The organism is Nonomuraea sp. NPDC048901 (genome assembly GCF_040649695.1).
Taxonomy (GTDB): Bacteria; Actinomycetota; Actinomycetes; order Streptosporangiales; family Streptosporangiaceae; genus Nonomuraea.
In genome coordinates this window covers 56,449-113,056 of record NZ_JBEZFW010000005.1, presented here as the reverse complement: position 1 = coordinate 113,056, position 56,608 = coordinate 56,449, and the positions used below count along the sequence as shown (strand labels likewise).

At 69.4% G+C, this 56,608-nt stretch carries 50 protein-coding genes and 1 riboswitch (2 of these 51 running past the window's edge); of the genes, 27 read left to right on the top strand and 23 right to left on the bottom strand.

All coding sequences use genetic code 11. From position 1 onward, the window contains the following. The 3 genes in view from AB0C30_RS18150 to AB0C30_RS18140 are tightly spaced (at most 21 nt apart) and all read right to left on the bottom strand, a layout consistent with a single transcriptional unit that may run on beyond the window. Nucleotides 1-704 carry the 5' portion of a hypothetical protein gene (locus AB0C30_RS18150; protein WP_357944890.1) on the bottom strand. Its footprint begins 829 nt before the window's first position, so the window shows 704 of its 1,533 coding nt (coding positions 1-704); its start codon is at nt 702-704; its stop codon lies beyond the left edge, outside the window. A gap of 1 nt (nt 705) precedes the next feature. Next, complete coding sequence (locus tag AB0C30_RS18145; RefSeq protein ID WP_357944887.1) at nt 706-1,203, bottom strand: hypothetical protein; 498 nt, start codon at nt 1,201-1,203, stop codon at nt 706-708. Nucleotides 1,204-1,224: 21 nt separating this feature from the next. Beyond that, nucleotides 1,225-4,041, bottom strand: a complete 2,817-nt coding sequence (locus AB0C30_RS18140) for a CHAT domain-containing tetratricopeptide repeat protein (protein WP_357944884.1) — start codon at nt 4,039-4,041, stop codon at nt 1,225-1,227. A gap of 123 nt (nt 4,042-4,164) precedes the next feature. Between AB0C30_RS18140 and AB0C30_RS18135 the strand changes: the two genes are divergently transcribed. Next, nucleotides 4,165-6,234 carry a hypothetical protein gene (locus AB0C30_RS18135; protein ID WP_357944882.1) on the top strand — a complete coding sequence of 690 codons (2,070 nt, stop codon included), beginning with the start codon at nt 4,165-4,167 and terminating at the stop codon, nt 6,232-6,234. Nucleotides 6,235-6,288: 54 nt separating this feature from the next. On the opposite strand, the gene AB0C30_RS18130 is transcribed toward AB0C30_RS18135, so the two are convergent. Together AB0C30_RS18130 and AB0C30_RS18125 are read right to left on the bottom strand one after the other, a co-directional pair. Continuing rightward, nucleotides 6,289-7,584: a sigma-70 family RNA polymerase sigma factor gene (locus AB0C30_RS18130; protein ID WP_357944879.1), complete on the bottom strand. Its 1,296-nt coding sequence runs from the start codon at nt 7,582-7,584 to the stop codon at nt 6,289-6,291. Between the two features lie 86 nt (nt 7,585-7,670). Next, nucleotides 7,671-8,018, bottom strand: coding sequence for a YciI family protein (locus AB0C30_RS18125; RefSeq protein ID WP_357944876.1), 348 nt, complete (start codon nt 8,016-8,018; stop codon nt 7,671-7,673). Nucleotides 8,019-8,324: 306 nt separating this feature from the next. Further along, nucleotides 8,325-8,466, top strand: a riboswitch (cyclic di-AMP (ydaO/yuaA leader). A 186-nt stretch (nt 8,467-8,652) separates the two neighbouring features. Here AB0C30_RS18125 and AB0C30_RS18120 point away from each other — a divergent pair. Both AB0C30_RS18120 and AB0C30_RS18115 read left to right on the top strand, forming a co-directional pair. Beyond that, complete coding sequence (locus tag AB0C30_RS18120; RefSeq protein ID WP_357944874.1) at nt 8,653-9,150, top strand: CHAP domain-containing protein; 498 nt, start codon at nt 8,653-8,655, stop codon at nt 9,148-9,150. An 81-nt stretch (nt 9,151-9,231) separates the two neighbouring features. Further along, nucleotides 9,232-9,861: a LysE family translocator gene (locus AB0C30_RS18115; protein ID WP_357944871.1), complete on the top strand. Its 630-nt coding sequence runs from the start codon at nt 9,232-9,234 to the stop codon at nt 9,859-9,861. A 193-nt stretch (nt 9,862-10,054) separates the two neighbouring features. Here AB0C30_RS18115 and AB0C30_RS18110 read toward each other — a convergent pair whose 3' ends face one another. The 4 genes from AB0C30_RS18110 to AB0C30_RS18095 form a co-directional block, all read right to left on the bottom strand. Further along, nucleotides 10,055-10,933, bottom strand: coding sequence for a metallophosphoesterase (locus tag AB0C30_RS18110; protein ID WP_357944868.1), 879 nt, complete (start codon nt 10,931-10,933; stop codon nt 10,055-10,057). Nucleotides 10,934-11,004: 71 nt separating this feature from the next. Further along, complete coding sequence (locus AB0C30_RS18105; protein ID WP_357944865.1) at nt 11,005-11,745, bottom strand: methyltransferase domain-containing protein; 741 nt, start codon at nt 11,743-11,745, stop codon at nt 11,005-11,007. A 294-nt stretch (nt 11,746-12,039) separates the two neighbouring features. Then, nucleotides 12,040-12,480 carry a nuclear transport factor 2 family protein gene (locus tag AB0C30_RS18100; protein WP_357944863.1) on the bottom strand — a complete coding sequence of 147 codons (441 nt, stop codon included), beginning with the start codon at nt 12,478-12,480 and terminating at the stop codon, nt 12,040-12,042. Nucleotides 12,481-12,537: 57 nt separating this feature from the next. Then, nucleotides 12,538-13,020: a DUF3237 domain-containing protein gene (locus AB0C30_RS18095; RefSeq protein ID WP_357944861.1), complete on the bottom strand. Its 483-nt coding sequence runs from the start codon at nt 13,018-13,020 to the stop codon at nt 12,538-12,540. Between the two features lie 152 nt (nt 13,021-13,172). Between AB0C30_RS18095 and AB0C30_RS18090 the strand changes: the two genes are divergently transcribed. Further along, a complete protein-coding gene (locus AB0C30_RS18090) occupies nt 13,173-13,826 on the top strand; it encodes a helix-turn-helix domain-containing protein (RefSeq protein ID WP_357944858.1) in 654 nt (217 codons plus the stop codon). Between the two features lie 403 nt (nt 13,827-14,229). On the opposite strand, the gene AB0C30_RS18085 is transcribed toward AB0C30_RS18090, so the two are convergent. Together AB0C30_RS18085 and AB0C30_RS18080 are read right to left on the bottom strand one after the other, a co-directional pair. Next, a complete protein-coding gene (locus AB0C30_RS18085; protein ID WP_357944855.1) occupies nt 14,230-14,502 on the bottom strand; it encodes a type II toxin-antitoxin system RelE/ParE family toxin in 273 nt (90 codons plus the stop codon). Next, nucleotides 14,499-14,786 carry a type II toxin-antitoxin system Phd/YefM family antitoxin gene (locus AB0C30_RS18080; protein ID WP_357944853.1) on the bottom strand — a complete coding sequence of 96 codons (288 nt, stop codon included), beginning with the start codon at nt 14,784-14,786 and terminating at the stop codon, nt 14,499-14,501. Before AB0C30_RS18080 ends, AB0C30_RS18085 begins: the two co-directional genes overlap by 4 nt. 501 nt (nt 14,787-15,287) lie before the next feature. Here AB0C30_RS18080 and AB0C30_RS18075 point away from each other — a divergent pair. The 7 genes from AB0C30_RS18075 (at nt 15,288) to AB0C30_RS18045 (ending at nt 21,576) form a co-directional block, all read left to right on the top strand. Further along, nucleotides 15,288-16,181, top strand: a complete 894-nt coding sequence (locus tag AB0C30_RS18075; protein WP_357944850.1) for a TIGR01777 family oxidoreductase — start codon at nt 15,288-15,290, stop codon at nt 16,179-16,181. A gap of 50 nt (nt 16,182-16,231) precedes the next feature. Beyond that, complete coding sequence (locus AB0C30_RS18070) at nt 16,232-16,969, top strand: peptidase E (RefSeq protein WP_357944848.1); 738 nt, start codon at nt 16,232-16,234, stop codon at nt 16,967-16,969. Between the two features lie 38 nt (nt 16,970-17,007). Continuing rightward, on the top strand, nt 17,008-17,700 hold the full coding sequence (gene lipB, locus AB0C30_RS18065; RefSeq protein WP_357944845.1) for a lipoyl(octanoyl) transferase LipB: 693 nt from the start codon (nt 17,008-17,010) through the stop codon (nt 17,698-17,700). 59 nt (nt 17,701-17,759) lie between these two features. Beyond that, nucleotides 17,760-18,824, top strand: coding sequence for a hypothetical protein (locus AB0C30_RS18060; protein ID WP_357944843.1), 1,065 nt, complete (start codon nt 17,760-17,762; stop codon nt 18,822-18,824). An 88-nt stretch (nt 18,825-18,912) separates the two neighbouring features. After that, entirely contained in the window at nt 18,913-19,842 is a 930-nt protein-coding gene (lipA, locus tag AB0C30_RS18055) for a lipoyl synthase (RefSeq protein ID WP_357944840.1), read from the top strand. Between the two features lie 274 nt (nt 19,843-20,116). Continuing rightward, the gene (locus AB0C30_RS18050) at nt 20,117-20,797 is read left to right on the top strand and encodes a DUF4191 domain-containing protein (protein WP_357944837.1); all 681 of its coding nucleotides are present in this window, start codon (nt 20,117-20,119) and stop codon (nt 20,795-20,797) included. Then, complete coding sequence (locus tag AB0C30_RS18045; protein ID WP_357944835.1) at nt 20,797-21,576, top strand: methyltransferase domain-containing protein; 780 nt, start codon at nt 20,797-20,799, stop codon at nt 21,574-21,576. The genes AB0C30_RS18050 and AB0C30_RS18045 overlap by 1 nt, the downstream gene beginning before the upstream one ends. Before the next feature lie 56 nt (nt 21,577-21,632). Here the strand turns inward: AB0C30_RS18045 and AB0C30_RS18040 are convergent, their stop codons facing one another. The 4 genes from AB0C30_RS18040 to AB0C30_RS18025 all read right to left on the bottom strand — a co-directional run bounded on the left by AB0C30_RS18040 (nt 21,633) and on the right by AB0C30_RS18025 (nt 28,097). Next, nucleotides 21,633-22,481, bottom strand: coding sequence for a hypothetical protein (locus AB0C30_RS18040; RefSeq protein WP_357944833.1), 849 nt, complete (start codon nt 22,479-22,481; stop codon nt 21,633-21,635). Between the two features lie 96 nt (nt 22,482-22,577). After that, on the bottom strand, nt 22,578-23,198 hold the full coding sequence (locus AB0C30_RS18035; RefSeq protein ID WP_357944831.1) for a TetR/AcrR family transcriptional regulator: 621 nt from the start codon (nt 23,196-23,198) through the stop codon (nt 22,578-22,580). Nucleotides 23,199-23,255: 57 nt separating this feature from the next. Then, nucleotides 23,256-27,572, bottom strand: a complete 4,317-nt coding sequence (locus AB0C30_RS18030; RefSeq protein ID WP_357944828.1) for a GH92 family glycosyl hydrolase — start codon at nt 27,570-27,572, stop codon at nt 23,256-23,258. 63 nt (nt 27,573-27,635) lie between these two features. Next, entirely contained in the window at nt 27,636-28,097 is a 462-nt protein-coding gene (locus AB0C30_RS18025; RefSeq protein ID WP_357944826.1) for an RDD family protein, read from the bottom strand. An 88-nt stretch (nt 28,098-28,185) separates the two neighbouring features. On the opposite strand from AB0C30_RS18025, the gene AB0C30_RS18020 reads away from it, so the two are divergent. From AB0C30_RS18020 to AB0C30_RS17990, 7 genes are all read left to right on the top strand, one after another. Then, nucleotides 28,186-29,235, top strand: a complete 1,050-nt coding sequence (locus AB0C30_RS18020) for a hypothetical protein (protein WP_357944823.1) — start codon at nt 28,186-28,188, stop codon at nt 29,233-29,235. 95 nt (nt 29,236-29,330) lie between these two features. Continuing rightward, the gene (glnA, locus tag AB0C30_RS18015; protein WP_225298326.1) at nt 29,331-30,755 is read left to right on the top strand and encodes a type I glutamate--ammonia ligase; all 1,425 of its coding nucleotides are present in this window, start codon (nt 29,331-29,333) and stop codon (nt 30,753-30,755) included. A gap of 134 nt (nt 30,756-30,889) precedes the next feature. Continuing rightward, entirely contained in the window at nt 30,890-31,780 is an 891-nt protein-coding gene (locus AB0C30_RS18010; protein WP_357944820.1) for an RNA polymerase sigma-70 factor, read from the top strand. 63 nt (nt 31,781-31,843) lie between these two features. Next, nucleotides 31,844-32,590 carry an SDR family oxidoreductase gene (locus AB0C30_RS18005; protein WP_357944818.1) on the top strand — a complete coding sequence of 249 codons (747 nt, stop codon included), beginning with the start codon at nt 31,844-31,846 and terminating at the stop codon, nt 32,588-32,590. Continuing rightward, nucleotides 32,587-33,006, top strand: a complete 420-nt coding sequence (locus AB0C30_RS18000; protein ID WP_357944816.1) for a hypothetical protein — start codon at nt 32,587-32,589, stop codon at nt 33,004-33,006. The genes AB0C30_RS18005 and AB0C30_RS18000 overlap by 4 nt, the downstream gene beginning before the upstream one ends. A 31-nt stretch (nt 33,007-33,037) precedes the next feature. Beyond that, complete coding sequence (locus AB0C30_RS17995) at nt 33,038-33,994, top strand: hypothetical protein (protein ID WP_357944813.1); 957 nt, start codon at nt 33,038-33,040, stop codon at nt 33,992-33,994. Between the two features lie 268 nt (nt 33,995-34,262). Beyond that, complete coding sequence (locus AB0C30_RS17990; protein ID WP_357944810.1) at nt 34,263-34,598, top strand: hypothetical protein; 336 nt, start codon at nt 34,263-34,265, stop codon at nt 34,596-34,598. Nucleotides 34,599-34,705: 107 nt separating this feature from the next. On the opposite strand, the gene AB0C30_RS17985 is transcribed toward AB0C30_RS17990, so the two are convergent. Further along, on the bottom strand, nt 34,706-35,044 hold the full coding sequence (locus AB0C30_RS17985) for a hypothetical protein (RefSeq protein ID WP_357944807.1): 339 nt from the start codon (nt 35,042-35,044) through the stop codon (nt 34,706-34,708). Nucleotides 35,045-36,883: 1,839 nt separating this feature from the next. On the opposite strand from AB0C30_RS17985, the gene AB0C30_RS17980 reads away from it, so the two are divergent. Then, complete coding sequence (locus tag AB0C30_RS17980; protein WP_357944804.1) at nt 36,884-37,672, top strand: hypothetical protein; 789 nt, start codon at nt 36,884-36,886, stop codon at nt 37,670-37,672. 49 nt (nt 37,673-37,721) lie between these two features. Here the strand turns inward: AB0C30_RS17980 and AB0C30_RS17975 are convergent, their stop codons facing one another. Then, on the bottom strand, nt 37,722-39,083 hold the full coding sequence (locus tag AB0C30_RS17975; protein ID WP_357944801.1) for an MFS transporter: 1,362 nt from the start codon (nt 39,081-39,083) through the stop codon (nt 37,722-37,724). 84 nt (nt 39,084-39,167) lie between these two features. On the opposite strand from AB0C30_RS17975, the gene AB0C30_RS17970 reads away from it, so the two are divergent. After that, a complete protein-coding gene (locus tag AB0C30_RS17970; protein WP_357944798.1) occupies nt 39,168-40,019 on the top strand; it encodes a LysR family transcriptional regulator in 852 nt (283 codons plus the stop codon). A gap of 31 nt (nt 40,020-40,050) precedes the next feature. Here the strand turns inward: AB0C30_RS17970 and AB0C30_RS17965 are convergent, their stop codons facing one another. The 3 genes from AB0C30_RS17965 to tnpA form a co-directional block, all read right to left on the bottom strand. After that, the gene (locus tag AB0C30_RS17965; RefSeq protein ID WP_357944795.1) at nt 40,051-40,593 is read right to left on the bottom strand and encodes a GNAT family N-acetyltransferase; all 543 of its coding nucleotides are present in this window, start codon (nt 40,591-40,593) and stop codon (nt 40,051-40,053) included. A gap of 21 nt (nt 40,594-40,614) precedes the next feature. Beyond that, a complete protein-coding gene (locus tag AB0C30_RS17960) occupies nt 40,615-41,649 on the bottom strand; it encodes a hypothetical protein (protein ID WP_357944793.1) in 1,035 nt (344 codons plus the stop codon). Between the two features lie 175 nt (nt 41,650-41,824). After that, a complete protein-coding gene (gene tnpA, locus AB0C30_RS17955; RefSeq protein WP_357944790.1) occupies nt 41,825-42,241 on the bottom strand; it encodes an IS200/IS605 family transposase in 417 nt (138 codons plus the stop codon). A 67-nt stretch (nt 42,242-42,308) separates the two neighbouring features. Here tnpA and AB0C30_RS17950 point away from each other — a divergent pair, with 67 nt between their 5' ends. Beyond that, nucleotides 42,309-43,643, top strand: coding sequence for a transposase (locus tag AB0C30_RS17950; protein ID WP_357946332.1), 1,335 nt, complete (start codon nt 42,309-42,311; stop codon nt 43,641-43,643). A gap of 46 nt (nt 43,644-43,689) precedes the next feature. Here AB0C30_RS17950 and AB0C30_RS17945 read toward each other — a convergent pair whose 3' ends face one another. Further along, on the bottom strand, nt 43,690-46,629 hold the full coding sequence (locus AB0C30_RS17945; protein WP_357944786.1) for a bifunctional [glutamine synthetase] adenylyltransferase/[glutamine synthetase]-adenylyl-L-tyrosine phosphorylase: 2,940 nt from the start codon (nt 46,627-46,629) through the stop codon (nt 43,690-43,692). Between the two features lie 76 nt (nt 46,630-46,705). Between AB0C30_RS17945 and AB0C30_RS17940 the strand changes: the two genes are divergently transcribed. Beyond that, nucleotides 46,706-47,227: an HXXEE domain-containing protein gene (locus AB0C30_RS17940; RefSeq protein ID WP_357944784.1), complete on the top strand. Its 522-nt coding sequence runs from the start codon at nt 46,706-46,708 to the stop codon at nt 47,225-47,227. 80 nt (nt 47,228-47,307) lie between these two features. On the opposite strand, the gene AB0C30_RS17935 is transcribed toward AB0C30_RS17940, so the two are convergent. Beyond that, nucleotides 47,308-48,018, bottom strand: a complete 711-nt coding sequence (locus AB0C30_RS17935; RefSeq protein ID WP_357944782.1) for a type 1 glutamine amidotransferase — start codon at nt 48,016-48,018, stop codon at nt 47,308-47,310. A gap of 54 nt (nt 48,019-48,072) precedes the next feature. Here AB0C30_RS17935 and AB0C30_RS17930 point away from each other — a divergent pair, with 54 nt between their 5' ends. Both AB0C30_RS17930 and AB0C30_RS17925 read left to right on the top strand, forming a co-directional pair. Continuing rightward, nucleotides 48,073-51,489 carry a serine/threonine-protein kinase gene (locus AB0C30_RS17930; RefSeq protein ID WP_357944780.1) on the top strand — a complete coding sequence of 1,139 codons (3,417 nt, stop codon included), beginning with the start codon at nt 48,073-48,075 and terminating at the stop codon, nt 51,487-51,489. Nucleotides 51,490-51,499: 10 nt separating this feature from the next. Further along, a complete protein-coding gene (locus tag AB0C30_RS17925; RefSeq protein ID WP_357944778.1) occupies nt 51,500-52,351 on the top strand; it encodes an alpha/beta hydrolase in 852 nt (283 codons plus the stop codon). A 10-nt stretch (nt 52,352-52,361) separates the two neighbouring features. On the opposite strand, the gene AB0C30_RS17920 is transcribed toward AB0C30_RS17925, so the two are convergent. Continuing rightward, complete coding sequence (locus tag AB0C30_RS17920) at nt 52,362-53,081, bottom strand: hypothetical protein (protein WP_357944775.1); 720 nt, start codon at nt 53,079-53,081, stop codon at nt 52,362-52,364. A 233-nt stretch (nt 53,082-53,314) separates the two neighbouring features. Between AB0C30_RS17920 and AB0C30_RS17915 the strand changes: the two genes are divergently transcribed. From AB0C30_RS17915 to AB0C30_RS17905, 3 genes are all read left to right on the top strand, one after another. Further along, nucleotides 53,315-54,571: a serine hydrolase domain-containing protein gene (locus tag AB0C30_RS17915; protein ID WP_357946329.1), complete on the top strand. Its 1,257-nt coding sequence runs from the start codon at nt 53,315-53,317 to the stop codon at nt 54,569-54,571. Nucleotides 54,572-54,879: 308 nt separating this feature from the next. Continuing rightward, complete coding sequence (locus AB0C30_RS17910) at nt 54,880-55,227, top strand: hypothetical protein (protein WP_357944773.1); 348 nt, start codon at nt 54,880-54,882, stop codon at nt 55,225-55,227. 184 nt (nt 55,228-55,411) lie between these two features. Next, nucleotides 55,412-56,608, top strand: partial view of a WD40 repeat domain-containing protein gene (locus AB0C30_RS17905; protein WP_357944770.1) — the 5' portion only. It continues 1,101 nt past the right edge of the window; only the first 1,197 of its 2,298 coding nucleotides appear in the window; the start codon lies at nt 55,412-55,414; its stop codon lies beyond the right edge, outside the window.

Below are 56,608 nucleotides of genomic sequence, written 5' to 3'. Positions count from 1 at the left end.
GAACGGAACAACTCCCCGTACGGCTCAGCGGCACACACCGCCCCCCGATACCCCCACCACGCGACCACCAGCCCGCCCCAGCAGCACCCCAGCGCCCAGTGCCACGGCAGCAGCACCGCCCCGAGCGCCCCGCCCGCCAGCGAGAACGCCAGCCCCAGCCCGCTCACCGTGACCATGAGGTCGAGATCCCCCGCAGCCGCCGCGAACGTCTGCCGGAAGGTGTCCGGCAGCGTCGCGTACAGGCGCGGCCACGCCGTCACCCCGTCGATGCCGTACCTGTCGCGGCTGTGGTCCTCGGCCTCCCGCAGGATGTTGCCCAGCGCGGTCGGCATCAGCCGGGACTCGTCCACCGGATACAGGGAGCCCCGCTGGTCATCGGATGCCATGAAACGCAGCCGGCACCGCTCGGCCAGCCGTTCTCCGTACGGCAGGCCGTCCCAGTAACCCTCATAGACCCGGATCAGCCCGACCCGCCGCACGGCGACGAGCTGGCTGATCAGCAGCGCGCCCGCGAGGACCAGCCCCGACATGACGACCTGCACCTCCGCGCCGAGCCCCGACCACCAGCGGGCCGCTGTGGCCCAGCCCACGCCCGCGACGGCGACCGCCGCCAGGGCGCTCAGGAAGGCCAGCACCGGCAGGAACGTCGTGGTGAGCAACCGGCGGTCGACCACCCCCGACGCCGCTTCGACGAGTCCGCCCATGTCAGGCGCTCCAGTAGGGGACGAAGTCGTGATCCCCGTGCTGGCAGGTGTAGGCGGCCGCCTGACTGAAGCGGCGGAAGGTGTTCGTCGCGCCGCAGGTCTTGCACTGGATGCGGCTGGGGCCCGGCGCGGCCCGCCTGCCGTAAGGCTGCGCGTCGCCGAGCTGCCGTCCGGAGACGAGGCGGGAGGCGGTGTCGCGAACGATCTCCCCTTTGATCGCCTCAGCGCTGAGCACGCCCACGACGTCCTTCCCCCGTACGATCACCAGGCCTGGGCTGCCGGACACCAACGCGTGCAGCAGGTCGGCCGAGTCGAGCACGTCGCCGAACGGAGTGTCCGCCTCGACGACGCAGGCCGGTCCCCGCTTGCCCGCGCCGGTGAGCCCGGCAGGCTCACCGTCCAGCCCGAGCAGGACCGTGAACCCCGGCCCGTTGTCCGCCACCTCCGCGACGGTGAAGTCATTGGTCATCAACTCCTCGACCGCCCGTTGCCGCTCCACACCTTCCCCCTCCTGCCGTGATCAGAGCCAGTCGCCGATCAGCGTGAACGGCGCCCAGTGGTACGGATCGGCGAACGCGGGCACGCCGAGGTCCGGTGCCGCCCCCGCGTCCGTGCCCGTGTCCATGACGAGCGTGGCCTGCAGCATGCCCACCTCCGCGCCCTGCCGCTGCTCCTCGTTCAGGTCGGGGCCGGCGACGAGGTCGCGGAACAGACTGGCCGCCGCGGAGTAGTCGCCCGCCGCCAGGCGCAGCCGCGCCTCCTCCAGCCGGACGGCGGCCAGCGCCCTGGGGTCGCCCGCCAGGCGCAGGCAGGCGCCACGCGCGTAGTCAAGGACGTCGGCGATCGTCCTGTCGCGCAGCCACAGCTGCGCCCTGCGCAGGGCCTCGGCCTTGGGCGAGCCGGCCCGCAACGCCGCGTAGAACTCGCCGAACAGCATGCTGGTCGACAGCTCGTCCACGCGCCACAGGGCGACCAGTGCCGAGGGCGCGCCCGCGTACAGCAGCGCCCTGGTCAGGCCGATCAGCTCGTCTCCTGGGCGGCTCTGGCTCATGCCGGTCTCGCAGGCCGCCAGCGTCACGAGGTCCACGTCGAGCCGGAGCCCGAGGATGTCCGCCGCGGTCAGTCTGCCGCCCGCGAGCTCGATCCCGGACCGCATCGGGTCCTCTCGGTCGAATACGCCGTGAGTCGCGAAGTGGACGATGTCCGGCGCCTGCCCGGGTTCGGCGAACCGGGCCAGCAGGCTCTCGCGGGAGGCATCGCCCGCCGCCAGCACTTCCTGGCCGCCGAGCGTCTGCGACACGGCCAGCGCCTGCTCCCTGGCGAAGGCCAGCGGATGCTCTTCGGGCGGCGCGGCGACGATGAGCGCGCTCGCGCGGCGGGCCTTCCGCTTGGCCTGGCAGTAGCGCAGCACAGAGGCCGACGGCACGAACACGACCGGGTTGCGCTCGATCAGCGGGACGCCCTCGACGAGCACGGCCTGCAGGGGCAGCAGGTGAAGGGAGTCGTGCGGCACCAGGTAGACCACGTCCCCCGGCTCGGCCCACTCGGCCACCGGCGCGAGCAGCCGCACCAGTCGCTCGTCCGCGAGGTGCGCGCCGAGGCCGGCCCTGTCGCGGGCCAGGGTGTCCCCGGCGGCCCCGGCCAGCTCGCGAAGCTCGGCTCGGGTCACGTCCACGGTGACGACCTGCGGCTCCGGCGCGTCGGCCGTCACGCCGAAGACGTACGTCTCGTGGTCGGTCACGTGGTACTCGGCCAGCACCAGACGAGCCATGGCCTCGGTCCCCTCTGGCCCGTCCTGTGAAGGGCCCGGAGTCAGCAGGGCGGTGATGCCGTTCCAGCCGAGGCGTTCTCCCCGGCGCATCGACACGTACTCGGGAGTCAGCTCGGCGAGCTGGTTTTCCAGTTGGTGCAGACGCGACAAGTTCTGCCTGTAGGCCGTCAGCAGCGCCGCGTCCGCCGATCCACCGGACCGCAAGCCCGCCTCCTGCGCACTCAGGAGGCGGCGGGTCTCGGCCTCCTCGGCGAGGATCGTCGCCGGTGCGCCGGGTGGTGCGGCCAGGGCGGTCCAGGCCAGCCTGCGTACGAGCTCCTGACCGCGCGCGGCGTCCGCCCATTCGAGTGCGCCCGCCCTGTCGCCCAGGTGGAGCGAGAGCCGCACCAGCATGCCGGGGGCGTCGAGACGGGACTCGCTGAAGTAGGTGACGGCGTCCGCCTCGTCGAGCAGCGCCCCCCTGGCGTCCCCCATCGCCTCCGCCGCGGCCAGGTAGGCCACGCGCGCCTGCGCGTAGTCCTCCTCCAGCATGCTGATCTCCGCCAGCAGGACGCGCGTCTGATAGACGGTGTGCGGGTCGGCGAGCGTCTCGGCCTCCCGCAGTGCCTCCTGCAGGTGGTGGCGCGCGAGAGGGAGGTCGTCCTGGTCGCGCGCCAGCACTCCCAGGTCGCAGAGGGTGGCCACGACCGCGCGCCGGTAGCCCGCCCCGCGTTGGATGTCCAGCGCCCGTTCATGCACACGGCGGGCCTCGTCGTACTGGCGGGCGAGCTGGAACAGCGACGCTATGGCACCGAGGTCGTCGGATACGCCCAGTTCGGCGCCGATCTCCAAATTGATCGTCAGGGAGGTGGTGAAGCATTCCATGGCCTCGCGGTGCCGCCCGCCCGTGTCCAGCAAACGGCCCACGTTGTGCGTGGCGGCCGCCTCGCCTTCTCTGTCTCCCGCCGCGCGGTAGGCCTCGGCCGCCTGTCTGGCCAGCCGTTCCGCCGGTGCCGGTTCATTGAGCAGCTCGTGGACGAGGCCCAGAGTGAGCAGCGTGTGCCCGAGCAGCGCCGGGTCGGTGCAGTCGCGGGCCGCGGGCTCGATGCCGGCGAGGAGCCCGCGCGCCTCGGTGAGGCGCCCCTGGTCCTTGACCGCGACGGCGAGGTTGACGGCGGCGCGTACGGTGCCCTCGCGTGAACCGGCCCGCCTGAACAGGTCCACGGCCTTCCGGTGGGACTCCTCAGCCGCGCGGAGTTGCCCGAGGTCGCGCTGCATCAGGCCGAGGGTGTCCAGGGTGCTCGCGTACTGCTCCGCCGCCCCGGGGTCATGGCCCAGCAGCTCACAGGCCTGGACCAGCGCCCGCAACGCCTCCTGGCCGCGCCCCGCCTTCAGCAACGCCAGCCCGAGCCACTGCCGCAGCGCGGACCTGACGAGCGGATCGGCGCGCCTGCCGTCGGCGAGCCTGCACGCCTGCCGGTATTCGCGGGCCGCGTCCTGCGGCCGCCCGCGCGCCAGGCGCCGCCGCGCACGGGCAAGGTTGGGCGTCCAGGGGTCGCCGGTCCGGACACGCAAACGCCTTGGCATGGCCCTCCGCGCTGGTTTTTCCGCCGCCACGCAGAAGTTATCCCCACCGGATCGCTCTGAGAAGGGCGAGATACGCATTCGTGATCGGGCGTGAACAGCGGCGTTCGCGGGGAAATCCCTCCAGTGGGTGACAAGCGGGCGTTACCTGATCATGGCCTGCTGATCCGGCCGCCGGGGCGGGCCGACCGGGTGTCAGCGTGGGCACGGCGGGTCGCCTGCGTGACGCCTGCCGCGCTCGGCGTGTGGGCGGCGGCCCGCACGGGCGGGGGCGCCGCCTGGCTGCCCCTGCTGGCCGGGCTGCTGGTCAGCGGGCACGTGGCGGGCAGGATGACGGCCTGGCGCGGCCTGGTCCGCAAGCGGGCTCGGCTGCGGCGCTGGGGAGAGATCATCGTGCTCGCGGCCGGCACGCTGCTGGTCTTCTCCCCTGCCGGAGAGTGGCTGGCCTCGGCCTGGGCGACGACGGCCTGGGCCACGGCGTTCAACGGGGTGTTCCTGGTGGCCGCCGTGCTGCTGCTGCAGGTCGGGGTCGGCACCTTCCGTGCCGTGGCCAGGCCGCCGAAACCCTTGCGGGCCCCGCTGGCGCTCTGCTCGGTGCTGGCGACCGTGCTGCTGCGTTACGCGTGGACGCCGTTCCTGCTGGCGTACGTGGCGCACCCCGACCCCCGGCTGGCCGTGCCCGCGCTCGCCCTGTGCCTGGTGGAGACGGTCGAGACGCTCCACAGGATCGCTGTCGGCACTCCCCAGGCACAACACTCGGACGTACAGGTGATCACGGCCGTGAATCTCGGTGAGTGGCTCTACGACGGTTTCCTGACCCGCCGCCGCAGGCCCGACTACGCGTTGATCTCCGCGCTGCTGCTGGACGCGCGGCTCACCGTCGGCTCCGTGTCCGCCGAGGCGGCGCTGCGCCGTGTCGAGCTGGCCGAGCTCGCTTTGGACCTGGTCGACGAGGAGGTCGTGCCGCGGACCACCCGGCGGCTGGCACGGCACCAGGAGATCCAGCGCACCTGCTGTCTGTGGCTGCGGGCGGAGATCTACCAGTATCTCGGGCTGGAGGACGAGGTGCTGGCCACCTGGCGGGAGTGCGCCCGCCGCTTCTCCGCCCTGGGCCTGCCGCGGATGGCGGCCCAGGCCCGGCACACTGCCTGGAGCCGCCTGATCACCAGGCACGGTCTCGGCTCGGTGGACCTGGATCACGAGCTTCTCTCGCCGGATGACAGCCCGTACCTGCGTAGAAACGCGCTCTTGGGCCTGGCGGTGATCACGCAGCAGCGCGGCGACGAGGAGGGCGCACGCCGGCTGGAGGCGCGGGCCATGGCGATCCGCCGCAGCGGAATCCGGGAGCGGCTGGCCTGGGGACAGGAGCAGGCGCTCACGTTCAACACCCATCCCTTCGCGCTGCTGATGGGCGTGCGCGGGCACACGAACCTGGACAAGCAGCTGCGCTCGTGGCTGTCCCGGCGCACTCCCGCGCCCTTCCCCGCTTGGGGCAACCCCATCCGCGACCTCGCGCTGCGCGCCGACGATCTCGTGACTGAAGGCCGCCCCGCCGAGGCCGCCGCGCTCTTCACCGAAGCCGCGCTGCGCGCCCGCGCGGCCGGGCAGGTGACATGGGAGATGAACGCGCTGACGGGACTGTCCCAGCTCGCCAGGTCCGTGGGCGACATGGAGGTGGCCAGGGACAGCCTGCTTGAGGCGGTGCGCTCGGCGGAGGACGTGCGCGGGCGCGCCCTCAGCCCTGATCTGCGGATCAGCGCGGGCGGCTCGATCAGCGGCCTGTACGACCTGGGCGTGTGGCTGTTCGCCTCGGCCACGCCGCAGGCACTCGGGGACGGCGGCACCGCGGTCACCGCCTGGCAGTTCTCCGAGCTGGGCCGCTCCAGGGTCTTCCTCGAACTGCTCGGCGAGCGGCTGCCGCCGCCCGCCGAGGGATCCGCCGCCGAGCGTGAGGCGTATGACACCTATGTCCGGCTCCGTGACCTGTCGGACCTCGAGAGCCCCGGCGCGGCCCAGGCCGTGCGGAAGGCCCACGACGAGTGGCACGCGGCGTGCGCCGAACTCGCCGCGCAGGGCGGCGCCGCAGGCGAGTACGCCGCCCTCCGGCTCGGGCGCCCGATCGAGTACGACGAGCTGCGCCGCCTGCTGGGCACGGTCGGCGAGGTCGTGCCCGCGGACACGAACACCGATAAGTGAAGGCGGCATCAGCCGCGGTCAGGGATGACCGCGCCGTCGTTGTCGCGGGCCTCGTCATCGCCCAACCGGCCGAGGTAGTACGCCGAGACGTAGGACAAGCGAGGTCCTGCCCGGATCATGATCAGTTAGACGCCCGGTGAGGAAGGCCCGCTCAACCTCGTTGTCGGTCAGCTCCAGCGCCTGCCGGTACGCGGTCGCCGCCTCGTCCGTACGGCCGAGGCGCCGGAGCAGGTCCGCCTTGATCGCCGGCAGGTACTGGTACCGGGAGAGCCGGCCATCCTGCTCCAGCGCCTCGACCAGGGCCAGTGCGGTCGCCGGTCCTTTGGCCATCGACACGGGCACGGTCCGATTCAGCGCGACCACCGGTGAGGGCCAGAGGGCCAGCAGTCTGTCGTAGAGTGCCACGATCTGTGCCCAGTCCGTCTGCTCGTACGACGGTGCCTCGGCGTACAGGGAGGCGATCGCCGCCTGCAGCAGGTAGCGCCCGGCGCGGCCACCGCGCAGGCCGGCCACGATCAGCTCGTGCGCCTCGGCCAGCGCGCCGCGGTCCCACCGGGAGCGGTCCTGCTCCTCAAGGCGCAGCAGCCGGCCGTCAGCGTCCGTCCGGGTCGCGCGCCGGGCGTCGGTGACCACGAGCAGTGCCAGCAGCCCTCGTACCTCTGGCTCATCGGGCATGAGCTCTCGCAGCGCGCGGGCCAGGTGCAGCGCGCGGTCGGCCAGGTCGGCGCGCACGAGCGCGGGGCCCGAGGGGGCCGTGTGCCCGGCGGTGAACAGCAGGTGGAGCACGCCGAGTACGGCTGCCAGCCGGTCCGGCAGCTCCGCCGGGCGCGGCACCCGGTAGGGGATGCGGGCGACGGAGATCTTCTTCTTCGCCCGGGTGATGCGGGCGGCCATCGTCTGTTCCGACACCAGCAGTGCCCGGGCGATGTCCGGGGTCGGCAGCCCGCACACCAGCCGCAGCGTGAGCGCGAGCTGCGCCTCCTGCGCGAGCGCGGGATGACAGCAGGTGAAGATGAGCCGCAGCCGTTCGTCGGGTACGGCATCCTCCAGTTCCACCGCGTCCGCCTCATCACGGTCCGCCGGCCTGCGCGGAGCGAGCTCGTCGGACTCCACCAGCAGTGGCAGCTTCGACCGGAAGGTCCGCTCGCGGCGGATCGCGTCCATCGCCCGGCGCTTGGCCGCGGTGGTGAGCCACGCCGCGGGGTTGGCGGGGATACCGTCGCGTTCCCAGGCCGACAGTGCCGCGGCGTACGCCTCCTGTACGCACTCCTCGGCCAGGTCCAGGTCCTGCGCGACGCGCACGGTCGCGGCGAGCACGAAAGCCCACTCGCGCCGATGCGCGTCAGCCACCGCCTGACCCGCGTCCGCCCGTCCCGCCTCCGTTTGGCCCGCCTCCGTTTGGCTCGCGTCGGTTTGGCCCGCGTCCGCCGCGGCCGTCATCGGGCGGTGGGCGCGATGCCGCCCGCGACGGGGCGCACCTCGACGCCGCCACGGCCCCACTGGACGGCGGGGTTGCGACGCGCCAGGTCCAGGGCGGCGTCCAGGTCGGGGGCCTCGATGACGCAGACGCCGGCGATGACTTCCTTGGCGTCGATGAAGGGCCCGTCGGTGACCACGTCGCCGCGCAACGAGGTGGCGGTGTCGGCGGACCGCAGCGCGTAGGCCGCGATCATGGCGCCGGAGTCGACGAGGTCGTCGGCGTGCCGCTGGCTCGCCGCCTGCTGCTCGGGGGTGTAGTCGCCGGCTCCGGCGTTGTCGAAGATGAGGATCGCGTACTGGGGCATGAGGGTCTCCTTGGCCGTCTGTCCGGTCGGTACGCCTCTACGTCGGACGGGCGAGGCGAATTCGACAGACCGTACGCGAACCTTTTCCAGACGCGCCCTGGCGCGACTTCAACAAGACACCCCCGCTACTTGACGGATCGACGAGCCGGCCGGGCTGGGCATGGCGATTTCATGGCGATGGAATTACCCAGGTCAGGGGTGCGTTGTACCCATCTGTGCGCCTGGCCTAGACAGTGAGTATCCCTCTGGCCGCGCCGCCAAAGTCCGAGTACGGACGTCATACCCATCGCATGCATCACAGGCAATCACCTGTGACCGCTGAACCCGCCTGTGCGCGGGACCGGGGACCCATGTCTCGATCGGGGCTAATCGGCACGTCAACGTGCCGTAGGGCAGCTTCCACGCCCGAGCCCGTCAGCTAACCCGGTAAGCGGAATGGAAGCAAGGAGTAATCACCATTATCCGCACCCCCAAGATCAGCTATGCCAAGATCGCGCTCGGCGCGACCCTCACCGCCGCCGCCCTCGGCGCCCACACCGCGGCGAACGCCGCCACCGCCTCCACAGGGCACACCCCCACCGCGGCTCAGGCCGCCCCCGCCTCCGCGCAGGGCGGCAGGAACGGCGAGGCCCAGGTGAACGTCACCGCCCAGCAGGTCCTGAACCTGGCCAAGGCCCAGGTCGGCACGTCCGAGGACGCCAACGGCGGCGGCACCAAGTTCCAGAAGTGGTACATGAACTCGGCCCGCGCCGCCGAGACCGTCCAGCGTGACGGCGGCAGCAGGCAGGACTACCTGAACGCCGCCTGGTGCTCGATGTTCGTCTCCTGGGTCGGCGAGGAGACCGGCGCCCGCTCCCAGGTCGGCTGGGACGCCTACACCGTCGCCCACGCCAAGTGGTTCGCCGCCAACCAGCGCTGGGGCACCGTGGCCAAGCCCGGCGCCGTGGTCTTCTACTCCTGGAGCGGCAGCAAGGACCTGAGCTCCATCAGCCACGTCGGCTTCGTGGTCAAGGACAACGGCGACGGCACGATCTCCACGATCGAGGGCAACACCGGCAACGGCAAGGTCGAGCAGCGTGTCCGTCCCACCTCCCAGGTCGTCGGCTACGGCTACCCGCACTACGCCGCCTGACAGCTGGCCTGGCGCCTCTGGCACCCCCCGAGCGGCGTCCCCGAAGCGGTGCGCCGACACTGGAGGTGGAAAGATCATCGCATGCCGATCGATCCGCACCTGCTCGCCGTTTTCACGGCGACCACCATCGTCGCTCTGATCACCCCCGGACCCGACATGCTGTTCGTCCTGGGATGCGGTCTGCGGGGTGGGCCCCGCGCCGGGCTGCTGGCCACGGCCGGCGTGATCACGGGTGACGCGTTGTACGTCGCCGCGGCCGCCGCCGGGCTCGCCGTGCTGCTGACGACGTTCCCGGTCGTCTTCACGGTGCTACGGTTCGCCGGCGCCGCGTACCTGATCTACCTCGGCGTCCAGATGATCCGCAACCGCAAGAACGGCCAGGCCGACGATCCGGCCAGCCGCGGAATGTCCGGTCGGCGGGCCTTCCTCAACGGCGTGGTCTCCTCCATGGCCAATCCGCAGACGTTCACGTTCATGGTCGCCTTCCTGCCCCAGTTCATCGATCCCGCGGCGGGGCCGGTCTGGCTGCAGTTCGCCGTCCTCGGCGCCGTCCTGATCGTCCTGGAGTTCCTGGCCGACGCGACGGTCGGCGTGCTGGCCGGGCGGATCGGCGGCTGGCTGCGCGGCCGCCAGGCGGTGCGCCGCCGGATCGACGCCGCGACCGGGAGCGTGTTCATCGGTCTGGGCGTCACCCTCGCGGCCGAACGCTGACCGGCCGCGGCCCGGTCAGCGGAGGAACGCGGCTCGCCGCCTCGGTTTCCGACGGGCGACCCGTCTCGCCGGACGGGCTCGTCGGCGCGGTGTGGGGAGACGAGCCGCCGAATCGAGAAGTGCGGGTGCAGTGAGCGGCGGCTGCGCAAGCTCCCTGCGCGCCTGGTCGTCCATCTCCTGATCGCGCCGTGCTTCAGGAGTGGACTGCGATGAGTTCGGCGAGGTCCAACGCGTCCCCGCTGATACCGGCCAGCCAATCATCTTGTACGTACTCGAAGTCACCGGTTTCGGTGTCGAGCAGGCCGATGCTCCCAGCTGTCACCCGTTGTTCGGGGTTGATGGGCTCCGGCTCCCACTTGGTGGTCTTGGGCCGCACCAACTGGGCGAGCGCGTAGGAGGTCGTGCGGCCGTAGCGGCGGGGGCCGTTGGGGTGGTGGTAGTGGCCGCTGACGTGCAGGCGCGGGTGCAGGTGCTCGATGAGTGCGGTCAGCTTCGCCGAGCCCTGTACGTTCCCGCGCCGGTCGCGTGAGATCCCGTACGGGCCGTCATGAGTCACCAGGACGTCCACGTCACCCGGTCTGACCGCCATCAGCCGCGCGTACGCGCTCTCGTCCAGATCCATCTTCCCCGGAACCTCGATAAGCCCCAGGAACGCCACGCGCTGCCCGGCGACCTCAACCACGTTCCCGCAGGCGACATGGAGGTAGGCGCCGAGGGGATCCACCGGCACGACCTCGGCGCCCGCCGCGTCGTGCAAGGATGCCAGCCAGTCGTGATCCTCGTGGTTGCCGCTGACGAACAGCACACCGGGGACCCGCCCGAGAGCCGAGCGCACCCCCTCGGCGAAGGCCGGCGACGGATCGAGCAGCCGGAAGAAGTCCCCCTGAGCGGGATGATCCCGGCCGAACCGACGGCTGGCCTCGTCCCACCGATCGAACGACGGGTAGGCGCCCAGATCGCCGACCTGGATCACGGCGTCGAGCCGGAGCTCCCGTCGCTTCCGCAGCGCCACGACCGCACCCAGCGCGTGCAGCACACAACCATGGACATCACCCAAGAAAGCGATCTTCATCGCCTGCCGACCTTTCGCGAAAGCCATCCGGACATGGCCCAGCACCGGTCGAGCGGCGCAACGATGCGGTGTCAACCACCGGCCCTGAACCGGTGACTCACATCCCAGCGCTCCACCGCCATCTCGACGACCGAGCCAGGTCGAGCTTGACACCCTGGCCGGAAGAACGTCAACAACGGTGCGACGACCACCGCACCGGGAGCGGCCTGCTGGATCCAGGCGTACGGCACGGTGTGAATGCCACACGTGACGTGTACCCGGTCGTACGGTGCCCGGTCAGGGCAGCCGGCCGCGCCGTCACCGACGATCAGGTGCGGCTGCGCCCCGACCGCGGCCAAGGACTTGGCCGCCTGCTCACCGAGACCTTCATCAACCTCGATAGATGTCACGCTGCCGTCCTCGCCGACCAGATGTGACAGCAATGCGGCGGTCCAGCCCGTGCCGGTACCTCCTTCCAACACGCGGTGCCCAGGCCGGGGATTCAGCAGTCCGAGCAGGCCGACCACGGTACCGAGGGCTGAGCTGGAGCAGTTGTAGCGGCCTTCCGTGGCGCGGAGGGCGGTCGCGCCCTCGTCGAGTTGGGTCACGATGGCGGCCGGCCCGTAGACGGCCGCCCACCACGCGTCTGGATCGCTACGCCAATCGATGAGCACAGGCCCGTCATCGGCCAGAGCCAGCCCCACCGAGGGCACGAACAGGTGCCGCGGCACGGCTTTCAGCGCTTCCTCGAGGGTGCCGGTGACCGGCTCTCGATTACCGCTTATCGCGTTGATCTTGCCGCTGATGCGGTTGTCGAGGTCCGGCGGCGTCACCTCCGCTTCCCGCTGCTGTGTCGGCCATCTCCTGTGCCGCCCCCGTCCCCCTTGTTGTCCTCGTCCTTGGGCGGATCGAACTCCTCGTACGTGCGCTTGTCGCGCCCTCATGCTTGCCCACGCCCAACTCCTCACGCCCCGAACAAACAACCTCCGTAACTGTACGAATACCTAACGTGGCGAATATGTGGCGGTGCAGTCGGGAGTGCGGCACCCTGGCAAGCAGTGCCACCTGGTGACAAGGGCCGTGCGCGAGCGTCATCGGGTTGCGCAGGACCGCACCGGCCATTGGCGTCATGAATGACCCCTGGACCCGGCCGCTACGGCGGTCAGCGCTGCCTGCGCCTGAGGAAGATCGATGAAGGTGTCCTTGCGTTCGACGAGCCCGTTCTCGTCAAGCGTGACCACGTCGAGGCAGTCGAAGCGGATCGGCCGCCGGTTGCCGCCGGAGTCGGTGAGAACAGCGGTGAGAGCCCAGTCAAGAACCCAGTGCCGCTCACCAATGATGACCCGGTGGATGTCGAATCCCAGGTCAGGCCACTGGGCGAACAGCAAGGCGAAGCTGTCGCGGAGCGCGGATCGACCCTGAACCGGCTGCTCGCCGTTGTGCAGCCAGAACTGGGTTCCGGGCGAGTGCAGCGCGGCGATCGCGTCCACGTCGCGAGTGGCGAAAGTTGTGGCGTAGGTGTTGAAGAGTTCTCTGACGTTGTGCGCGGGCGATGCGGCGGTGGGCATGGCGCGCTGCCTCCTGTCACTAGGCTCACTGGGCTCACTCGGCGGGCTGATGGTTGGTCACTGGATGCGGTAGACGCGGTATTCGACGTGGTCGAGGGACAGCTCGTTGACGGCGATGGCGACGGTGGAGTTCAGCCACGAGTAGCGCTCCGCGCCGGTCTCGAACAGCGGCACGGATCGTGCGTGCATCTCGTTCCAGCCGATGGTCTCGCCGGCCAGTAGCCGGCCGATCGCCTCCTCCGACAGCGTGGCGCGGCCAGTGACGGTGACGAACACCAGCTCGTCGTCATGCGTGCGAATCGTCGCCCGGACGTCGAGGCGGGCGACACGGTCGGAGCCGACGGTGATCCAGTCACCGCCACCGGGCAGGAACTCGCCGCGCAGCCGCGGCCCCTCGACGGTTCCGCGGTCAACGACCGCGATCATGCGCATGGCCACCGGGGTGGAGAAGATCTGCATGGTCTGGAACCTGATGGCGAAGTCGCACAGGTGCTCGACCGTGACCATGGTGGCGGTGGGGTCGGTTTCGACGAGGGTCATACGGTCCTCCCAAGGCCAGGTCATGGAGCAGGTCCTGATCGTGCGACCTGCCGCGACAACACCTTCAGACGATCACTTGGAAAAGTCAAGTAGGTGCTCTGAAATTCAGATCAGAAACTTGGATGGACCGAGAAGTGGGGTAGGCTGCCCCCATGGCATCGCGGTCCTACGGCCATTACTGTGCGGTGGCCAAGACACTTGACGTGGTCGGCGAGCGGTGGACTCTGCTGGTCGTCCGTGAGCTGCTCGACGGGCCGAAACGCTACGTCGATCTACTCGCCGGGCTCGTAGGCATCTCCACCGACATGCTCGCCACCCGTCTGAAGGTCCTGGAGGAAGCCGGAATCATCAGTCGGCGCACGCTCCCCGCGCCGGCCGCGTCAAAGGTGTACGAGCTGACGCCGCTCGGCCGTGCCCTGCAACCGACGATGACCGAGCTCGCCCGGTTCGGCATTCATTTGCTCGGCGAGCAGGACGACGGCGCCGCCTTCCAAATTCACTGGATCACATCGTCCCTGCGGGCGATGTTCCGGCCCGAGCGGGTCCCGGCCACACCCCTCACTGTTGAGTTCAGAGTGGGCACCGAAGCCATGCACGCCCGCATCGCCGAAGGCGACCTACACACCTTCCCCGGCCACATCGACGATCCAGATGTGGTCCTGACCTTCGCCGATGCCACGACGCTCGCCGAGATGGGGCGCGATCCCGCCGCCGCACTCGCCGCGCTCTCCACGGGCCGCCTCCACGTGCAAGGAAGGCCCGACGCCATCCAGGCCACGAGAGAGCTCTTCGGGCTCAACCACTAGGACGGCCCAGTGCGCCTTCGGCTTCTGCGCCCCGGTCGGCCAACGTCGCCGCTCCCTCGCAGAGGGTCCTTCCACTCACGGATTTTGGCCGCTGGTCACCCATCTGAACCATGGCAAAGGGGCGAGCGCGCGGCCGACCACCGACCGACTGATCGCCAACTGGCTTGCGGCACATCCCGACCGAACGCTGAAGTGACTGCTGGACAGCGGCGCTGTACGATCCGGGCTCCTGTACGCCATCCACGGTGAGCCAGAATGGGCGAACAGGCGGCCCTGTTCTCGCGCGGCCTTCCCCGGCGGTTCCACAACCCTGACCTGCCCGCATCCCTGACCTATCTCATGTGGCGACGCGTGATCTCCGCCAGCCCCTGGCACCGACAGGTAGGGCGGGCAGCAGCGGGCTCTATGGGCGGTAGGCGTCGCGGCGGTGTTTGATGGACTGGATCGTCACAGTGTGTTTGTCTTCGTCGATGCGGTAGACCACACGGTAGGTCCCGCGCCGGGCAACATGCAGTCCCTCGTATGGCTCTTGCAGAGGCTTGCCGACGCGCCATGGTTCGCGAGCGACAGCGCCGGTGATCAACTCCCAGGCCGCGGCCGCTACAGTCTCGGGAAGGCCCGAGGCGAGCGCAGGGCGAGCCGGTGGGCTCAGGAGGATGGTGTAGCGGTCGCTCACGCGCCGGACTTGCCGAGGCGAGCCGCCAGGATGGCTGCCATCTCCTCCTCGGTGGTCACATCGCCGCGCGCCTCGGCGGCAGCGGCCTCGACCAGGTCGGCGCGCATTTCCGGGTCAGCGAGAATCTCGAGTGTCTCCTGCAGGGACTCCCACTCGGCCACGGACGCGATAACGGCATGCGGCCGCCCGTTCCGGGTGAGTGTGAAGTGATCATGCTCGCGCGCGGCCCGGTCGGCAAGCTCGGTCAGCCGGTCCTTGGCTTCGCTGATCGGAATGACCTCCATGGATCCATGATCGCTCCATGGCTGGGATATCGGCCAAGATTTCGGCTAGCTACCGATGCGCTGCACTGATCGGTTGGTGCGCTCACGACCTTGCACCAAGTGGCGATGCCGGGGCTGCGCCGAGAACCGCCGCCGCGCCGATCAGCTTCTCTCCTGCGGACGGCACCAAAGCAGCGGTCGTGTCTTTGTCGTCGTCTCCAATGACGTCCCTTTCCCGTCTGTCCGGTACGTCCCGTGCGATCGCCCGTTGCCTTGGGCTCGGCCAAGGGCATCACCAGCGCCATCTGGACAACAATCGAAGCCGTGGGCGAAGCGCGCGGCGGAGCCGCGCCCCAGGGAGACGCCCGAGCGAAGCGAGGACCGACGCGGGGGCGGGCGCCAGCCCGCCTGACAGGGCGAGCGAGCGAAGCGAGCACCTTCGATCGGGGTGGGCATCAGACGGCCAACACTCCAGACGGGTAACGGTGGGTGGCGGGAGGGCTCCGGCGTAGTGTGGGAGGTATGACGATCATCGTTACGGGGGCGTCCGGGCTGCTCGGGGGGCCCTTGGTGGAGGCGCTCAAAGGGCAGGGGCGGCGGGTTGTCAGGATGGTGCGGCGGCCTCCCGAGAGCGATGAGGAGGCCTACTGGGAGCCTCGGGACGATGTGATCGATCTTTCGGTGCTCGAAGGGGCCGAAGGCGTCGTACATCTGGCCGGAGCGCCCATCGCCGACCGGCGCTGGAGCGAGTCGTACAAGCGCGAGCTGGTGCGGAGCCGGGTCGACGGGACTCGGGTGCTCGTCGACGCGTTGCGGCAGTTGTCCCGGCCGCCTGAGGTGCTCGTGTCGGCCTCCGGGGTGGACTTCTACGGTGACACCGGGGATCGGGTCATCGATGAGTCCCAGGGGAAGGGCACCGGGTTTCTGGCTGATCTGTGCGAGCTCTGGGAAGGTGCCGCCAAGCCCGCCGAGGAGGTCGGCATCCGGGCCGCGCAATTGCGTACCGGGCTCGTATTGAGTGGGCGTGGTGGGGCGCTTGGGCGGATGCTGCCCATCTTCAAGATGGGGCTCGGCGCGCCGCTCGGGAGTGGGAAGCAGTACTGGTCCTGGATATCCGAGGACGACTGGGTTCAGGCCGTACTACATATCCTGAAAAATCGGGAATTGGTGGGGGCGGTTAATCTGACTTCGCCCAATCCCGTGAGCAATGCGGAGTTCACCACCACGCTCGGGAAAGCCCTGCGTAAGGGCACTGTACCGATGCCTGTCCCGGCCTTCGCGCTGAGCATCGGCCTGGGAGAGTTCGCGCGGGAAGGGCTGTTGCCCAGCCACCGGATTCTGCCGGGGAAACTGTCCGGCAGCGGCTACGGATTCACCCATAGCCACCTCGACGAGGCCTTGAGCGACATAATCTAGCGCCATAATCTAGGGTGCTGTTCATCCTTTACCACGCGGGAGATACCAACATGACCAGGTCCGGCCAGTCGCACATTCTTGCCATCGGCGGTGGGTCGTTCCGCCCGACGGCGCGTCACGGTTTTCTGGAGGCGAGCCCACTGCTGCGCTACGGCCTCGACCTGACCGGCCAGGACCGGCCGAAGCTGGGGCTGGTCGCCACCGCGATGGGCGACGACGCCGACTGGCTGCTGAAGATGTACGGCGCCTTCGCCGGGTGGGACGTCGAGCTGAGCCATCTGACGGTGTTCCCGATGCCCAATGTCAAGGATCCCCGGGCGTGGATGCTCGAGCAGGACATGATCTATGTCAGCGGTGGCAGCGTGGCCAACCTGGCGGCCCTGTGGCGGCTGCACGGCTACGACGAGGCGTTCGAGGAGGCGTGGCGGTCGGGCGTGGTGCTGTCCGGGCAGAGCGCGGGCGCCCTGTGCTGGCACGTGGGCGGCAACACCGACTCCTTCGGCCCCGAGCTCAACGTGTGGGCCGACGGCCTGGCCTTCCTGCCCTACTCGTGCGGAGTCCACTACAACTCCGAGCCGCAGCGCCGGCAGTTGCTGCACCAGTCGGTGGCCAGCGGCGAGCTGCCCGAGGGCTACGCCGCCGACGAGGGGGTGGCGCTGCACTACGTGGGCACCGATTTCATTCAGGCCGTAACCACCGATCCAGCCGGATACGCCTACAAAGTCGAGCATGACGGGGCCGAGGGGGCAAAGGAGTTCCGGATCGAGCCTCGGCTGCTCACCTCCTGAATTACCCTGGATGGGTGAGGGAACGGCACAATGGACACATGCGCCCCAAGCACGGGGTCGACCCCCACGCATTGGCCATCGTCCGTCTCGGTGTCGACGTCCCCTACGAGCAGGCTTGGCAGCTGCAACGCTGGGTGCACGGCAAACGGGTGGCCCGGGAGCTGACCGACACGGTCCTGCTCCTGGAGCACGCGCCCGTCTACACGGCGGGCAAGCGCACCGCCCCGCACGAACGCCCCTCCGACGGTACCCCCGTGATCGACGTCGACCGCGGGGGCCGCATCACTTGGCACGGTCCCGGCCAGCTCGTCGCCTACCCGATCGTCGAGATCGACGACGTGACCCGCTACATCTGCCGGCTCGAAGACACGATGATCCAGATCTGTGCGGACTTCGGCGTCACGGCCAGGCGAATACCGGGCTGGGCCGGGGTCTGGGCCGCGGGCGACACCAGCCTCGGCCTGCCCGACCGCCAGCTCGGCGCCGTCGCCATCCGCGTCTCACGCGGCGTCACGATGCACGGCTTCGCGCTCAACTGCGCCAATGATCCGCGGTGGTTCAGCCGGATCGTCCCGTGCGGCATCCCGGACGTGGGGGTCTCCTCACTGTCCGCCGAGACGGGCAGGCGGATCGTGGTCGAGGAGGTCATCCCGATCGCCGAGAAACGGCTGGCCGAAGCACTGGGCCTGGAGCCGTACGACCTGCACGAGGAAGACCTCATGCGCCGCTGACCCACGGCCGGTCGCCGAATCGCGGTGAAATCTGGCAGTCGCCTGTTTACGATCAGCCTGTGAAGCGGTCTGTGCAGCAGTCTGCGACGTGGCTCGCGGCCCTGGTTCTCGCTCTCGTCGTGCACACCCTGACGCTGGCCTTCGTCGTGCTGGGCGGGTGGACGATCGTGGTCAACGCCCAGTTCGCCGCGGCGTGGGCGCTCGGTGCCCTGCTGATCGCCATCGGGTGGATGCTGCGACCGCGCCTCGGCAGCCTGCCCGCCGACGCCGAGGTCCTCGACCCCTCCTCGGCCCCGCAGGTGTACGGCATGGCGGAGCGGGTGGCCGACCGGATCGGCGTCAAGCGTCCCCAGAAGGTGGCGGTCAGGGATCTGGTCCTGGGCACCACGTACGCGCGCACCGGCCCGCTGCGGGTGCCCGTGCTGGTCATCGGGCTGCCCTCGTGGCTGGCGCTGTCGCCGCGGCAGCGGGTCGCGTTGCTGGCCAGGGCGTACGCGGAGCTGCCGACCGGCGGCGAGCTCATCGTCGACGGCGCGCTGGCGACGCTGGGCGCATGGCGCGAGGCGCTCATCGGAGCGGCACCGCTGCGGGCGCGCGAGGCGGCCCACACGCAGATGGCCACCTCGCTCGGCGTACTGAACTCCAACAGCACCGGCTACGAGGCGGTCAGCTTCCTGGGCCGGATCGTCGGGCGGGTGCTCGGCGGCCCGGTGCTGCTCACCGAGTACTGCCTGAAGCGGCTGGCCCGCTCCGACGACGCCCGCAGACACGAACGGCGGCAGGCGAGGGCCCTGCGCGTCCTCACGGCCGGGGAACTGGCCGAGATCGACGGGCTGCTGGCCAGCGGCAGGTACGTCGCCCCCATGCAGGCGGCGGCCCTGCGCGGCGAGAGCGTGGCGTCGATCAGGCGGACCGCGCTGCTGGCCCCCAACAGCGCCCCCGACGGCGTCCGCACCACCGCGCCCGGCTCGGCGCTGTCCGGCTCAGCACCGTCCGGCTCAGCGCCGTCCGGGTCCGTGCTGTCCAGCTCGGAGCTGCTCGGCTCGGCCGAGTCGGACCGGATCGACGACGAACTGCACCGCCACTACACCCGCGCCATCCGCAGCTTCGGCCTGGTCATCTGAGCCCGCCAAGCCAGCTGAATCATCCGATGACCCGGCGAATGGTGGCCCTGGGAGTGGGAGAGGTTGGGGCGAGACGTAAGCTGGGTCGGTGACCGTTGCTCCTGAAGGCCGAAAGCTCCTCCGCCTGGAGGTGCGCAACGCCGAAACCCCTATCGAGCGCAAGCCCCCGTGGATCAAGACCAAGCTGAAGACGGGCCCCGAATACACCGAGCTGAAATCGCTCGTGCGCCGGGAGGGCCTGCACACGGTCTGTGAAGAGGCGGGCTGCCCCAATATCTACGAGTGCTGGGAAGACCGCGAGGCGACGTTCCTCATCGGCGGCGACCAGTGCACGCGCCGCTGTGACTTCTGCCAGATCGACACCGGCAAGCCCAAGGAGTACGACCGGGACGAGCCGCGTCGCGTGGCCGAGTCGGTCGAGCAGATGGGCCTGCGCTACGCCACGGTGACCGGCGTGGCCCGCGACGACCTGCCCGACGGCGGCGCCTGGCTCTACGCCGAGACCGCGCGGCAGATCCACGCGCTGCTGCCCGGCTGCGGGGTCGAGCTGCTGGTGCCCGACTTCAACGGCAACCGTGAGCAGCTGGAAGAGGTGTTCTCGGCCAAGCCCGAGGTGTTCGCGCACAATGTCGAGACCGTGCCGCGGATCTTCAAGCGCATCCGGCCCGCGTTCCGCTATGAGCGCTCGCTCGGCGTGATCACGACGGCCCGTGAGGCCGGGCTGGTCACCAAGTCCAACCTGATCCTGGGCATGGGCGAGACGCGCGAGGAGGTCGTGGAGGCGATGCGCGACCTGCACGCCGCCGGCACCGACCTGCTGACGATCACCCAATACCTGCGCCCGACGCCCCGCCACCACCCGGTCGAGCGCTGGGTCAAGCCGGAGGAGTTCGTCGAGCTCCAGGCGGAGGCCGAGGCGATCGGCTTCGCGGGTGTCCTGTCGGGCCCGCTCGTCCGCTCCTCCTACCGCGCGGGCAAGCTCTACAAGCAGGCCATCGAGGCCCGCCAGAGCGCCTGAACTCCCCTGGGCCGCCTCCGCCATGGAGGCGGCCTGGCTGCGTGACATCGGCTCCGCTGAATGGACGTGCAATACCGGTTTGGTAACGCACGTAGGCCGGGGTCTCACCGTCACGTCACGGCGCCCGGCCCCGCATCACCGGAGGAGCGTGCCCCTGGACAGGGCCCGGCCCCGTACGGCGGGTGGGGCCCACCGTGCTCTGCCGTAAAAGAAAACCCCCGAACGACCAGAGGCGTTTTCGTATCCCGCTCGGTTGGTTTGTATTCTTCGAAGCATGGCAAAGTCCGAGGACCCAGAGAAGCCGGGACGCATCAAGCAGTTCCGCATGATCGCGCAGATCATCAAGCAGGCCAACCCCAAGGGGTTGCCGATCGTCTTCCTTTCGGCGGTCGGCACGCTGGCTGTGATCGTCGTGATCGGGCTGGTCACGGACTATCTGTGGTATTCGGTGTTCCTCGGCGTGCTCGCCGCGCTCACCGTCGGCCTCGTGGTGTTCGGGCAGCTGGCGCAGCGCGCCCAATATTCGATCCTGCACGGCCAGACCGGCGCCGCCGCCGCGGTGCTGCAGGGCATGCGGGGCAACTGGCAGGTCACCCCGGCCATCGCGGTCAACCGTGACCAGGACCTGATCCACCTCGTGATCGGGTTCCCGGGGGTCGTACTGGTGTCCGAGGGGCCCGGCAACCGGGTGGCGAAGATGCTCGCGGCCGAGAAGAAGCGGGTCGCGCGGGTGGTGCTGGGCGTCGAGATCTACGACATCCAGTGCGGTGACGGCGAGGGGCAGGTGCCGCTGGGCAAGCTCCAGCGCCACATCATGAAGCTGCCGCGCAACCTCAAGAAGCCCTCGGTCAACGAGGTCAAGGACCGCCTGCGCTCGCTCCCCAAGAACATGCCGATGCCCAAGGGCCCGATGCCCAAGGGCGCTCGGGTTCCGCGCGGCCCCAAGATGCGCTAGTGCCTCCAGGGAACGCGCTGTCGGACTCCTCGCGGGCCAACCGCGGCTGGTGGGACGGCAACGCCGACGACTACCAGGTCGAACACGGCGAGTTCCTGCGCGACACCGGCTTCGTCTGGTGCCCGGAGGGCGTCGACGAGGCCGAGGCGCACCTGCTGGGCGACGTACGCGGCCGGCGAGTGCTGGAGATGGGCTGTGGCGCGGCCCAGTGCGCGCGGTGGCTGGTCGGGCAGGGGGCCGAGGTCGCCGCGTTCGACCTGTCACACCGGCAGTTGCGCCACTCGCAGCGGATCGACCTCGACACCGGCCTGCACGTCCCTGTGGTGCAGGCCGACGCCGAGGTGCTCCCGTTCGCCGGCGGGTCGTTCGATCTGGCGTGCTCGGCGTTCGGAGCGCTGCCGTTCGTGGCCGATCCGCTGGCGGTGTTCCGTGAGGTGGGCCGGGTGCTGCGGCCGGGCGGGCGGTTCGTGTTCTCGGTCAGCCATCCGATCCGGTGGGCGTTCCCCGACGATCCGGGGCCGCGCGGGCTGACGTCCGACCGGTCCTACTTCGACCGTTCGCCCTATGTCGAGACGGACGAGTACGGCACAACCACCTACGTCGAGCACCATCGGACAATGGCCGACTGGATCGGCCTGATCGTCGCCTCAGGCCTGACCGTGACGGGCCTGCTGGAGCCCGAATGGCCGGCGGGCCACGACCGGGTGTGGGGCGGCTGGAGCCCGCTGCGCGGCAAGTACATACCGGGCACCGCCATCTTCACCTGCACACACCACTGACCCACCGCACCCCGACCGACAGCTCGGCCTCGCGCGACTGACCGACCGAGCAGGGTTCAGGCGCGCCCGTACCGGGCCGCCATCGCGTGGAAGGCCGCCTTGGGCTCCCAGCGGGTCTCATCCAGCATCCGGACCACGCCGTACGCGCCCAGGTCGTCGTCACCGACCTGGTTGTAGGAGGCGAAGGTGAACCACAGGGCCGTGTCGACCCCCTCCTGTTCGAAGACGTCGAGCAGCTCGTTGAGGTAGCGGACCTGCTCGCCCTCGTCGCGTACGGAGCCGTCGGGCACCTCCCACGCCATGCCCCCGAGCTCCCCCGCCCCCGTATAGGCACAGGTGCCGAACTCGGTCACCGCCACGGGCTTGCCGTGCTTGAAGTGGCCGCGCACCTCCTCCACGAAGCTGCCGGCGTTGTACGCGGCCCGATAGGCGTCCACACCGACCAGGTCGAACGGCGTCCAGTCGACGAACTCCCACGGCCCGGAGGCGTACGTGATCCGGCCCCCGAACAGCGGCCGCACCGTCTCGGCGGCCTCCCCGAGAAAGCCGTTGAAACGGCCCATGATCGTGCCCAGCGACTGCCACCACTCCATGTCGGCCGACATCATCGCCCGCAGGCGCTCCATGTAGTCGGCACCGGGCATGAACCCTTCGCAGAAGGCGCTGGTCTCGCAGCCGGTGACCAGCACCACCTCGGCGCCGCCGCGCCGGACGGCCTCGGCTCGTTCGGCGCTGTCGGCGTAGAGGGGGATCACCTGTTCCGGCGTGAGGTCGATGGGGAACGGCGCGAACCAGACCTCCAGCCCGGCCGCGGCGGCCTGCTCGGCCGCCACGCTCAGCCGCTCCGGGTCGCCGCCGGACACGCGTACAGCCGCGCAGTGCAGCTCGTCGGCGATCACCCGCATCTCGCGCCCGACCGTCTCGGCGTCGAACGTCGTCCGGGACAGGCTCTCGCCCGGCAGAAACCCGGTGTCATAGTTGATGCCTTTTTTAATATCCCCTTATTGTCCGGTGAAGCCGTGCTCTAGGAGGTCGAAGGCGAGCTCGACGTCGTCCGCCAGCCGACCGCCCGCCTCGGCGATGGGCGTCCCCTCGACGAGCCGCTGGAAGAACCCCTCCTGCACCGTCGTGAGCACGGCGGTGATCTGCGCGGCCATGAGCTGGTCCCGCAGCTCGCACGACCCGTCCGGCACCCCACGCGCACTGGCCAGAGCGGCGGCCAGCTCGTACCGCTGCCCGGCCCGGGTCTGGTGCAGCCCCGCCATCAGCGCCGGGCTGGCCGAGATCACCCAGGCCCGGGTGAGCAGGCCCTCGACGTCGACCCCCTCCGTGTCCTCGGCGGCGAACGCCCGGTAGTGCTCACGCAGCGCCTCGAGCGGCGCCTGTCCCGGCCGCCGCTCGTTGACGATCTTCGCCATGTCCTCCTTGACCACGTCGAGGACGAGGCTCTCCTTGGTCGGGAAGTAGGTGAACAGCGTGACCTTCGCGACCCCGGCCGCCTCGGCGATCTCGTTGACCGTCACGGCCTCGTAGCCCCGCTTGGCGAACATCCGCAGCGCCACCTCGGCGATGCGCCGCCGGGTCTGCTCCTTCTTCTTCTCCCTGAGTCCGGCCATCATCATGGGGGCATCATAAACCTTACCGGGTTCAATATCGAACCCGGTAAGATTTTTATCGCGCTAGAGACCCTTGCACTGGCCCGCCGACGGTCCCAAGACCGTGTTGGACAGACCGTTCGCGGTCGGTGCCGGAGAGTTGCCCGTGCAGGTCAACGGCCCCTTGACCGTGCTGGCGGCGATCAGCGGCCCGCTGTCGCCGACCAGCGTCACCGGTCCGCCCACCACCGATTTCTCCACGGACAGCTCCTTCACCGAGGTCGCCGTGAGCGGGCCGCCCACCGAGGTGTCCACCAGGACCAGCCGCCCGGCGCCCACCGCGGTGACCGGTCCGCCGACCGTGGCGGCCCGCGCGATCAGCGAGGCCCCCTGCCGGACAACGAGGGGGCCGGTCACGTTCGCGCCCGCCGCCAGGCAGGTCACGCCGGAGCCGACCGTGAGGGGGCCGCTGTGGGTGCCGGTGACGGATCGCGTGCAGGCCGGATCCGGCACTGCCAGCAGCTCCAGCTCGGCCAGCGTGCCGGAGACGGTGAGGCGGTACTGGGCGTACCGCCCGGGGCGGGCGATCTTGAACGGCCGGGTCTGCCTCGCCTGGTCGAACCGCTGGCCGTCCCGCTGGTCGATGACCGTCCAGGCCGTACCGTCGTAGGAGCCCTCGAGCTTCCATGACGTGGGACCGGTGGCCGCCGAGGTGAGGGTGTAGAAGCTCACCTGGTCCCGCGTTCCCGCCTGAAGAGTGATATTTCCGGAAACGGTGGCTGTGGTTGCCGAGGTGTCGTCCGACAGCGCCGCCGGGCCCCCGGTGACCGGGATGTCGCGCATGGGCCGCGGCATCTCGCCGTCGGGCGTGATCGACGCCGGCGGCTCGCCCCACGTGGACGGCTTGGACCCCATCGCGAAGTCCAGTACGGCCCCACCGGCCAGCACGTCGTGCGGTAGCGCGGTGGACGTCCACGCCTTGCCGTTCACCTTGAGGCCCTGGACGTAGACGTTCTCGGCGCTGTTGGCCGGGGCATTGATCACCAGGTCCTTGCCGCTGGGCAGATGCACGGTGGCCTTGGTGAACAGCGGCGAGCCGATCGCGTAGTCCTGGCTGCCGGCCTGGAGCGGATAGAAGCCGAGGGCGCTGAAGACGTACCAGGCGGACATCTCGCCGTTGTCCTCATCGCCCGGATAGCCCTGGCCGATCTCGCTGCCCAGGTACAGCCGCGACAGCGCCTCCCTGACCTTGGCCTGCGCCTTCCACGGCTGCCCCGCGTGGTCGTACATGTAGATGATGTGGTGCGAGGGCTGGTTGCTGTGGCCGTACTGGCCCATGCGGACGTCCCTGGCCTCGCGCATCTCGTGGATCACGCCGTTGTACGAACCGGGGAACGTGGCCGTCTCCTGGTCGGCGAAGAACGCGTCGAGCTTCTTGGCCAGACCCGCGCGCCCGCCGTAGAGGGCGGCGAGTCCGGTGCCGTCCTGGGGCGCGTGGAAGGCCATGTTCCAGCCGTCGGTCTCGGTGTAGTCGTAGCCCCAGACGCGGGGGTCGTAGTCGGCCTTGGTACGCCGCCACTTGCCCGTGGAGTCGCGGCCCTGGAAGAAGCCCACCTCCGAGTCGAACATGTTGACGTAGTTCAGGGCCCTGCTACGGAAATATTCGGACTCCTCCAGGTAGCGGGCCTTCTCCGCGCCGGTGGCGTCCTTGGCCAGGGACGCGGCCATGTTCGAGATCCCGAAGTCGTTGATATATCCGTCCATGGCCCAGGACAGGCCCTCGCCTACCTCGTTCAGGGCGGTGTAGCCGCGGAAGATCGAGGTCTGCAGGCCCTTGCGCCCAACGGCCGGGTTCGCCGGCACCACGGTGGCGTTCTTCACCGCCGCCGCGTACGCCGACTTGGCGTCGAAGCCGCGCACGCCCTTGCTGTAAGCGTCGGCGAAGGCCACGTCCGAGCTGGTGCCCACCATGAGGTCGGCGTAGCCGGGCGAGGACCAGCGGGCGATCCAGCCGGCGTCGCGATACTGCTGGACGAACCCGTCGATCAGCTCGCCCGCCTCGGGGGCCAGCAGCGAGTAGGCGGGCCAGGTCGTCCGGTAGGTGTCCCAGAAGCCGTTGTTGACGTAGATCTTGCCGTCCACGATCTTGGCCCCGGTCTGGGTGGGGGTGTCCAGGCCGCTCCTGGCCGATACCGGGCTGGCGTACTTGTAGGCGGGCGCGGCGGCCGTACCGGTGTTCTCGAAGCCCGAGTTCGGATAGAGGAACAGCCGGTACAGGTTCGAGTACAGCGTCGTGAGCTGGTCGGGCGTGGCGCCCTCGACCTCGACGGTGCCCAGCTTGTCCTCCCAGGCGCGCTGGGCGCGCGCCTTGACCTCCTCGAACGTGCCGTTCTCCAGCTCCAGGTTGCGCTTGGCCTGCGCCACGCCGAGGAAGGAGGTGGCGATGCGCATCGTGACCTGCTTGGCGGAGAAGGCGACATAGCCCGTCACGTTGTCGCGGCCGGCGCCGGTCAGCTTGCCGCCGCCGGTGGGCTGCTGGTCGAAGACCGCGTAGACGTACATCCGGGTGGCGCCCGCCGACAGGCCGCTGCGCGTGTCGGTGTAGCCGGTGACGACGCCCTGGTCGATGGTCAGCCCGCCGTCGTTGTTGTAGTTGTCGAAGATCAGGCTGCCGCCGTCGCCGGGGAAGGTGAAGCGGAACACGGCCGCGTGGTCGGCGGGCGCGATCTCCGTACGGATGCCGTTGAGCAGGTCGACCCCGTAGTAGTACGGCCTGGCGGTCTCGCCCGAATACAGGAACGGCGTGGCCCTGGCGACCCGGTCGGGGTTCGGCTTGGCCAGCAGCGACGGCATGACCTGGAAGGACTGCCGGTCCCCCATCCAAGGGCTCGGCTCGTGGCTGGCGGCGAACGCCTGGATGGTCGGGACGTTGTCGGCGTTGCCGTTGCGGTGATACTCGTACAGCCACGAGTTCGAACCGGAGCCGGTCATCGGCGTCCAGAAGTTGAACCCGTGCGGCACGGCCGTGGCCGGGAAGTTGTTGCCCCGCGAGAAGCCGCCGGTCGACTGGGTGCCGCGCGTCGTCACCACATGGTCGGCCAGGCTCTTGACCTGCTGGGGCTTGGCGTTGACGAGCGTGATGTCGTCCACCCAGCCCTTGAACGGCAGCGGCCCGGCCGGCGCGTCGAAGGCGATCAGGATGCGCTTGATCCGCTTGCCCTTGGCCACCTCGCCGATGCGGGAACGCTGGAAGTTCCACTGGTCGGCGTAGAGGGTCTTGGACTCACCCTGCGCCCGCGGCGTCAGCCTGACGCCATGCTGGTCCTCGGCCCTAAGCTCACTGAGGTAGGTGCCGTCGGCGAAGGCCAGGTCCACGCTCGCGTACGTACTGGGGTAGCTCAGCGCGGCCCCGGTGAACTCGGGGAACAGCACGTACGACAGCTCTGTGTCGGCCGTGACCTCGATGTCGGTCTCGAACACCTTGTTGGCCGAGTGACCACCGCCGCTGGTGGTCGTGCTGCCGGAGTAGCGCAGCGCCTTGAGGCCCGTGTAGCCGGCGCGGGGCTTGGCGGTGTAGCCGCTGCCGGGGCCGGGGCCGATCAGGCTGCGCATGTCGGAGGGCGGCTTCGGGGCGGTATCGCCGTCCGAGAGCTGCAGCTCGGCGAGCTGGACGATCGCGCCCGAGCCGATCCGCGTGACGTTGAGCCGGTAGTAGAGGTAGGAGCCCGGATGCGCGACGTCGAACTCGCGGGTCTTCAGCCGGGCGTCGAACACCTCCCCCGCCCGCGTGTCCACGGCCGTCCAGCTCTGCCCGTCCGCCGACCCCTCCAGCGCCCAGTCACGCGGGTCGCGCTGGGCGGCGTCGTTGGCGGAGGCCATGGCGTACCGGGTGACCGCGATGGGCTTGGACAGCTTCACCGACACCCAGCCCGTGCCGGTGAACGCCAGCCACTTGGTGTTGACGTCCCCGTCGAACAGGTTCTCCTTCACCTCGCCCGAGGGGGTGTTCTCGCCGCTGGCCGCGATGTCGACGACCTCGTCGGTGATGTTGCCCGGGATGCCGCCGGTGGTGGCGCCGGTGATCCCCTCGGCCTTCCTGCCCTCGTCGACCGTGTTGAGCCAGGTCGGCTGCGGGTCGCCGGTCTCGAGGGAGGAATAGAAGAGCGCCCCCGGCGGCGCGGTCCGTACGGCGGCTTCCCGCTTGGCGCCCGGAGGCGGCGTCACCTCCTCGATGGGCGCCGGCTGCGTGGGCGCCGCCGAAGGCGCGTCCGACGGCAGCGGTGACGGAGCTGGATCGGTCACTGTTGGTGACGTCGGCGGATCGGCCGTCGCCACCCCGGATAACCCGGCGAATCCCAGTACAGCCGCGGTCGCCACGACCGCAAGACGTGCTCTCCGCATGTCGCCCTCCTGACAACGTTGTCAACAGCAGACTCCGCGAAGACAACGTTGTCAATGGACGTTTCACATACGCACGACGACCGTGTTGGAGGCGCGGTCGTGCAGCCCCCTGTGGTCGCGATCCCAGATGAGCGCGGGCACGGCCAGGCAGAGCAGCACCGTGCGTGCCAGCACGGGCACCAGCCGGGGGCTGCCACCGTCCATCGCGGCCACCCTGATCCCCGCGAGCCGGTGCCCGAACGTCTGCCCCATGAACCCGACGAGCAGGATGTACTGGATCGCGAACACCACCACGGGCGCCCACGGCGACTCGGCCGGGTTCATCCGCAGCACGAGCTGGACCACGACCCAGGTGCAGATCATCCAGTCGATGACCAGCCCGGCGATGCGCCGCCCCCACCCGGCGACGGCGCCGCTCCCATGCTCCGGCAGCCCCAGACGCTCACCCGGGTAGCCGAGATCGACCCCCGCCGCCCTCACACCGCCCAGCCAGGTCTGCGTCCACCGAGGCTCGTTCCCGCTCATACCCTCAACGGTATCCGGCGGGGGGCGCGGTCGGGATCGTGACCCAACCGCGCCACAAAGATCACCTTTGTCCCCCATCATGTACGCCATGCCGAACGGGGATGACTTAGACGCGCGCTTCAACGAGCTCGTCGCGCAGATCGATGAGGACGAGCGGCGCAGGATGCGCGCGGCGGCCAGCAGGGGAGCCAGGGCGCCGCGCTCGGACAAGGCCACCCGGCCACGGCGAGCGGGGCGGGGCCTGCTCGCGGCCGGTCTGGTGGCCGCGGTGATCGGCGGCGCGACCGTGATCGTCGCCGCCCGGCCCGACCTGCTGACACCGCAGGTGGGGAGTCCGGGGCCGGTCCCGGAGGAGACCCAACCGGTCATGGCGGCCCCGGAGGCGGCCGGCGTCGAGACCGCGACCCCGGAGCCGACCGCGGCGGACCCGTTCGCGGGCTCCCCTGCCGAGAAGTACGCGGAGGGGGCGGCCGGCTTCGTCCTGCCCAAGGCCAAGGCGCTCGGCGGGCTGTCGAAGAAGGACGTGGCGAAGGCGCTGGACCGTACCCGCAAGCTCATGACCGCGGCCTTCCTCGACCGCAAGACGCTCATGGGCGGCAAGCCGAAGGCGTTCATGAAGCTGCTCGATCGCGAGCAGCGCGTCTGGTTCCAGAAGTACCTGGACCGGAAGAAGAGCGGCAAGGACGACGCCGACAGCCGTGGCTGGGTGACCAGCTTCGCCCCGAAGACCGCCGAGCTCTCCACCGACGTCATCAAGGTCAAGGGCAAGACGACGGTGGCCAAGGCCAGGAAGTACGGCCGCAGCGGCGCCGAGGTGAAGCTGAACTACCTCGTGGTCTATGCCGTGAACCGCCCCGGACAGCCCGCCACGACGATCCGCCTCGTCACCCACCCCGTCGGCAGCGTGTTCGCCTACCGCGAGGCGGGAGAGCTCGTTCTGTGGCTGAAGGGCTGGGGCTACACCAGTACTCCCGCCCGCTGCGACGTGGACGACTTCTTCATCCACCCCGTCTACGACGACTCCGCTCCGGGCACGGTGCAACCGAGCGGCCCACCGTCAAACCCCTACGATCTGGACGAGGAAAGGCGCGGCAAAAAAGACGATGAGGACAGCTGCTGGGCTTCGGACCCGACCTGAGCCCGCTTAACATGTGCGAAACAATCGAGACACCGATCGGAAACGGCCGGGACCTAACCTCGGCCTGATAGTCATGTCCCCAGGGAGGTTCGAGAGTGTTCAACTCCGCCGACGACGTCCTGAAGTTCATCAGTGACGAAGGGGTGCAGTTCGTCGATGTCAGGTTCACCGACCTGCCGGGGACGACGCACCACTTCACCTTCCCGGTAGAGAACTTCGGCGCCAGTGTCTTCACCGATGGGCTCATGTTCGACGGCTCGTCGATCCGCGGCTTCCAGGCCATCCATGAGTCGGACATGCTGCTGCTGCCCGACCCGTCCAGCGCCGTGCTCGACCCGTTCCGCCAGCACAAGACGCTCAACATCAACTTCTTCGTGCACGACCCGTTGACCGGCGAGGCCTACAGCCGCGACCCGCGCAACGTCGCCCGCAAGGCGGAGGAATACCTCAAGGGCACCGGCATCGCCGACACCGTCTACTTCGGGCCCGAGGCGGAGTTCTACATCTTCGACGACGTCCGCTTCGAGACGCGGCAGAACGCCGGCTATTACTACATCGACTCCATCGAGGGCGCCTGGAACACCGGCAAGGCCACCGAAGGCGGCAACCTCGGCTACAAGCCCCGTTACAAGGGCGGATACTTCCCGGTCCCGCCGATGGACCACTTCACGGACCTGCGCTCGGAGATGGTGCGCAACCTCATCGAGGCCGGCATCGACGTCGAGATGCAGCACCACGAGGTCGGCACCGCCGGCCAGGCGGAGATCGACTTCAGGTTCGGCACGCTGCTCAAGACGGCCGACAACCTGATGCTCTACAAGTACGTCATCAAGAGCACCGCCCTCGAATACGGCCACACGGTCACGTTCATGCCCAAGCCGATCTTCGGCGACAACGGCTCCGGCATGCACTGCCACCAGTCGCTGTGGAAGGACGGCTCGCCGCTCTTCTACGACGAGGTCGGCTACGCGGGCCTGTCCGACACGGCCCGCTACTACATCGGCGGCCTGCTCAGGCACGCGCCGTCGCTGCTGGCGTTCACCAACCCGACGGTCAACTCCTACCACCGTCTGGTGCCCGGCTACGAGGCCCCGGTCAACCTGGTCTACTCGCAGCGCAACCGCTCGGCCTGCGTCCGCATCCCGATCACGGGGTCCAACCCGAAGGCCAAGCGCATCGAGTTCCGCGTGCCGGACCCGTCGTGCAACCCGTACTTCGCCTTCTCGGCCATGCTGATGGCCGGCCTCGACGGCATCCGCAACAAGATCGAGCCGCCGGAGCCCGTCGACAAGGACCTCTACGAGCTGCCTCCGGAGGAGGCCCGCCAGGTGCCGCAGGTGCCCGGCTCGCTCCCCGAGGTCCTGGCCGCGCTGGAGGCCGACCACGACTACCTGCTGGAGGGCGGCGTCTTCACGCCTGACCTGATCGAGACGTGGGTGGCGTACAAGCGCGAGAACGAGGTCGACCCGATCCGGCTGCGCCCGCACCCGCACGAGTTCGAGCTTTACTACGACATCTAGCAGCCCGACCGGAACAGCCCGGAACCGACCACGGTTCCGGGCTGTTCCGCGCTCGGGTGGGTGATCGTCTGGGCGCGAGCGGCGTACGGAGGTCGAATATCGGCCCGGCTCGGTGGCCTGGAAGGCTGGCGGGCGTGACGGGTGACGCGGTTGAGGAGTTCGAGCGGCACCGCTCGACCCTGTTCGGGCTGGCCTATCGGATGCTGGGTTCGGCCGAGGAGGCCGAGGACGTGGTCCAGGACACCTTCCTCCGCTGGCACCACGCGTTGGCTGTCGAATCGCCGTGGGCGTGGCTGGCCAAGGTGGCGACCAACCTGTGCGTGAACCGGTTGACGTCGGCGCGTGCCCGCCGGGTGAGCTATGTCGGTCCGTGGCTGCCTGAGCCGGTGCTGACCGCGAACGGCGCTCTGGGACCGCTGGACAGTGCCGAACAGCGAGACTTCGTCTCACTGGCCTTCCTGACCTTGCTGGAACGGCTCAACCCCGTGGAGCGCGCGGTGTTCGTGCTCCGTGAGGCCTTCGACTACAGCCATCGCCAGGTGGCCGAGGTCATCGACTCCTCCGAGGCGAACTCCCGGCAGCTGTATCGGCGTGCTCGCCTGCGACTCACCGACGCTCGTGGGAGCACCGAGCGCCCGGTGGACCGGGCTCACCACCGTGACCTGGTGAAAGGTTTCCTGGCGGCCGCAGAGGAGGGGGATCTTCCAGGGCTGGAGAAGCTGCTGGCCCACGACGTGACCGTGTGGGTGGACGGCGGCGGCAGGATCAGCGCCGCCAGGCGACCTGTCTTCGGCGCCGACCGGGTGGCGCGCTATCTGGTCGGCGCATCGCGCACCACCGGTCAGCGGATCCGGCTGTCGATCGCGGAGCTGAACGGCGCTCCCGGCCTGCTGGCCCTGGCCGGTGAGGAGCTGATCGGCGTGCTGGTGCCGGAGACGGCGGGCGGCCTGATCAGCGAGATTCGCATCATCGCCAATCCCGCCAAACTTCGGTTGTCACGTCGGGAAGGGCTGACCGGTTCTTAATGGGTGCACCTGACAACCGCGCGCGGCCATCAGCCTCGCGCTCTTCCATGAGAGTTGCCACCCATGACAGATCCGATCCTGGTGACGGGCGGTACCGGCCGGCTCGGCCGTAGGTTGGTTCCACGGCTTCTGGCCGCCGGCCACTCCGTACGCGTGCTGAGCCGCCAGCCGCCGCACGACCAGATGACGCACCGCGGCGACCTGATCACGGGTGAGGGGCTCGAGGATGCGGTCGCCGATACCGGCACGATCATCCACTGCGCGACCGGTAACGGCCACGCGGACCAGGACGCCACCCGCAATCTCGTCCGGGCGGCCATGCGAACCGGTCGCCCGCACCTGATCTACGTGTCCATCGTCGGCATCGATCGAGTTGACATCTCCTACTATCGGGCGAAGCTGGCGTGTGAGCGGCTCCTGGAAGAGTCCGGGCTGCCATTGACGATCCAGCGCACCACCCAGTTCCACGAGCTCATCGCCTGGATGTGCGCGATCCAGCGGCGGCTGCCGATGATCATGATGCCCGCCGGGGTCAGCTTTCAGCCCATCGACACCGGCGAGGTGGCCGCCCGCTTGACCGACCTGGCCGAGGCGCCACCGGCGGGCCGGGCGCGGGACATGGGCGGGCCTGAGGTACGTACCGCGGCCGATCTGGCCCGCGCCTATGCTCGGGCGCGGTCCAGCCGCCGGCCGGTGGTGTCGGTGCCGCTGCCCGGGATCGGGGGAACGCGCGGCTTTCGGGAAGGAAGACACCTGGCTCCCGACCATGCCGTCGGGCAGATCACCTTCGAGCGGTTCCTCACCGCATGAGCGCGCGCATCTGGCTCCGCGCGGGCCTGGCGTTCCTGGCCGCGGCACAGTTCGCCGTGGGCTGCTGGGCGCTGTTCTTCCCCCGATCGTTCTTCGACATCCCGTTCGTGGGGATGCGCATGCCGTACAACGCGCATCTGATGATGGATTACGGCGCGATGAGCCTGGCGACGGCGGTGGCGCTGGGGGTGAGCTTCTTCGTCGTACGGCGCGGCATGGTGCGCACGGCGCTTGCCGTGTACGTGGTGTTCGCGGTGCCGCACCTGGCGATCCACGTGCGGCTGCTGCACCACCTGACGCCTGGAGAGCGCGTGCCGTTGCTGCTCGCGCTCTCGGCGGCGGCCGTGATCCCGCTGGTCTTGTGGCCGCTCACCAATAGGCTCCTATCGGTGCGCGAAGCGCCGCGCTCGACTTGAACCGATCACCGTATGCGATCATCGAACGCTTATGGGCAAACTGACATGGTTTCCACTGCCGTTCGGCCTCGTCGTGGTCGTCGTCAACTTCTTCGCCGTCCGCGATGTGAAGAGGCGCCTTCCCGCCGGCCCCGTCGAGGCGAACGAGGACGTAGTGCCCCAAGCGATCGACGCCTTCATCCCCTTCGCTCAGGGGCGGATCGCCCTGCTCGGGGCCTTCTTCATCGCCGCCACCCTGCTGTTCGGCCTCGTCGAGTTCGGATTGAACCGCCGGCCCGCGGGCCTCATGCTCGGGACAGGCTTCCTAAGCGCTGCCTACATGGCCGCGATGCCAGTCCTCTACGTCCTCAACCCGGTCACCGGCTACGACGAGGAGTTTCTCGACCCGTCGGGCGGATACGCCACGATGCCCTTCGACATGGGCGCGCTGTCGCCGCCGTGGTACCTGCCGCTGCTCGGCTTGATCCTCGCCGCCGCCGCGATCGCCCAACTCCTCGCGGTGCGCGGCGTCGTGCGCCGCGACACGGTCCTTCCACCTTCTTCCCCCTGGAATGTGTGGCTCCTCCTGCTCCCGTTGGCGTTCCTCCTGGCCTTCGCCGCGGCCAACCTCGTGTCCGACCAGATCGCCCGCAGCGCGGCCCATCCCGGGTCCTTCTGGGAGGCCGACTACGCGCTACGCCTCATGTTGCAGATATGGGCCTTCGCCGTCGTGCCCGCCGTCGGTCTGGCCCTGCACGGGATCCTCCTGCGTAGGCACGGCGTTCGCCCGCGCTCCCTGCTGCTCGTCGGCGTCTTCACGGTCGTCTACCTGTTGACGCTGCCACTCGTGGCTTGGGGCAACCTGCTGATGTACGCGGATGAGCAGTCAGGCTTCTCCGAGCACCTCCCCGCCTGGCGGGAGGAGGTCACCAACGGCATCCTCGCCGCCGCCGCCCTCGTCCAACTCGCCACCGTCCCGCTGCTGGCCCGGCACGGGAAACCCAGATGACCGGCGCAGCTGCCGCCAGTAAGTGATCACTGTGTTGCGACGACCCCTTTCTCCCCCATATCAGCGCCTGGTCTGGCATCCGGCGTACGGTGAGCGCGCGGCGAGCCGATCATGACGCGCGAAGAGCCGACTGCGAGCGTCGACGCCTTGATTTGAGACCGTGCCCGGCAACCCCCAGATCAAGGGGGATGTGGATGACCGGGAAGCTGCCGACGATGGGAGTCAGCCGAACGAGTCGAACCCGACTCGTCGAGAGAAGGAGTCCCCCATGTCCCAAGAGACCGTCAGCGCCATCCCGACCATCGAAGCCGACGCCCACGCACCCGCCGACCAGACGGGTACCGCCGCCGACGAGGTTCACGGCCGCAACGAACACTTCAGCGCCGCAGGAGAGGTCATCCTCCGCGCGGCGCTGGCCGGTGTCACACCGTTCACCCCGGTCACCGTCTCCATCACCGAGATCGACGCCAACGGTCACCCCTTCATCGGCGGCGCCCGCATGACCGTGCACAACGTCCGCGCCTTCGAGGACGGCGTCGACACCCGGGTCAGCATCGAGTTCGACAGGCCTCTGCAGGTCAGACTCAGCTACCTCTGGTCCTGACCGCACCCGCGGGGCACTCACAACTCTGGGAAAGGCCATCGGCTGCCCCCAACAGCCGATGGCCATGCGTTCGATCCCGGCCGGTACCCGCCTTCCGAGCAGGGCCTTCAGCCGGTCGAGTTCCTGTCCGTACCGCGTGATGATCGCCCGATGAGCGTCAGCGCGCACATCACGGTTCCGGTGACCGCGCCGACGATCAGCAGGATCACCAGTGGGTTGACGTATCCGGGTGCCAGATCGGTCGTGGTTCCATCCCGCCAATGGCACAGATGCCTGAGCGGGAGCCACGTCCATGAGGTAGCCGGAAAGCCTAAAGGCTTGCTGACACAGTATTCGCTGTTGGGAGCCAGCTCGAGAAATCGCCCAGCCCAGAATCCGTGCGCGTAGACGATCAGCGCGCCGACAGTGGAGAGGAAGGCGACAGCGAACCAACGGGAAGCTCTCACAAATGCCCAACTTTATCCAACGCATCTCGCAGAACTACTGGAAACGGGATTTATGGTCCCGGCCGACCGACTTCCCGGCGCCACTTCCCGCGCACCCCATACTGTCAAGCCATGGGCACGATAGACGACGATGACGAGCAGAAAGAACACAGGCGCCGCGGCGCCTGTTTCGGCGAGGGTGGTAACTGGGAAGACCCGAACGGGAAAAGCGACAAAGAGCACGAGTGGACCAAATGCCGCACTTGCGTGAGGGGTGGTTGGCAATGACCCACCCCCTCACCTGCCCCGAATGCCAAGGCACCGGCGCAGATCGGAGCATTCCTGGGTATGTGCTCAAATGCATGTGCTGCTACGGCAGAGGCGTCGTAGGCGGTCCTGACGATCCAAAAGTGAACCCTCGACCCGCGCCGACGGCACCACTCCCCGCGTGGCTGCATCCGGCACTGGAGGGAACAGGGCTGTGCGGCTACTGTGTCGGCTCCGGCCTGGTCGCCCACGTCAACAAGGAGACCAGCCGTCTCACAGAAACACCCTGCCCAGTATGCGCGCCGGCACCGCCGCACATCACCTTCTGAGCCGGATCTCTCCGGCTCGGCGTTCGCAAATACCCAGCGGGCTTCGCTGCCCACGATCCGGGATCCCACTCAAGCCTCTTCACTGCGGGTACCGAGTCCAAGCGTCTCCTCCCGAGCCGCCTGTATCTCCGTCCCGGTGAGCGGGTGGTCAGGAGCCACGTACGACATGGCCCCCAAGATCGCCGAAACTCTCGGTGACGGCGGGCAGTGTCCGCCGGGCGCGCGCCGCGACGCCGTAACAGGCGCAGGTCAGTGCCGTCACGGTGGCAGCCACCGGCAAGGGGTCGCCGAGTACGGCCACACCGAGGGTGGGTTCCGCCTCTACGGACCGGGTGGCGGAGTCAAGATGTCGTGAGTGCCTATCCTGCGCCAGACGATGTGGACTTCAGTGGCGGAACAGGACCGGAACAGAGCGGCCCGGCATCGAATCACGAATGCGCCGGGCCGTTTCTGTACTTGAGTGGCCCAGGCGGCCCCCTACGGCGCGTACTGCGCATCTTCCCGCTCCAGGGCGTTCTGGCCCGGCAGCCTCGCGGTATCCGCATCTGAGACGCCACTCTGCGACCGGTGCGTCTCCCACCCACCCCCACCCACACGAAGCCTGGCAACTCGAAGCGGACCAGGCCGGTCGAGTCGGAGCACGCCAAGTTGGGCGCCGAAGGATTCGCAGGCAACGAGCCGAAGATCGAGCACTGACCCCTCGCCTATTAGCACCTTGCGCAAGGCCAATGCCGCTAGCACATAACCCCAAAAAGTGCGCGTCAGCCTTCACACATGGACAAAACTACCCACCAATACGGAGACAAAGGTGCTACTTTCTCTCGAGCAGTCTGCAAATGATCAAGCTGCCCGTGGATAATAGCTCCCATGTCACGAGTGGTACTTATGCGGATAGGTGGAGTTGTCGCAGTCGGAGCAGTGGTTGGCCTAGCCATCTATTTCGCCATTGTCGGCCTCGCTCAGGCTGAGAAAGTTGCCACTGTACTCGGGCTGTTCGTTGCCCTGGGCGGCTTGGCACTTGCCGTTCCAGGGGTCATTGAGCTATGCCGATCCAGACGCACTTCACCCATTGCCGAAATCAATCGACTGCCATCAGCCAAGTCGACACCTACGGCGCCTTCAGAAGGGCAGGTAGCAACCGGAAGTCGTTCAGTGGGCCAGATCGGAAACATCAACGTATACAACGAGGGCTCATCGAATAACTACTTCGGGGACAACCCTAGATAATTAGAAGCAGGTACTGGAATGCATGCCATGAGGGACCGTGCCCAGTAGCGACGATGTCATCCTTGCCATCCTTCGCCAGATTGCCAGCGGTAGATACGAAAAACAGGACATAGACTACCTAGAGAAGTCGATACGGTCTCATGGCAGGAATGTCTTGCAGTTCGGAAACACGAATGTATACCTGGAGCGCGACGGCAAGGTATACATCAATTCTACGGTAATCGAAGGCCCGGGGGCTGAAGCCATCCGTAGCGTAGTGGAACGCTGGCTGGACGAACACGATGGCGATATTCCACGCGGCGCTTTGCGCAGCCCTGGTGGCGTCATCTATGGAGTCGGCCTATTAATTGCCATGGGTAGCGCCGCGCTGGGCATGATCGGTGGAGCCGTCGGGGAACACGAATCAGGTCATAGCAGATTCCCCACCATGTTTATGGGATTTTTCATTGGAGCCATCCTCACCGTAATCGGCCAATTCCTACGGGAGCGAGAGAAAGGTCGTGCTCGCCCAGCAAGCGAAGAATTTACCGTCAAAGCGTACGCACGCGACCCACGCAGGACTCACGCACGTCCGCCGAGGACTTCGAGATCATTCAGCGGAGTCGTATCCAAGCTGATAGAGATAGCTGGAATAGTGGTCGCCTTCATCGGCTTCTACATGTTCGTCGCTCCCTCTTTCCCGCTGTCCAGCGGAGAGAAGACCATAACCGAGATAGCTGCAGCAGGATGGCCACCCCGCTTGGCCACGGAGGGCTTCGTCGTCATGGTAGTAGGGATGGTGTTGATTGTTTTGGGCAAGGTCATGAGCGGATGGAGCGAAGAATAACCATGGGCAGTCAACTCATCCATCACGACAGATGACTGCGGTTCCCGGATTACTTCCCGGCTGGAAGTCCAGCCGTCCCTGGTGAGCCAACGGTGGACATCGTCCGTCGGGCGCGGGCCATGACGCCGTAGCAGGCGCAGGTCAGTGCGGTCAGGATGGCGGCCACCGGCAGAGGGTGAGACAGGCCGCCGAGTACGGCCACGCCGAGCGTCGCGCCGACCTGGCGGGAGGCGTTGAGGACGCCGCCTGCCGTGCCCGCCGTGCCGGTCGGCGCGCTGGTGAGGATGCCGGCCATCAGCGCTGGCAGTACGAATGACAGCCCGAAGCCCATCACGACCAGCCATGGCGCCAGGTAGTCGGTGAGCGAGACGCCGGCCAGGCCGGTCGCCAGCAGGGCGAGGCCGCCGAGGATCGGGGGGCGGGGGCCGTAGCGGGCCACCAGGCGGCCGGTGAGCAGCGGGTTCACCGTCATCGGGAGGGTGAGGGGCAAGAAGGCCAGGCCCGTGGCCAGCGGGGTCAGGTGGTGGGTGTCCTGCAGGAAGAGGGTCAGGACGAACAGGGCGCCGGAGAAGGCGAAGTTGGCCACCATGCCCGCGAGCAGTTCCGGCCAGGTCACGGCGAGCAAGCCGCCGGGCAGGACGGGGGGCAGGACGGGGGCGTGACTGCGGCGCCCTGCGAAAAGCCCGCGGCGCTCCACGAATGCCGGGCGGCGATCGGCGAGCGCCTTTCGTCGCTCCACGAACACCAGCACGGCGAAGGCGGCCAGGGCCGACACACCGGCGACCGGTGACGAGTCGATCAGGGCTTCGGCGAGCAGGCCGAGCAGTACGCAGGCCAGCGCCTGCACCCACCAGTCGATGAGCCGGTGCCCCCGGGGTGAGCGCACCCTTCGCATGGCCAGCAGGCTGATCAGGGCGATGGGTGGGTTGAGCAGGAAGACGGCCCGCCAGCCGTACTGGTCGACCAGGAGGCCGCCCAAAAGCGGGCCCGCGGCCAGGGCGGTGCCGGTGATGGCGGCCCACAGGCCGGTGGCGCGGGCGCGGGCGGCGGGGTCGGGGAAGAGTTCGGGCAGGAGGGCGAGTGAGCCGCCCGTGCAGAGCGCTCCCGCCACGCCGAGCAGGGCGCGGGCCGCGACCAGCGCGCCGAGATGGGGCGCCGCGGCGCTCAGCAGTGAGATCACGCCGAAGGCCGCTACGCCGACCTTGAAGATCCGGGCGGCGCCGTACCGATCGGCGACCGCTCCCCCGGTGAGCAGTGACGCGGCGAAGGCGACGGTGTAGGCGTTCACCACCCATTGCTGTCCGGCCAGTGAGCCGCCGAGGGAGGTACGGAGGTCGGGCAGGGCGATCGTGAGCACGGTCGTGTCGAGGATCACCAAGAAGTAGGCCAGGGAGAAACCGAACATCTTCATGCCCCGAAGCCTGCTAAAGCGGCATATTTCCCCTCAACAGGCGCGGCCGCAGGGGGCGTTCGGGAAAACCGTATGCTTGGCCGAATGGATCTGCGTCAGTTGCGGGGGTTCGTGGCGGTGGCGGGGGCGGGCACCGTCACCGGCGCCGCGAACAACCTCGGTCTCGCCCCTGCCTCGGTGTCCGAACAGGTGCGCAGGCTGGAAGACAGCCTCGGCGTCGCGCTCTTCGAGCGCACTCCCCAGGGCATGCGCCTGACCGGCCCGGGCGCCACTCTGCTCACACGCGCGCAGGGCCTGCTCGACCATGCGGACGAGGTACGGCGGGCGGTGACCGGCGGACGCCGCCAGGTCCGGATCGGGGCGCTGGAGATGTTGGCCGCGGCCAAACTGCCGGTCATCGTCCGCCGCCTGTCGCAGCGCCACCCCGACCTGGACGTGGAGGTGCGCTCATACACCAGGCAGGCGTTGCTGTCCGAGGTGGCATGTGGCGACCTGGACGCGGCGCTCCTGCTCGATTCCGGTCCGCGGATCGGCGGGCTGGGGTTCGCCCCGCCACCCGACCTGGACTTTCTGGACGTGGACGAAGTCAAGCTGCTGCTGGTCGCGGCTCCAGACGGTGATCGGGAGACGCTGCTGGTGAGCGCGCCGGGGTGTTCGATCCGGCTGGCGGCCGATCAGCTCTTCGGCACGCAGGTACCGCGCAGGGAGCTGACCAGCATCGCCATGGCACGTGAGTGGGCCAGGCAGGGGTTCGGCAGGGCGCTGCTGCCCGACTTCACGCTGGAGGCGCACTTGACCGCCGGCACACTGGTCCCGCTCGACTTCGCGACAGAGACGGACCCCGCCTCCGACGCGCCGACGCTGGTTCTGCGGCTGGTCTGGCTGCGCAGCCGCGAGGCCGCCCTGCGCGACGTGCTCTACGCGATGAGCGCCTGACCTGCCCAGACCACCCATAAGCCGGTACGTACTACGCCATGAGCGCCTGACCGCGCCTGAGCCGGTACAGGACGTGCGGCCGTTGCGGGCTGTCCGCCGCGACCCGCGGGTGATAGAAGTCGTCAGCTATGTCACGGGTCATGCCCAGGCGTTCCATGACCTTGCGCGAGCGGGTGTTCCCCACGGTCGTTATGGAGACGATCTCGTCCAGCCCCGCCACGTCGAACCCATACCGTACGGCCTCCCGGGCCGCCTCGATCGCGTACCCCTGCCCCCACGCCGCCTTGGCCAGCCGCCAGCCCACCTCGACCGCCGGGGTGAACGGCGCCTCGAACGTCTGCAGGACCAACCCGGTCAAGCCGATGAACTCGCCGCTCTCGCGCACCTCCAGTGCCCAGAGCCCGTACCCGTGGGCCTCGAAGCCCGCCTCGATCCTGTCGACGAAGCCGTCGCTCTCCGACCTGGTCAGCAGGGCCGGGAAGTGCTCCATGACCTCGGCGTCGGCGTTCATCGCCGCGAACGGTTCCCTGTCGTCGTCGCGCCATCTGCGCATGATGAGCCGTTCTGTCTCCATCAGCGCAACACTAGCCCAGATCTAACGACGGCCACGGAGACCGGTGAGGCGGCGGAGCAGGTCCCACCAGAACGACGCGCCGAACAGCAGCGCCACGAACGTCAGCACATAGCCGGGCCAGTGGCTGAGCGTGGTGAGGCGGTCCCACCAGGCGGCGCCGTTCCAGTGGATGCTCGGGTCGCCCTCGGCCGGGATCGCGATGTTGACGATCGCGTGGTCGAACACCATGACCAGCGCGGGCTGGCTCAGCGTCTCAGTGATGCACGGCATCGGATTGGACTGCGCGCACCGCTCCTTGAGCTCGCTGTAGGCGTCGGGCCCCGCCTCGGCCACGGCCGTCACCGAGGCGCGGAAGGCGTTGTCGCGCAGCAGCGTCTTGCCGTACTCGAACCCGTCCATCGTGAACAGCAGCACCACCACCACGCCGAGCAGGGCGACCACCCACTTGACGTAGCGCTTGTAGAGCATCGACAGCCGCTGCATCTCGCCGTCGAACCACGTCTCCACGCCCTGCCGGAAGCGGTCCATGTCGCGCTGCGCGGTCTCCCACACGCCCTTGAGATGGCCGTAGAGCGGGCTGCCCATCGACTTGAGCTTGGCCAGCAGCCCCTCGACGCCGTCCTTCTCGCCGGCGGCCATCTCCATCAGGGCCACCGCGAAGCGTTCCGGCGGAATGTTGGCGATGCTGGTGCGGCCCCTCTTCGGATGGTCGATCTCCTGGACCCGCTGGTAGAGCAGCTTCGTCACGGCGTCGTCGGCCTTGGTCTCCTGCTCGGGCGCCTGGGCCGCCTCGACCGGGGCCGGCTGGTCGCTGTGGGCGGGCCGTGGATCACGGATGAACGGCAGCCGCGCGAACACGTCGGCCACCTTGGCCGGCAACCACGACTTCCCCTGCGCGTCGCTGCCGTCCATGGTGTCGCGGAGATAGGCCCACAGGAACTTGCTACGAATGCCCAGCAGCCGTACGAAAGCCTCGTTCAGCCCGCTCACCAGCAGCGACAGCAGGAGGAACGCCAGCACCAGACCTAACGCGAGGTCGACGTAAATGGATAGCAAAATGGATCACCCCGCGCCTTGATACACCCGCCGGGGCCGGCCCGCACGGCCCGCAACCAACCTGTTACCGAAGGTCCGCAGGAAGCCTCGGCCTTCGGGCCGGGGATGAATGCGGTCCCTCCTTTGGGGGATGGCCCGCTGTAGGCGGGGCATCCCGGAGCGCGGATTTGGCACCTCAGGTGGGGCGGCGCTGCTGTTCGATATACGTCTTGATGATCGATAGGGGCGCTCCGCCACAGGAGGCGGCGAGGTAGCTGGGTGACCAGAAGGGGCCGTGCATGATGGCGTGGTTGACGCTGCCGGTGAACTCCTTGCGCAGGTAGTGCGAGGAGACGCCCTTCAACGAGTTGACGAGTTTGCTGATCGCGACCTTGGGCGGGTAGTGGACGAGCAGGTGGACGTGGTCGTGTTCGCCGTTGAACTCGCGCAGTTCGGCCTCGAAACTGTCGCACACCTCGATCATGATGTCTTCGCAGCGGCGCAGCATCGCGTCGTCGAAGGCGTTTCTGCGATATTTGGTGACAAAGACCAGATGGGCGTGCATCGCGGAAACCACGTGTCTGCCTCGTCGATATTCTGCTTCCTGGCTCATAGACCAGATGATAATGTGTTCGAGTCGGTGAGACGTGAGCATCCCGAGGGAGAAGGGGGTGTTTCGCATGTTGGCGGGCCGGAAGTATCGCCTGGAGTTCGACTTCGGACAGCAGGCGTTCGCCGAGAGGCTGGGTGGGATCTGCCGGGCCGTGTGGAACACCGGCCTCGAACAACGGCGGCAATACCGGCGGCGCGGAGGGTGGATCACCTATGCCGAGCAGTGCAGGCAGCTCGCCGAGGCGAAGAAGGACCCGTACTGCGACTGGCTCGCCGATGCCCCCGCCCAGGTGATCCAGCAGACCCTCAAAGACCTGGACCAAGCGTGCCGCAAGCATGGCACGTGGACAGTGCACTGGAAGTCGAAGGCGAAGTGGCGGCCCTCGTTTCGCTTCCCCACCGCCAAGCACCTGCCCGTGGAGCGGATCGGCCGCAAGTGGGGGCGGGTCTTCCTGCCCAAGTTCGGGTGGGCGCGGTTTCGGATGTCGCGTCCGCTCGGGGGGAGCGTCAAGTCCGCGACCGTGTCCCGGGACGGCAAGCACTGGTTCATCAGCTTCCTGCTCGAGGATGGGATCGCCGAGCGTGAGGAACACGCCTGCCCTGGATGGGTGGGCGTGGACCGGGGGGTGGTCACGGCCGCCGTGACCTCGGACGGGGAGTTCTTCGACCGCCGCCACGCCGGAACCAGCGGTGTCTCCTCCCGGCAGCTGCCCCGGGAGACGAAACGGGACCGGCAGGGCGACCTGGGGTATGTCACGCCCGGCGAAGCGGAACGGTATCTGCGGTTGCAACGCCGACTCGCCCGCACGCAGAAGGGATCGAGGCGCCGCAAGAGGGTCAGGGCTGCGATGAGTGAGGTCATGCGGCGAGTGCGGTGGCGGCGCGCTGACTTCAACGCCCAAGCCGCGCACCGGCTCACCCGCGCCTACGGGCACGTGGTCATCGAAGACCTGAACACCAAGGGCATGAGCACGGCCGTCAAGCCGAAGCCCGACCCCGACTGGCCGGGCAGGTTCCTGCGCAACGGCGCGGCGGCGAAATCCGGGCTCAACAGGGCGATTCTCGACAAGGGCTGGTACGGGCTGGAAGTCGCTCTCCGCTCCAAGGCCCGCTACACCGGCAGCGTCATCCATAAGATCAACCCTGTGTACACGTCCCAGACGTGCCCGGAACCTGCGTGCGGGAAGGTGGACGAGAAGAGCCGCAAGAGCCAAGCGATCTTCTCCTGCACCTCTTGCGGGCACACCGAGCACGCCGACATCATCGGGGCGAGGAACATCAAGAGCAAAGGACAGGCGGCCGGGCTGGTCGTCTCAGGGCGTGGAGACCCACCCGGGTCCGCGAAACGTCAAGCACCCCGTCCCACAGCACGGGCCGCGCAAGCGGCACGAGCTGCCGCATAGCGGCACGGGAATCCCCGTCCCTTCAGGGCGGGAAGCAGGTCAAAGGTCAGGAACCGTAGAAGACCCGGTCGACCACCTGGCGGGCCCGCCGGGTCACCCGGCGGTAGTCGTCGAGGAAGTCCTCCGAGCCATCGGGCGGATAACCGAGGATGCGGGCGATGAGCCTGCGCTCCCTGACGTCGGCCGGGACGCTGTCGCCGGGACGGCCCTTGACCAGCATGATCGCGTCCCTGACGCGCGAGGCGAAGCGCCAGGCCGCCGCCAGTACGGCCGCGTCGGGGGCCGCGAGCAGGCCCTCCCCCTCGGCCGCGCGCAGCGCCTCCAAAGTACGGGTGGTCCGCAGCGCCGGGTGTCCGGCCGCGAAACGGAGCTGCAGCAGTTGCGCCACCCACTCGACGTCCGACAGGCCGCCGGGGCCCAGCTTGGTGTGCAGGGCGGGATCGGCGCCGCGTGGCAGCCGCTCCGCCTCCATGCGGGCCTTGAGCCGCCTGATCTCGCGTACGACGTCGTCGGACAGGCCTTCGGGCGGGTAACGCAGGTCGTCGATCACGGCGACGAAGTCGGCGCCCAGCGCGGCGTCACCGGCCGAGAAGCGGGCCCGCAGCAGTGCCTGCGCCTCCCAAGGGGACGACCAGCGCGCGTAATAGGCCTGGTAGGAGGCCAGCGTACGGACGAGCGGGCCCTGCCTGCCCTCGGGGCGCAGGTCGGGGTCGATGAGCAGCGGCGGGTCGGGGGCGGGGAGGGCGAGCAGGCGGCGCAGCTCGTTGGCGACCGCGTACGCGGCGTCGGTGGCGTCGCGTTCGGAGGCGCCGGGCACGAGCGAGTGTACGAACATCACGTCGGCGTCGCTGGCGTAGGAGGACTCCATGCCGCCGAGCCGTCCCATGGCGATCACCGCGAACCTGGTCGGCAGCGGCCCCCGCCGCTCCAGCTCGACCTTGCCGATCGCCACGTCCAGCGCGGCCTGGATGGTCACGTCGTTCAGCGACGACAGCGCCACCCCGACCTGCTCAATACTCATAAGTCCGGAAATGTCGGCTACGGCCGTACGGAACAGCTCCCTGCGCCGCAGCGCACGTACCGCCGCCACCGCCGACTCCATGTCGGACCCGTGCCTCGACACGGCGGCCGACGCCTCTTTCAGTAGCGCGTCCGGCGAGCGCGCGGCCAGGTCCTCGTCGGAGCCCAGCAACCCGACGGCGTCGGGCGCGTTCAGGAGCAGCCCGGTCGCGTAGCGGCTGCTGCCGAGCACCCGCGCCATCCGCGCCGCCACGGCCGTCTCGTCGCGCAGCAGCCGCAGGTACCACGGCGTGGTGCCGAGCTTGTCGCTCACCTGGCGGAAGCCGAGCAGCCCCGCGTCCGGGTCCGGGGTGTCGGCGAACCAGCCGAGCATGACCGGCAGCAGCGTTCGCTGGATCGCCGCCCGCCGCGAGACGCCCGTGGTCAGGGCGGCGATGTGGCGCAGGGCGCCGTTGGGGTCGACGTAGCCGAGCGCCGCCAGCCGGGCGGCCGCCGCGATGGTGGACAGCCGGGCCTCGGACTCGGGCAACCGGGCCACCGCCTGCAGCAGCGGCCGGTAGAACAACTTCTCGTGCAGCCGCCGCGCCTCCCTCGCGTGGCGGCGCCACCTGGCGGTGAACTCCCCCACCGGGTCGGCGTGCATGCCGAGCGCGCGGCCCAGCCGCCGCAGGTCGTCGGGGTCCGACGGCAGGACATGCGTACGACGCAGCCGGTGCAGTTGCAGCAGATGCTCGACCTGGCGCAGGAAGGTGTACGCCTCGGCCAGCCCGCGTGAGTCGTCACGGCCCACGTAGCCGCCACGGGAGAGCGCGGCCAGGGCCGGCAGGGTGGCCTTGCGCCGCAGCAGCGGATCCTGCCGCCCGTGCACCAGCTGCAGCAGCTGCACCGCGAACTCGATGTCACGCAGCCCGCCGGGACCCAGCTTGATCTGCCGCTCGCCCTCGGCCCGTACGTGGGACTCGACGCGGCGGCGCATGGCCTGCACGTCCTCGACGAAGTGCTCCCGGGTCGCGGCCGACCAGACGAACTCGTTGACCGCCTCGACATAGGCCGAGCCCAGCGCCAGGTCGCCGGCCACCGGCCGCGCCTTGAGCAGCGCCTGGAACTCCCAGGTCTTGGCCCAGCGCCGGTAGTAGGCCAGATGGCTGGCCAGCGTGCGCACCAGCGGCCCCGCGCGGCCCTCGGGCCGCAGCCCGGCGTCGACCTCCCACAGCGCGCCCTCGGGGGTGGTCGCGGTGCAGGCCCGCATCATGGCCTGGGCCAGGCGGGTGGCGCCGCGCAGCGCCGCCGTCTCGTCGGCGCCCTCGCGCGGCTCGGCCACGAAGATCACGTCAACGTCGCTGATGTAGTTGAGCTCCCTGGCGCCCTGCTTGCCCATGCCGACCACCGCCAGCCGTACGTCACTCGCGTCGACCTCGGCCCGCGCGATGGCCAGCGCGGCCTCCAGCGCCGCGCCCGCGAGGTCGGACAGCTCGGCGGTGACGTCGGGCAACCCGATCTGCCCGGTGAGGTCGCGCGCGGCCAGATGCAGCAGCCGCCCGCGGTAGGCGACCCGCAGCGCCACCAGCGCGCCGGGATCCGACGCGGTGGGCTCGTCCTCCTCCGGCTCGGCGCCGACGGCGCGCAGCAGCTCGGCCCGCGCGTCTCCCAGCTCGGGCAGGGCCAGCAGCCCCACCTGCTCGGGATGGCGTACGAGGTGCTCCCCCAAGGCGGCGCTCACCCCGAGCACCGCGAGCACCCGGCCCTGGAGGTCTTCGTCCGCGCGCAGTGTGTCGAGCACGCGGGGCTCGCGCTCGGCCAGGCGGGTCAGTGAGGCGAGCGCCAGGTCGGGATCGGACACGGCCACCAGTCCTTTGAGCAGATCGTCCAGCTCGGCCCCCGACTGTCGTACCAGGGTCGCGGCCCGCGCGCCGTCGGCGAAGCCGAGCTTGGCCAGGCGGGCGGCGGTGGACTCGATCCTCGGCACCCCTCCATCTTGACAGCCCACCGCCTCCGAAGCCTAAAGTTAAACGCAACGTTGCGTTGCGTTTTAGGGAGTTGAGATGGACGGCGTGCCGGCGACGGTGACGTGGGGGCTGCTCGCGGCCTGGGTGGCGCACGACGCGGAGGAGCTGGCCACGATGGCCCGCTGGACCCGCGAGCACCGGCCCGAGCTGGAGCGGCGCTACCCACGGGTCCCGTGGCAGCGGCTGGAGATGTCGCAGCGGCAGGTGAACGTGGCGATCGGGCTGATGGGCGGCGTCGTGGCCGGGGCGTCGGCCATGGGGGCGCGCACCGGAGGACGCAGCCCGGTGTTCCAGGCGGTGCTGGCCGGGTTCGGGCTGCACGGGGTGGGCCATCTGGTGCAGTCGGCGCTCGCGCGCGGCTACACGCCCGGCGTGGTGACGGCGCCGGTGGTGGTGATCCCGTTCACGGTGTGGGCATGGCGGCGGCTCAAGGCGTCGGGAGTGCCGACTGGGGGCGCCGGGTCAGCCCTGACCGGGCTGGCCGCGCTGCCGCTCGTCCTGGGCGGCGTCCACGCACTCGCCCATGCGCTCACCCGACCCCGTACCGGCCGCCGGTAATCATCCGGCCCGGCGGCCGGTACGCGCGGACATCAGCCGACGCAGACCAGGAACAGCCAGGGCGCGCGTCGGGGAACGACTCAGGACATGCCCTGAATGGGCTCAAGGTCCGGCCGTGCCCTGTCGGCGACCAGGCGCCCGAACGCCTCGGCCACCGGCCGCCAGGTGGCCATGAGCGTCTCCTCGGCCGCGCCGACCGCCGCGTTCAGCTCGCGGGCCGAGCCGAGGCCCGAGGCCGTGGACCACGAGGTGAAGATCTCCGGCGTGGCCTCGGGGTGGAACTGCACCGCCCAGGCCGCCGCGCCCAGCCGGTACGCCTGGTTCGGGTACGGCGTTCCCGTCATCAGCGGCACCGCCCCGTCGGGCAACCGGGCAATCACGTCCTGGTGGAACTGGACGGCCACCGCCGTACCGACACCGGACAGCAGCGGATCGGCGGCCGCGGCGGGCAGCGCGACCACCTCGCAGACGCCCACCTCCAGCCCTTCGCCGCCCCGCTCGACGGTGCCGCCGCAGGCCAGGGTCATCAGCTGCGCGCCGAGGCAGATGGCCAGCGTGGGCGTACCGTCCTCGACGGAGCGGGCCAGCAGGTCGCGGGTGGCGGGCAGCCACGGGCAGCGATCGTCCTCCCACGCCGCCGCCTCCCCGCCGAGCACGATCAGCCCGTCGGCGGCGCGCTCGGGAACCTCCTCGCCCAAGTACGGCCGTACGACGTCGCAGACCGGCCCCAGCCAGTCGCCCAGGTAGCCGAGGGTCGCGTCTGCCTCGTGCTCAATGACCGTAATCCTCATAAGGAGTAATTTATCCGCCCAAACTTTCACCAAGCCGCACGCATCCAACTGCCCGTGGACAAGTTGATCGACGGGGATCCCCAGCGGCTGGGCAACTACTGGCTGGCCGGGCGGCTCGGCACGGGCGGACAGGGCGTGGTCTACGAGGGCTACGCCGAGGACGGCCGCCGGGTGGCGATCAAGGTGCTGCACGGCGACCAGTCGGCGCAACTGGCCAGGGAGGCGACCGCGGCGCGCCGGGTGGCCGCGTTCTGCACCGCGAGCGTCCTGGAAGCCGACCTGGAGGGGCCCAGGCCGTACATCGTCAGCGAGTACGTCCAGGGCCCCAGCTTGCGCAAGGCCGTCTCGGAGGGACGCCGCTTCGGCGGCGGCGAGCTGCACCGGCTGGCCACGGCCGTGGCGACCGCGCTGACCGCCATCCACGACGCCGGGGTGATCCACCGCGATCTGAAGCCCGACAACGTGCTGCTCGGCCCCGACGGGCCGCGGGTGATCGACTTCGGCGTGGCGCGGACCGCGGAGATGTCGCTCACCGCGACGGGCCTGGTGACGGGCACGCCCACGTACATGGCGCCCGAGGTGTTCGGCGGGCAGCGGGCCGGGACGCCCGCCGACGTGTTCGCCTGGGGCGCGATCATGGTCTACGCGGCGAGCGGCACCGACCCGTTCGAAGCCGAGAACCTGGGCGCGGTCATGCACCGGGTGCTGTCGGCCCGGCCCGACCTGAGCGTGCTGCCCACCACGCTGCGCCCGCTGGTGGCCGCGGCGCTCAGCAAGGAGCCGCTGGAGCGCCCGTCCGCTCGGGAGCTGCTGCTGGCCCTGGTGAGCGCCGAGGGCGGCCTCGACACCGGCCTGCTGCTCGCCGCCGGCGGCAGGGAGGCCGCGCGGGTGGGCGCCCCCGCCCACGATCCCGCGCTGGGCACGCTGGCCGAGGAGGCGTACGCGCTGCTGTCCGCCGAGGAGCGCGAACTCGCGCCTGAGGTCTTCCTGCGGCTGATCACGGTGAGCGAGCAGGGCGGCCTCGCGGTACGGCGGGCGGAGCTGGCCGAACTCGTCGAGGGCCGGCCGCTGCCCGAGGTCTCGTCGATCACCCGGATCCTGGAGGTGTTCGGCTACCTGCTGTCCAGGGAAGGCGAGGAGGTCTGGCTGGCCCGCCCCGCCATGCCCCTCGCCTGGCCGCGCTATCGCCGCTGGGTCGAGGCCAACCGGGACGGCCTGGCCGTACACAAGGAGATCCTGACCGCCGCGCAGCGGTGGGCTCGGGCCGGGCGCAAAGACGGCGACCTGTTGCAGGGCAGCAGCCTGGAGAACGCGCTGCGGTGGGCGGCCACGGCCCGCAGGAACATCACCCTGTCCACCGCCGAACGCGACTTCCTCGACGCGGGCGCCGGTCTGACCAGGCGCAGGAGCAGGCGGACCAGGCTCATCTCCATCAGCCTGGCGGCCCTGCTGGTGATCTCGCTGCTCGCGACCGGCCTGGCCGTCCAGCAGAGCGCGCTCGCCGACGAGCGGGCCGATCGGATCGCCGCGCAGCGCGACCAGGCGGAGGCGGCGCGGCTGGCGCAGTTCGCGGGCACGCTGCGCAAGAGCGACCCGAGAGCGGCGATGCTGCTGAGCGTGGCCGCCTGGCGGCTGGACCGGACCCCGCAGACCAGGGCCGCGCTGACCGCTTCGCTGGCGCAGCGCGAGGTCGCCGCGTTCAGGGACCCCGCCGCCTCGGGCGACGCGCTGCGGCTGCTGAGCCGCGACGGCAGGACGCTGGCCAGCGTGAGCGACGACGCGGTCAGGCTCTGGGACGTACGCACCGGCAAGCGGAGCGGCGGCATCGGCCGGCTGGGCCTGGCGGGCGAGCGGCCGCTGACCGCCGCCCTCTCCCCCACCGGCCGGAATCTGCTGGTCGCCACCAACAAGCGGGCCCATGTGTGGGACCTGCGCACCGGCAAGGCCGCCGGGACGTGGACATTCAGCCATGACGTGGGCGACGACACGGGCACCTCGGTCGGCGTCCAGTACGGGACGACCGACCGGTACGCGCTGATCATCCTCGACCAGGACGAATACACCTGGGACCTGCGGACCGGCACCCGGACGAAGAGCCCGCTCGCCACTCGCCCGGTCGTCTCACCCGACGGCAAGTCGGCGGTGCGGCTCGTGGGCGGAAAGCTGCGGATCACGTACCGCCCAGGCGGACAGACGGAGAATCTCGGGAACGAGGTGGACATCTGGAACGGCGGCGCGGTGACCTTCAGCGCCGACGGGCGGTTGCTTGCCTCGGCGACCGGGCAGAACATCCAGGTCTGGCGGGCATACGACAGACTGCTCACCACGCTGACCCTGCCCGGCGGCACTGAGGACGATTCCGTGCCGCTGCCTCAGGTCGGCTTCGACGGCCACACCCTGCGCTATCTCAGCGAGGACCGCGTCCTCACCGTGGACCTGAGCGACTTCCCGGTGCGCAGGCCGAAGAAGGCGCCCTCGTGGTGGTGGGCCAAGTTCGGTCCTGGTGCGCGGCAGGCCCTGACCTCCGATGACGGCTACAAGGTCTTCCTCGCCGACCCGCGCCGGCCACTCGGCGCCCCGGTGCTGAAGAAGCCCGGTTCCGACCCGGTGGACGCCGCGGCGATCAGCCCCGACGGGCGGCTGGCCGCGGTGGGCAGCATCAGCGGGTTCACGGTCCTCGACACCGGCACGCGGCGCACGCTCGCGCAGGCGGCGCCCCGCGGCGACCTGGCGGAATACACGACCTCCTTCCTGGCCTTCAGCCCCGACGGCACGAAGCTGGCCACCGGGCTGGAGTACAGCGACGAGGACGTGTCCCGCCGCTACGCGGTGAGCGTCTGGGACTGGAAGTCGAAGCGCCAGCTGTGGTCGGCCAAGGTGGGCGAGGTACATGACGCCGACTTCTCCCCCGACGGCAAGGTACTGGCGGTGGGGTCCGGCGAGCAGTACCTGTTCGACGCGGCGTCGGGCAGGCGGCTGGGCAAGCCGTTCGGGGGCACCGGCCGGGGCACGACCGTCACCGACGTGGTCTTCACCCACGACGGCAGGTCACTGGCGGTCGTGGACTCCCGCGGTCGCGTGAGCGTCTACGACACCGCCACCGGGAAGCGGGCCCGCCAGGCCGCCCTGGGCCGGCTCGAGGGCGGGGACGTCGCGGTCAGGTCACCCAGCGAGGACGTGGTCGCGCTGGTCACGCGCGACCACCGTTTACGGCTCGTCGACCTGGCCGCCGGCGCGGACCTGGGCACGCTCGACGACGGCGACGGCAGCGGCGGCAAGCTTTACGGCCCGGCGTTCACCACCGACGGCTCGGGAGTGCTCACCCTGGACGAGGCAGGGGCCCTACGCGAGCGGCCGGTCGAGCCGGGCAAGATGGTGGCCGCGATCTGCGCCCGCACCGGCCGGTCGCTGAGCCCCGGCGAGTGGCGAAGCTTCGTGTCGGGAGTGCCGTACCAGAAGGTTTGTCCTTAAGATCCCGGCTATGAGACTCGACGAGGTCGACGGCATGCGGGTCGCCACGTTCGGCACGGGACCACGCCTGATCATCGCGGTGCACGGGATCACCGCCTCCCTGATGGCCTGGGCCGCGGTGGCGCGGCTGCTGCCCGCCGACTGGTCTCTGGTCGCGATGGACCTGCGCGGTCGCGGGCACAGCGCCGCGCTGCCCGGCCCGTACGGGCTGACCCGGCACGCGGAAGACGTGCTGCGCGTGGCCGACCACGTGGGCGCGGGCCCCGAGACGGTGCTGACCGGGCACTCCATGGGCGCCTACGTCGCCGCGCTGGCCGGTGCCGAACGCGACTTCGCCCGCGTGGTGCTCGTCGACGGCGGGTTGCCGCTGCCGCTGCCCGAGGGCGCCGATCCCGACGCGGTCCTGGAGGCCACCCTGGGACCGGCCGTGGAACGGCTGCGCCGGACATTCCCGACACCGGAGGCGTACGTCGGCTTCTTCATGGCGCACCCGGCCTTCCTCGACAGCTGGAACGCCGACGCCGAGGCGTACGTGCGCTATGACCTGACCGGCACCGAGGGCGCGCTGCGCTCGCGCGTGGCCGGTGACGCGGTGCGCGAGGACGGGCGGTGGATGCTCACCGAGTCCGAGCGCATCGGCGCGGCGCTGAGCGCGATCGGGGCGCCACTCTCGCTGATCAGGGCGCCGCGCGGGCTGCTCAATCAAGACACCGGCATGCTGCCCGACGCGCTGGCCGCCACGTGGACCGCGCGCCTGCCGGGGCTCGCCGACGAGGTGATCCCCGGCTGCAACCACTACACGATCATGTTCGACGAGCGCTGCGCGTCGATCGTCGCCGACCGGCTCACGTCCGGATCCTGAAGCCTGCGTCTCAGGCTTCGCGGGGAGCGATCCAGGTGGCGCGGGCGGCGGCCACCAGGGTGCCGTCGACCTCGTAGATCGCGCTCTCGCCGAACAGCTTGCGCCCCTCGCGGCCGGTCGCGCGGGCCACGACGGAGTAGGCCCCGCCCGCGTACAGCCGCCCATGGATCTGTACGGCCAGCCGCCCGAGCAGCGCCGACTCGCCGGGCTTGAAGTGGGCCCAGCCGGTGACGCAGTCGAGCGCCGCACCCACCACGGAGGCGGGCACGCCGTCCTCGTCGGCCACCGTGAACGGCACCCGCCACCCAGCGGCCACCAGGTCGGTCCCCTCGACCGGGCCGGGGAAGATCCGCAGCCCGTCACCCGGCTCGCGCAGCCCGCACGCGAAGCACTCGGGGAAGGCGTGGCCCCGCCAGCCGGGGAAACCGGCCTCGGCGCGGGCGGCGTCGTTGAACGGCACGAACTCGGGCGCCGTCAGGTCCTCGGCCACCGGGATGGCCTCGACCAGCAGTTTGTCGCCCTCGTGGAGGGACACCGTGTTGGCGACGTGCTCCAGGCACAGATCGGTCTCCAACGGGGTGGGCGCGTGCAGCGTGACCTCGACCGCCGATCTGTCGCCGCCCAAGGCCTCCGCCATGGTGCCGGCTATCCAGCCGCCGTTGGCGACTCCAGCCGGGCCCCTGAAACGCTCAGGAACGGTCAGCACGGTCTGCAGGGCAGCCGTCGTCATGCCACACCCTCCAACATCGCCCATATGGCGAAATATCCGAAAAGTCGTTTTGGAACGAGCCGATTTTAACGGACGATCAGTTTCCCACAACCTGAACGGGTCTTTGCCCACCGCATAACCCGCGCGGGGGCGTGAAACTTCCCAGCGGGAGACCCGGGCTGCGCCGGATCCTCCATGTCCGTAAGATACGGGCCCAACTTTGCACGGACGTTACCTGGGAGTCAGAAGTGACAATGCTCACTCGCCGGATGCTCACTCGTAGGAGCCTTCTCAAAGCGGGGGCCATTGCCGTACCCGCCGCCGCGATGACGGCTCGGCCGGCGCTCGCCGCACCCGTTCCGGTGGTGGAGACGTCGGGGACCGCTCCCGCGTCCTTGGCCGGGTTCGACAACGTGATCAAGACCTTCGTGAAGGAACGCGAGATCTCCTGCGCCCAGCTGGCGGTCATGAAGAGCGGAAAGATCGTCCTGGCCCGTGGCTATCGTTACAACACCGGCGCCCAGGCGATCCCCGCCGTCACTCCGACGTCGTTGTTCCGCATCGCCAGCCTGAGCAAGAACATCACCTCCGCCGCCATCATGCGGCTGGTGCAGGACGGCAAGCTGAGCCTTTCGGCCAAGGTGACCACGCTGCTCGGCCTCACCCCCGCCGACACCCGGATGAACCAGGTCACCGTGCTCCGGCTGATGCAGCACCTGGGCGGCTGGGACCGCGACACCTCCAAGCAGGACCAGCTCTGGCTGGACCACACGATCTCGGCCGCGCTGGACGTGCCGCTGCCGATCGGCCACGCCGAGATCATCAAGTACGCCACTGGCCGGCCGCTCGACTTCGCCCCCGGCTCGAAGATGGTCTACAGCAACTACGGCTACATGCTGCTCGGCCGGATCATCGAGAAGGTGTCGGGCATGTCGTACGAGACGTACGTCAAGACGAAGCTGCTCAAGCCCCTCGGCATCACCCGGATGCGCCTCGGCAAGAGCCTCAGGACCGAGGCCGCGGCCGGCGAGGTGATGTACCAGTCCCAGTACACGAACAAGACCGTCATGGACGAGTCGGGCACCGTCGTGCCGTACCCGTACGGCGGCTTCAACATGCCCAACCAGGACGCCAACGGCGGCTGGCTGGCCTCGGCCGTGGACCTCGTCCGCTGGACGCTCGCCTTCGACCGGCCGGGCACGGTGCTGAGCACGGCGTCGATCGCCAAACTGTTCGCCAAGCCGGAGACCGGCGTCACCTCCTCCGGTTCCTGGTACGGCGGCGGCTGGTGGGTCCGGCAGGTGACCGGGCACCTCAACACCTGGCACAACGGCTCGATGCCGGGCACGTTCTCGTACCTGGCGCGGCTGCAGAACGGCTGGAGCTACGCGGCGGTGTTCAACCGGCGCGAGGAGACGGGGACGCCGGACTTCGACGTGATCGACGACCAGATGAACGCCGTCAAGATCACCACCTGGCCGACGACGGACCTGACCTCGAAGTACTTCTGATCCAACGACGCGGCGGCCCCTCGCCGAGGGGGCGCCGCATCAGGCGTGAGCTCCCGATCAAGCTAGCCATCACGACCTGCGGCGGGGAGGGCGGGTGATCCAGGAGCGAATCTGGAGAAACAGAGCCGCGACTTCCTGAACGGCACCGCCATGGGCGGTTACTCCGTTCCTCAACGTGGGCCGAACCGTGGGACCGGCTGCCACGAGGCCACGACCTGCGACTGAAATATCCTGGCTTGGGTAGCTCAGCAGGTGATGTGGACTGCGACATCTCCCCGGCAGTGCCTCGCGCGTGTTGGAGGGAAGCCATGAAATTCATCATCGCCACCGCCGGGTTGTGGCTGCTCCCCATGTTCGGAACGATCCCCGCCTGGGACGGCGACCGCCACCAGGTCAGCGAATCCCAGTACGAGGTCCTGCTGCATCAATGCAGGTACGCCAACACATCGCAGGCACGTTCGGAGTGCCGCGCGGCGGTCAGGGCGAACTACCGCGTCGGGGAGGTCGATCCCTCGCTGGATTGCCGCACCTATTCCAGCGTGACCGTGTGCGGCATGTTGCGGCTGAGCGCGAACGAACGCGCGTGCGTGCGGGACTCCGTGGCCAAGCACCTGTCGTATCGCCGAGCCGAAGTGGAGTGCTACGCGTTCCAGTGACCGCCGCGCCATCCACCCGAGCCGACGCTCGGGACCCAAATGATGCGCCGGTTCCACCAGGGAGAGGTGATGACCGCTGCCCAGATGATCACGATTCGGCGAAGCCCGCCATACCTTGGCGATCACGATCATTAGGTTCTGATCGAGCGCAAGAGGATCGAGCGCAAGAGGAGGGACAGCGCCCATGCCGCTCGATCTCACCTCGTTGATCGAGGCCGGTCCGGCGCTCCCGCACGGCGCGCTCGACGGGTCCTGGCCACCGGCCTTGCTGCGGGCCTATCGCCGGGCGCTCCCGCGGCTCCGCACGCTGCCCGGCTCTGAACGGCTCGAGTTCCTGCGCGCGACCGCCGCCGCCGAGGAACCGGAGGCCCTGGCGGCATTGGACTCGGCAGAGCCGGGGACTTGGACCCTGGCGTGGGAGACCGGCGAACAACCCACGGCCTTCCACGTGTGCCCGGCCCGGCACGACGGCCCGGTCTGGGCGGTGGCGGTGGGCGAGTTCGAGGGCCGCACGTTGGTGGCCAGCGGCGGCGACGACCACGTGGTACGGCTGCGCGCCGTGTTCGACCAGTCCGGATCGGAGCTGGAGGGCCATTCCGACCAGGCCGCGCCGGACCTAGAAGGTCATACGGCGAGCGTCCGCGCCCTGGTGTTCGGCGTGGTGGACGGCCACCCGATGCTGGCCGGCGGCGACGACGGCGGCACGATCCGTACCTGGAATCCGCTCACCGGAGCGAGCGGATTCACCCGCGACCTGACCGGCGGCTACCCGACAGCCCTGGCCTTCGTCGAGGCCGAGGGTGGGCGGACGCTGCTCGCCGTAGCCATCGGCTTCTACAACCGCGGCTACCCGGAGGACGACGAGGACGGGCGCGTCGACCTGCTGGATCCGGCCACCGGCGAGCTCGTACGCGCACTGCGCGCGGAGGAGCGGGACGCGGTACTCGACCTCGGTGTGACGAAGCTGGGCGAGCGGACGGTGCTGGCCGCCCTGTCCCCGTACGAGCTGCACGTGTGGGACGTCACCACCGGCGAGCGACTGGCGACGGCCGAACTGGACGACATCTGGGAGGACATGGAGCAGGACGGCCTCACTCCGCCCCTACTGATAGGCGAGGAGAACGGCCGGCCCGAGGTCGGTGTGGTGGTCCGCATCGAACACCCGCCCGGCTACACGGTGCAAAGCCGCGAACTGGTCTACCTGAAACTGGACGACCTCCGCGACAAGTCCCGCGGCCGAGGGTTCGACCGCGACCAGGGACCGGTGGCCATGACGACCCACGCCGGGCGGAACGTCATGCTCGTGGCGAACCACACCGACACCGGCAAGAAGTGGGAACGGCCCGCGAAGGCGGTGATCAGCCACCCAGGCCACAAGACG

What these genes read in the sequence shown, in the direction of transcription:
- AB0C30_RS18140 (WP_357944884.1), bottom strand. Translation starts at nt 4,041, where the DNA reads ATGCCAAGGCGTTTGCGTGTCCGGACCGGCGACCCCTGGACGCCCAAC.
- AB0C30_RS18125 (WP_357944876.1), bottom strand. Translation starts at nt 8,018, where the DNA reads ATGCCCCAGTACGCGATCCTCATCTTCGACAACGCCGGAGCCGGCGAC.
- AB0C30_RS18115 (WP_357944871.1), top strand. Translation starts at nt 9,232, where the DNA reads ATGCCGATCGATCCGCACCTGCTCGCCGTTTTCACGGCGACCACCATC.
- AB0C30_RS18110 (WP_357944868.1), bottom strand. Translation starts at nt 10,933, where the DNA reads ATGAAGATCGCTTTCTTGGGTGATGTCCATGGTTGTGTGCTGCACGCG.
- AB0C30_RS18100 (WP_357944863.1), bottom strand. Translation starts at nt 12,480, where the DNA reads ATGCCCACCGCCGCATCGCCCGCGCACAACGTCAGAGAACTCTTCAAC.
- AB0C30_RS18095 (WP_357944861.1), bottom strand. Translation starts at nt 13,020, where the DNA reads ATGACCCTCGTCGAAACCGACCCCACCGCCACCATGGTCACGGTCGAG.
- AB0C30_RS18090 (WP_357944858.1), top strand. Translation starts at nt 13,173, where the DNA reads ATGGCATCGCGGTCCTACGGCCATTACTGTGCGGTGGCCAAGACACTT.
- AB0C30_RS18080 (WP_357944853.1), bottom strand. Translation starts at nt 14,786, where the DNA reads ATGGAGGTCATTCCGATCAGCGAAGCCAAGGACCGGCTGACCGAGCTT.
- AB0C30_RS18075 (WP_357944850.1), top strand. Translation starts at nt 15,288, where the DNA reads ATGACGATCATCGTTACGGGGGCGTCCGGGCTGCTCGGGGGGCCCTTG.
- AB0C30_RS18070 (WP_357944848.1), top strand. Translation starts at nt 16,232, where the DNA reads ATGACCAGGTCCGGCCAGTCGCACATTCTTGCCATCGGCGGTGGGTCG.
- lipB (WP_357944845.1), top strand. Translation starts at nt 17,008, where the DNA reads ATGCGCCCCAAGCACGGGGTCGACCCCCACGCATTGGCCATCGTCCGT.
- AB0C30_RS18050 (WP_357944837.1), top strand. Translation starts at nt 20,117, where the DNA reads ATGGCAAAGTCCGAGGACCCAGAGAAGCCGGGACGCATCAAGCAGTTC.
- AB0C30_RS18040 (WP_357944833.1), bottom strand. Translation starts at nt 22,481, where the DNA reads ATGCGGGTGATCGCCGACGAGCTGCACTGCGCGGCTGTACGCGTGTCC.
- AB0C30_RS18035 (WP_357944831.1), bottom strand. Translation starts at nt 23,198, where the DNA reads ATGATGATGGCCGGACTCAGGGAGAAGAAGAAGGAGCAGACCCGGCGG.
- AB0C30_RS18030 (WP_357944828.1), bottom strand. Translation starts at nt 27,572, where the DNA reads ATGCGGAGAGCACGTCTTGCGGTCGTGGCGACCGCGGCTGTACTGGGA.
- AB0C30_RS18025 (WP_357944826.1), bottom strand. Translation starts at nt 28,097, where the DNA reads ATGAGCGGGAACGAGCCTCGGTGGACGCAGACCTGGCTGGGCGGTGTG.
- AB0C30_RS18020 (WP_357944823.1), top strand. Translation starts at nt 28,186, where the DNA reads ATGCCGAACGGGGATGACTTAGACGCGCGCTTCAACGAGCTCGTCGCG.
- AB0C30_RS18005 (WP_357944818.1), top strand. Translation starts at nt 31,844, where the DNA reads ATGACAGATCCGATCCTGGTGACGGGCGGTACCGGCCGGCTCGGCCGT.
- AB0C30_RS18000 (WP_357944816.1), top strand. Translation starts at nt 32,587, where the DNA reads ATGAGCGCGCGCATCTGGCTCCGCGCGGGCCTGGCGTTCCTGGCCGCG.
- AB0C30_RS17995 (WP_357944813.1), top strand. Translation starts at nt 33,038, where the DNA reads ATGGGCAAACTGACATGGTTTCCACTGCCGTTCGGCCTCGTCGTGGTC.
- AB0C30_RS17990 (WP_357944810.1), top strand. Translation starts at nt 34,263, where the DNA reads ATGTCCCAAGAGACCGTCAGCGCCATCCCGACCATCGAAGCCGACGCC.
- AB0C30_RS17975 (WP_357944801.1), bottom strand. Translation starts at nt 39,083, where the DNA reads ATGAAGATGTTCGGTTTCTCCCTGGCCTACTTCTTGGTGATCCTCGAC.
- AB0C30_RS17970 (WP_357944798.1), top strand. Translation starts at nt 39,168, where the DNA reads ATGGATCTGCGTCAGTTGCGGGGGTTCGTGGCGGTGGCGGGGGCGGGC.
- AB0C30_RS17965 (WP_357944795.1), bottom strand. Translation starts at nt 40,593, where the DNA reads ATGGAGACAGAACGGCTCATCATGCGCAGATGGCGCGACGACGACAGG.
- tnpA (WP_357944790.1), bottom strand. Translation starts at nt 42,241, where the DNA reads ATGAGCCAGGAAGCAGAATATCGACGAGGCAGACACGTGGTTTCCGCG.
- AB0C30_RS17950 (WP_357946332.1), top strand. Translation starts at nt 42,309, where the DNA reads ATGTTGGCGGGCCGGAAGTATCGCCTGGAGTTCGACTTCGGACAGCAG.
- AB0C30_RS17940 (WP_357944784.1), top strand. Translation starts at nt 46,706, where the DNA reads ATGGACGGCGTGCCGGCGACGGTGACGTGGGGGCTGCTCGCGGCCTGG.
- AB0C30_RS17935 (WP_357944782.1), bottom strand. Translation starts at nt 48,018, where the DNA reads ATGAGGATTACGGTCATTGAGCACGAGGCAGACGCGACCCTCGGCTAC.
- AB0C30_RS17925 (WP_357944778.1), top strand. Translation starts at nt 51,500, where the DNA reads ATGAGACTCGACGAGGTCGACGGCATGCGGGTCGCCACGTTCGGCACG.
- AB0C30_RS17920 (WP_357944775.1), bottom strand. Translation starts at nt 53,081, where the DNA reads ATGACGACGGCTGCCCTGCAGACCGTGCTGACCGTTCCTGAGCGTTTC.
- AB0C30_RS17915 (WP_357946329.1), top strand. Translation starts at nt 53,315, where the DNA reads ATGCTCACTCGCCGGATGCTCACTCGTAGGAGCCTTCTCAAAGCGGGG.
- AB0C30_RS17910 (WP_357944773.1), top strand. Translation starts at nt 54,880, where the DNA reads ATGAAATTCATCATCGCCACCGCCGGGTTGTGGCTGCTCCCCATGTTC.